General features: G+C 69.5%; 59 protein-coding genes (1 of these 59 cut by a window edge). 26 read left to right on the forward strand and 33 right to left on the reverse strand.

Features of this window, described 5'->3' with window-relative positions; genetic code table 11:
- From IEY84_RS23875 to IEY84_RS23895, 5 genes are all read right to left on the reverse strand, one after another.
- Window positions 1-744: hypothetical protein (locus tag IEY84_RS23875; RefSeq protein ID WP_229788955.1), on the reverse strand; the 744-nt coding region annotated here is incomplete at its 3' end.
- Window positions 745-759: 15 nt separating this feature from the next.
- Window positions 760-1098 (reverse strand): DivIVA domain-containing protein, encoded by a 339-nt coding sequence (locus IEY84_RS23880; RefSeq protein WP_183547006.1) that lies wholly within the window; start codon window positions 1096-1098, stop codon window positions 760-762.
- 3 nt (window positions 1099-1101) lie between these two features.
- Window positions 1102-1821 carry an LOG family protein gene (locus IEY84_RS23885; RefSeq protein WP_183547008.1) on the reverse strand — a complete coding sequence of 240 codons (720 nt, stop codon included), beginning with the start codon at window positions 1819-1821 and terminating at the stop codon, window positions 1102-1104.
- Complete coding sequence (dapE, locus tag IEY84_RS23890; protein WP_183547010.1) at window positions 1818-2885, reverse strand: succinyl-diaminopimelate desuccinylase; 1068 nt, start codon at window positions 2883-2885, stop codon at window positions 1818-1820. Before dapE ends, IEY84_RS23885 begins: the two co-directional genes overlap by 4 nt.
- Window positions 2886-2893: 8 nt before the next feature.
- Window positions 2894-3676, reverse strand: a complete 783-nt coding sequence (locus IEY84_RS23895) for a TetR/AcrR family transcriptional regulator (protein WP_183547012.1) — start codon at window positions 3674-3676, stop codon at window positions 2894-2896.
- A gap of 99 nt (window positions 3677-3775) precedes the next feature.
- Between IEY84_RS23895 and IEY84_RS23900 the strand changes: the two genes are divergently transcribed.
- The 4 genes from IEY84_RS23900 to IEY84_RS23915 all read left to right on the forward strand — a co-directional run bounded on the left by IEY84_RS23900 (window position 3776) and on the right by IEY84_RS23915 (window position 6573).
- Window positions 3776-4231: a nitroreductase family deazaflavin-dependent oxidoreductase gene (locus IEY84_RS23900; RefSeq protein ID WP_183547020.1), complete on the forward strand. Its 456-nt coding sequence runs from the start codon at window positions 3776-3778 to the stop codon at window positions 4229-4231.
- Window positions 4228-5190 (forward strand): ATP-binding cassette domain-containing protein, encoded by a 963-nt coding sequence (locus IEY84_RS23905; protein WP_183547022.1) that lies wholly within the window; start codon window positions 4228-4230, stop codon window positions 5188-5190. Before IEY84_RS23900 ends, IEY84_RS23905 begins: the two co-directional genes overlap by 4 nt.
- A complete protein-coding gene (locus IEY84_RS23910; RefSeq protein WP_183547024.1) occupies window positions 5187-5975 on the forward strand; it encodes an ABC transporter permease in 789 nt (262 codons plus the stop codon). The genes IEY84_RS23905 and IEY84_RS23910 overlap by 4 nt, the downstream gene beginning before the upstream one ends.
- 124 nt (window positions 5976-6099) lie before the next feature.
- Window positions 6100-6573, forward strand: coding sequence for a DUF6069 family protein (locus IEY84_RS23915; RefSeq protein ID WP_183547026.1), 474 nt, complete (start codon window positions 6100-6102; stop codon window positions 6571-6573).
- Here IEY84_RS23915 and IEY84_RS23920 read toward each other — a convergent pair.
- On the reverse strand, window positions 6530-7249 hold the full coding sequence (locus IEY84_RS23920) for a class I SAM-dependent methyltransferase (protein ID WP_183547028.1): 720 nt from the start codon (window positions 7247-7249) through the stop codon (window positions 6530-6532). The genes IEY84_RS23915 and IEY84_RS23920 overlap by 44 nt on opposite strands.
- Before the next feature lie 80 nt (window positions 7250-7329).
- Between IEY84_RS23920 and IEY84_RS23925 the strand changes: the two genes are divergently transcribed.
- Complete coding sequence (locus tag IEY84_RS23925) at window positions 7330-7836, forward strand: hypothetical protein (RefSeq protein WP_183547030.1); 507 nt, start codon at window positions 7330-7332, stop codon at window positions 7834-7836.
- Window positions 7837-7909: 73 nt separating this feature from the next.
- On the opposite strand, the gene ileS is transcribed toward IEY84_RS23925, so the two are convergent.
- From ileS to IEY84_RS23940, 3 genes are all read right to left on the reverse strand, one after another.
- Window positions 7910-11155 (reverse strand): isoleucine--tRNA ligase, encoded by a 3246-nt coding sequence (ileS, locus tag IEY84_RS23930; protein WP_183547032.1) that lies wholly within the window; start codon window positions 11153-11155, stop codon window positions 7910-7912.
- 233 nt (window positions 11156-11388) lie between these two features.
- Window positions 11389-11850, reverse strand: a complete 462-nt coding sequence (locus tag IEY84_RS23935; RefSeq protein ID WP_183547034.1) for a GNAT family N-acetyltransferase — start codon at window positions 11848-11850, stop codon at window positions 11389-11391.
- A gap of 87 nt (window positions 11851-11937) precedes the next feature.
- Window positions 11938-12417 carry a GNAT family N-acetyltransferase gene (locus IEY84_RS23940; protein ID WP_183547036.1) on the reverse strand — a complete coding sequence of 160 codons (480 nt, stop codon included), beginning with the start codon at window positions 12415-12417 and terminating at the stop codon, window positions 11938-11940.
- Between the two features lie 88 nt (window positions 12418-12505).
- Here IEY84_RS23940 and IEY84_RS23945 point away from each other — a divergent pair, with 88 nt between their 5' ends.
- The 4 genes from IEY84_RS23945 to IEY84_RS23960 all read left to right on the forward strand — a co-directional run bounded on the left by IEY84_RS23945 (window position 12506) and on the right by IEY84_RS23960 (window position 16321).
- The gene (locus IEY84_RS23945) at window positions 12506-13276 is read left to right on the forward strand and encodes an enoyl-CoA hydratase/isomerase family protein (protein WP_183547038.1); all 771 of its coding nucleotides are present in this window, start codon (window positions 12506-12508) and stop codon (window positions 13274-13276) included.
- 72 nt (window positions 13277-13348) lie between these two features.
- Window positions 13349-13861 carry a DinB family protein gene (locus tag IEY84_RS23950; protein WP_183547040.1) on the forward strand — a complete coding sequence of 171 codons (513 nt, stop codon included), beginning with the start codon at window positions 13349-13351 and terminating at the stop codon, window positions 13859-13861.
- An 88-nt stretch (window positions 13862-13949) separates the two neighbouring features.
- Window positions 13950-16127, forward strand: coding sequence for a carbon starvation CstA family protein (locus IEY84_RS23955; protein ID WP_183547043.1), 2178 nt, complete (start codon window positions 13950-13952; stop codon window positions 16125-16127).
- Window positions 16124-16321 carry a YbdD/YjiX family protein gene (locus IEY84_RS23960; protein WP_221208945.1) on the forward strand — a complete coding sequence of 66 codons (198 nt, stop codon included), beginning with the start codon at window positions 16124-16126 and terminating at the stop codon, window positions 16319-16321. Before IEY84_RS23955 ends, IEY84_RS23960 begins: the two co-directional genes overlap by 4 nt.
- A 15-nt stretch (window positions 16322-16336) precedes the next feature.
- Here IEY84_RS23960 and IEY84_RS23965 read toward each other — a convergent pair whose 3' ends face one another.
- Window positions 16337-16627 (reverse strand): hypothetical protein, encoded by a 291-nt coding sequence (locus tag IEY84_RS23965; RefSeq protein WP_183547047.1) that lies wholly within the window; start codon window positions 16625-16627, stop codon window positions 16337-16339.
- A gap of 70 nt (window positions 16628-16697) precedes the next feature.
- Here IEY84_RS23965 and dapD point away from each other — a divergent pair, with 70 nt between their 5' ends.
- Genes dapD through IEY84_RS23980 form a run of 3 tightly spaced genes read left to right on the forward strand, consistent with a single transcriptional unit; the run spans window position 16698 to window position 19565 of the window.
- Window positions 16698-17642, forward strand: a complete 945-nt coding sequence (gene dapD / locus IEY84_RS23970) for a 2,3,4,5-tetrahydropyridine-2,6-dicarboxylate N-succinyltransferase (protein WP_183547049.1) — start codon at window positions 16698-16700, stop codon at window positions 17640-17642.
- A 27-nt stretch (window positions 17643-17669) separates the two neighbouring features.
- Window positions 17670-18518, forward strand: coding sequence for a hypothetical protein (locus tag IEY84_RS23975; protein ID WP_183547050.1), 849 nt, complete (start codon window positions 17670-17672; stop codon window positions 18516-18518).
- A 27-nt stretch (window positions 18519-18545) separates the two neighbouring features.
- Window positions 18546-19565 (forward strand): VldE C-terminal domain-containing protein, encoded by a 1020-nt coding sequence (locus IEY84_RS23980; RefSeq protein WP_229788957.1) that lies wholly within the window; start codon window positions 18546-18548, stop codon window positions 19563-19565.
- A gap of 101 nt (window positions 19566-19666) precedes the next feature.
- Here IEY84_RS23980 and dapC read toward each other — a convergent pair whose 3' ends face one another.
- Both dapC and fdxA read right to left on the reverse strand, forming a co-directional pair.
- Window positions 19667-20785 (reverse strand): succinyldiaminopimelate transaminase, encoded by a 1119-nt coding sequence (gene dapC, locus IEY84_RS23985; protein WP_275944482.1) that lies wholly within the window; start codon window positions 20783-20785, stop codon window positions 19667-19669.
- Complete coding sequence (fdxA, locus tag IEY84_RS23990) at window positions 20785-21108, reverse strand: ferredoxin (protein WP_008358813.1); 324 nt, start codon at window positions 21106-21108, stop codon at window positions 20785-20787. Before fdxA ends, dapC begins: the two co-directional genes overlap by 1 nt.
- 79 nt (window positions 21109-21187) lie before the next feature.
- Between fdxA and IEY84_RS23995 the strand changes: the two genes are divergently transcribed.
- The 5 genes from IEY84_RS23995 (at window position 21188) to IEY84_RS24010 (ending at window position 23352) form a co-directional block, all read left to right on the forward strand.
- The gene (locus IEY84_RS23995) at window positions 21188-22075 is read left to right on the forward strand and encodes a GNAT family N-acetyltransferase (protein ID WP_183547053.1); all 888 of its coding nucleotides are present in this window, start codon (window positions 21188-21190) and stop codon (window positions 22073-22075) included.
- 89 nt (window positions 22076-22164) lie between these two features.
- Window positions 22165-22293, forward strand: coding sequence for a hypothetical protein (locus IEY84_RS26965; protein ID WP_260173747.1), 129 nt, complete (start codon window positions 22165-22167; stop codon window positions 22291-22293).
- A 32-nt stretch (window positions 22294-22325) separates the two neighbouring features.
- Window positions 22326-22670: an exonuclease/endonuclease/phosphatase family protein gene (locus IEY84_RS24000; protein ID WP_221208946.1), complete on the forward strand. Its 345-nt coding sequence runs from the start codon at window positions 22326-22328 to the stop codon at window positions 22668-22670.
- A gap of 42 nt (window positions 22671-22712) precedes the next feature.
- A complete protein-coding gene (locus tag IEY84_RS24005) occupies window positions 22713-22964 on the forward strand; it encodes a type II toxin-antitoxin system Phd/YefM family antitoxin (protein ID WP_183547055.1) in 252 nt (83 codons plus the stop codon).
- A complete protein-coding gene (locus IEY84_RS24010; protein WP_183547057.1) occupies window positions 22951-23352 on the forward strand; it encodes a type II toxin-antitoxin system VapC family toxin in 402 nt (133 codons plus the stop codon). Before IEY84_RS24005 ends, IEY84_RS24010 begins: the two co-directional genes overlap by 14 nt.
- 110 nt (window positions 23353-23462) lie before the next feature.
- Here the strand turns inward: IEY84_RS24010 and IEY84_RS24015 are convergent, their stop codons facing one another.
- On the reverse strand, window positions 23463-24302 hold the full coding sequence (locus tag IEY84_RS24015; protein ID WP_183547059.1) for an esterase/lipase family protein: 840 nt from the start codon (window positions 24300-24302) through the stop codon (window positions 23463-23465).
- Window positions 24303-24546: 244 nt separating this feature from the next.
- Here IEY84_RS24015 and aspS point away from each other — a divergent pair, with 244 nt between their 5' ends.
- The gene (aspS, locus tag IEY84_RS24020) at window positions 24547-25848 is read left to right on the forward strand and encodes an aspartate--tRNA(Asn) ligase (RefSeq protein WP_183547062.1); all 1302 of its coding nucleotides are present in this window, start codon (window positions 24547-24549) and stop codon (window positions 25846-25848) included.
- 115 nt (window positions 25849-25963) lie between these two features.
- Here the strand turns inward: aspS and IEY84_RS24025 are convergent, their stop codons facing one another.
- The 4 genes from IEY84_RS24025 to IEY84_RS24040 form a co-directional block, all read right to left on the reverse strand.
- Complete coding sequence (locus IEY84_RS24025; protein WP_183547064.1) at window positions 25964-28450, reverse strand: VanW family protein; 2487 nt, start codon at window positions 28448-28450, stop codon at window positions 25964-25966.
- Between the two features lie 62 nt (window positions 28451-28512).
- Complete coding sequence (locus tag IEY84_RS24030; protein ID WP_183547066.1) at window positions 28513-28869, reverse strand: hypothetical protein; 357 nt, start codon at window positions 28867-28869, stop codon at window positions 28513-28515.
- Window positions 28866-29777 carry an N-acetyl-1-D-myo-inositol-2-amino-2-deoxy-alpha-D-glucopyranoside deacetylase gene (mshB, locus tag IEY84_RS24035; protein ID WP_183547068.1) on the reverse strand — a complete coding sequence of 304 codons (912 nt, stop codon included), beginning with the start codon at window positions 29775-29777 and terminating at the stop codon, window positions 28866-28868. The genes IEY84_RS24030 and mshB overlap by 4 nt, the downstream gene beginning before the upstream one ends.
- Window positions 29778-29815: 38 nt before the next feature.
- Window positions 29816-30532: a (deoxy)nucleoside triphosphate pyrophosphohydrolase gene (locus IEY84_RS24040; RefSeq protein ID WP_183547070.1), complete on the reverse strand. Its 717-nt coding sequence runs from the start codon at window positions 30530-30532 to the stop codon at window positions 29816-29818.
- Between the two features lie 112 nt (window positions 30533-30644).
- Between IEY84_RS24040 and IEY84_RS24045 the strand changes: the two genes are divergently transcribed.
- The gene (locus IEY84_RS24045) at window positions 30645-32252 is read left to right on the forward strand and encodes a M15 family metallopeptidase (protein ID WP_183547072.1); all 1608 of its coding nucleotides are present in this window, start codon (window positions 30645-30647) and stop codon (window positions 32250-32252) included.
- An 18-nt stretch (window positions 32253-32270) separates the two neighbouring features.
- Here IEY84_RS24045 and IEY84_RS24050 read toward each other — a convergent pair whose 3' ends face one another.
- Entirely contained in the window at window positions 32271-33098 is an 828-nt protein-coding gene (locus IEY84_RS24050; RefSeq protein WP_183547074.1) for a thioesterase family protein, read from the reverse strand.
- A 93-nt stretch (window positions 33099-33191) separates the two neighbouring features.
- On the opposite strand from IEY84_RS24050, the gene IEY84_RS24055 reads away from it, so the two are divergent.
- Window positions 33192-34721 (forward strand): AtzH-like domain-containing protein, encoded by a 1530-nt coding sequence (locus IEY84_RS24055; protein WP_183547076.1) that lies wholly within the window; start codon window positions 33192-33194, stop codon window positions 34719-34721.
- A 20-nt stretch (window positions 34722-34741) separates the two neighbouring features.
- Here IEY84_RS24055 and IEY84_RS26850 read toward each other — a convergent pair whose 3' ends face one another.
- From IEY84_RS26850 to IEY84_RS24070, 4 genes are read right to left on the reverse strand one after another with little or no spacing between them, the layout of a single operon-like run.
- Window positions 34742-34936: a hypothetical protein gene (locus tag IEY84_RS26850; RefSeq protein ID WP_221208947.1), complete on the reverse strand. Its 195-nt coding sequence runs from the start codon at window positions 34934-34936 to the stop codon at window positions 34742-34744.
- Entirely contained in the window at window positions 34921-35361 is a 441-nt protein-coding gene (locus IEY84_RS26855) for an ABC transporter substrate-binding protein (RefSeq protein WP_221208996.1), read from the reverse strand. Before IEY84_RS26855 ends, IEY84_RS26850 begins: the two co-directional genes overlap by 16 nt.
- Complete coding sequence (locus tag IEY84_RS24065; protein WP_183547078.1) at window positions 35358-36074, reverse strand: NUDIX hydrolase; 717 nt, start codon at window positions 36072-36074, stop codon at window positions 35358-35360. The genes IEY84_RS26855 and IEY84_RS24065 overlap by 4 nt, the downstream gene beginning before the upstream one ends.
- 10 nt (window positions 36075-36084) lie before the next feature.
- A complete protein-coding gene (locus tag IEY84_RS24070) occupies window positions 36085-36654 on the reverse strand; it encodes a TetR/AcrR family transcriptional regulator (protein ID WP_229788959.1) in 570 nt (189 codons plus the stop codon).
- A gap of 85 nt (window positions 36655-36739) precedes the next feature.
- Between IEY84_RS24070 and IEY84_RS24075 the strand changes: the two genes are divergently transcribed.
- A complete protein-coding gene (locus IEY84_RS24075; protein WP_183547082.1) occupies window positions 36740-37063 on the forward strand; it encodes a DMT family transporter in 324 nt (107 codons plus the stop codon).
- A 29-nt stretch (window positions 37064-37092) separates the two neighbouring features.
- On the opposite strand, the gene IEY84_RS24080 is transcribed toward IEY84_RS24075, so the two are convergent.
- Window positions 37093-38754 (reverse strand): FAD-binding dehydrogenase, encoded by a 1662-nt coding sequence (locus IEY84_RS24080; RefSeq protein WP_183547084.1) that lies wholly within the window; start codon window positions 38752-38754, stop codon window positions 37093-37095.
- A 137-nt stretch (window positions 38755-38891) separates the two neighbouring features.
- Between IEY84_RS24080 and IEY84_RS24085 the strand changes: the two genes are divergently transcribed.
- Window positions 38892-39806, forward strand: a complete 915-nt coding sequence (locus IEY84_RS24085) for a hypothetical protein (protein WP_183547086.1) — start codon at window positions 38892-38894, stop codon at window positions 39804-39806.
- Window positions 39807-39819: 13 nt separating this feature from the next.
- On the opposite strand, the gene IEY84_RS24090 is transcribed toward IEY84_RS24085, so the two are convergent.
- From IEY84_RS24090 to IEY84_RS24110, 5 genes are all read right to left on the reverse strand, one after another.
- A complete protein-coding gene (locus IEY84_RS24090) occupies window positions 39820-40116 on the reverse strand; it encodes a GNAT family N-acetyltransferase (RefSeq protein ID WP_229788960.1) in 297 nt (98 codons plus the stop codon).
- A 456-nt stretch (window positions 40117-40572) separates the two neighbouring features.
- The gene (locus IEY84_RS24095) at window positions 40573-41835 is read right to left on the reverse strand and encodes an HNH endonuclease signature motif containing protein (RefSeq protein WP_183551402.1); all 1263 of its coding nucleotides are present in this window, start codon (window positions 41833-41835) and stop codon (window positions 40573-40575) included.
- Window positions 41836-42325: 490 nt separating this feature from the next.
- Entirely contained in the window at window positions 42326-42721 is a 396-nt protein-coding gene (locus IEY84_RS24100; protein WP_183551399.1) for a VOC family protein, read from the reverse strand.
- A gap of 6 nt (window positions 42722-42727) precedes the next feature.
- Entirely contained in the window at window positions 42728-43180 is a 453-nt protein-coding gene (locus tag IEY84_RS24105) for a methyltransferase family protein (RefSeq protein WP_183551396.1), read from the reverse strand.
- A 69-nt stretch (window positions 43181-43249) separates the two neighbouring features.
- On the reverse strand, window positions 43250-43828 hold the full coding sequence (locus tag IEY84_RS24110) for a TetR/AcrR family transcriptional regulator (protein WP_183551393.1): 579 nt from the start codon (window positions 43826-43828) through the stop codon (window positions 43250-43252).
- Between the two features lie 137 nt (window positions 43829-43965).
- Here IEY84_RS24110 and IEY84_RS24115 point away from each other — a divergent pair, with 137 nt between their 5' ends.
- On the forward strand, window positions 43966-46446 hold the full coding sequence (locus tag IEY84_RS24115; RefSeq protein ID WP_183551390.1) for an MMPL family transporter: 2481 nt from the start codon (window positions 43966-43968) through the stop codon (window positions 46444-46446).
- An 86-nt stretch (window positions 46447-46532) separates the two neighbouring features.
- Window positions 46533-48350, forward strand: coding sequence for a DNA helicase RecQ (recQ, locus tag IEY84_RS24120; RefSeq protein ID WP_229788962.1), 1818 nt, complete (start codon window positions 46533-46535; stop codon window positions 48348-48350).
- A 76-nt stretch (window positions 48351-48426) separates the two neighbouring features.
- Here recQ and IEY84_RS24125 read toward each other — a convergent pair whose 3' ends face one another.
- Window positions 48427-48621: a helix-hairpin-helix domain-containing protein gene (locus IEY84_RS24125; protein WP_183551384.1), complete on the reverse strand. Its 195-nt coding sequence runs from the start codon at window positions 48619-48621 to the stop codon at window positions 48427-48429.
- 53 nt (window positions 48622-48674) lie between these two features.
- Here IEY84_RS24125 and IEY84_RS24130 point away from each other — a divergent pair, with 53 nt between their 5' ends.
- Window positions 48675-49151 (forward strand): DinB family protein, encoded by a 477-nt coding sequence (locus tag IEY84_RS24130; protein WP_183551381.1) that lies wholly within the window; start codon window positions 48675-48677, stop codon window positions 49149-49151.
- On the opposite strand, the gene IEY84_RS24135 is transcribed toward IEY84_RS24130, so the two are convergent.
- The 4 genes from IEY84_RS24135 to IEY84_RS24150 are packed head-to-tail and all read right to left on the reverse strand — an operon-like array spanning window position 49148 to window position 54981.
- On the reverse strand, window positions 49148-50470 hold the full coding sequence (locus IEY84_RS24135) for an NAD(P)/FAD-dependent oxidoreductase (RefSeq protein WP_221209258.1): 1323 nt from the start codon (window positions 50468-50470) through the stop codon (window positions 49148-49150). The two genes, IEY84_RS24130 and IEY84_RS24135, sit on opposite strands and share 4 nt — an antisense overlap.
- A 10-nt stretch (window positions 50471-50480) precedes the next feature.
- On the reverse strand, window positions 50481-51599 hold the full coding sequence (locus tag IEY84_RS24140; protein WP_183551378.1) for an FAD-binding oxidoreductase: 1119 nt from the start codon (window positions 51597-51599) through the stop codon (window positions 50481-50483).
- Window positions 51600-51603: 4 nt separating this feature from the next.
- A complete protein-coding gene (locus IEY84_RS24145) occupies window positions 51604-52875 on the reverse strand; it encodes an aromatic ring-hydroxylating oxygenase subunit alpha (protein ID WP_183551375.1) in 1272 nt (423 codons plus the stop codon).
- Between the two features lie 36 nt (window positions 52876-52911).
- Complete coding sequence (locus tag IEY84_RS24150; RefSeq protein ID WP_229788964.1) at window positions 52912-54981, reverse strand: NADH:flavin oxidoreductase; 2070 nt, start codon at window positions 54979-54981, stop codon at window positions 52912-52914.
- 85 nt (window positions 54982-55066) lie between these two features.
- Between IEY84_RS24150 and IEY84_RS24155 the strand changes: the two genes are divergently transcribed.
- A protein-coding gene (locus IEY84_RS24155) for a LysR family transcriptional regulator (RefSeq protein WP_183551372.1) crosses the window boundary here: on the forward strand, window positions 55067-55258 show its 5' end (the start). 729 nt of this gene lie beyond the right edge of the window; 192 of the gene's 921 nt are visible here — the first part of the coding sequence; its start codon is at window positions 55067-55069; its stop codon lies beyond the right edge, outside the window.

Here is a 55258-nt window from a genome sequence, read left to right on the forward strand (position 1 = left end):
CCCGGCCATCCGGCGACCGCTCTGCCCGTCCCGAGCCGGTCCGGCAGCGGGGGCCGGAGCGGGGGCCGGCGCAGGCGCGGGAGCAGGCGCGGAGCCGCGCTCCACCGGCGCCATCACGGCGGTCTCGTCGACGCTGGGAGCCGCCGCTCGCCGGGGCTCCGGCCGACGTTCGGCCGGGCGTCCAGGATGATCGGCAGGCTGAGCGACCGGTCGAGGGACAGACTGCGATACCGGCTGCGACACCGGTTGCTGGACCGGCTGCGGCACCGGCTGCTGGATCGGCCGGCGCGGGTCGGCGTACCCCGCCCGTTCGTCGACCTCGGCATAGACGTCATAGCCGGCCTCGTCGTAGCCGGGCTCGTCGTAGCCGTATGCGCCTTCGGCGGCGTACTCCTCGTCGTAGCCGTCGTCGTAGGCGTCGTCATACGCATAGTCGTCGTGGCCGACGTCCCCGGCGCGCTGCTCCTTGAGCCGCCCGACGAGCAGGTAGAGACCCGCGATAGCGGCCAGCCAGATCCCGAAGAGTCCGATGACCCCCGGGATGTCGCCGCCCAGGAAGAAGGACGGCGGTGAGACGAGGAAGAGCGTCCAGACCAGCAGGCCGGCGATGCCGGCGTACAGGTGGATCTTCTGCGGCAGCCTCGCCCGCTGCGGCTGCAGGAGGTGTGGCTTGAGATAGGTGAGCGCGACGATCACCGCGACCAGGGCGGTGACGGCGTAGACGAGTACGGCAGCGAAGCTCACGGCAGCGATTCTGTCCTAGACGTCGGTCGAGCCCGAATCGGGCTCGGGCGTGTGTGTGGTGAGTCCCCCGACTCCGACCCCGGCAGCGGCATCCCCGCCCGCGGTCGACTCGCGCCATTCTGCCTCCTCGGCAAGGCGCGCGATCAGAGCATCCACCTCGGCCATCCGGTAGCCCCGCAGGCCCACCGAGAAACGTACGCGGCGCAGGTCTGCCGCCTCGAGGACCCGGTCGCGGGGTACCAGGACGTCGGGCTGGTCGCCGTACTCCTCCCCCATCGGCGCGCCTGCGCCGGCGGCTACGAGGGCGACTCCTCCCAGAGCCAGCACGATCAGTGCCGCGAAGATCCAGCCCATCCTTCAGTCACGCGCCTTCAGCATCAGCTCGACCGCCTCGTCCACGTCGTCGGTGAGGGTGATCATGTCCAGGTCGCTCTGCTTGATCCGACCGTCGGCCAACATCGTCTTGCGCATCCAGTCCAGGAGCCCCTCCCAGTGCTCGACGCCCATCAGGACGATCGGGAACTGGGTGATCTTCTTGGTCTGGGAGAGCGTCATCGCCTCGAAGAGCTCGTCCATGGTGCCGAGGCCGCCGGGCATGACGACGTAGCCCTGGGAGTACTTGACGAACATCATCTTCCGGACGAAGAAGTAGCGGAAGTTGAGACCGAAGCCGACGTAGTCGTTGAGCCTGGCCTCGAAGGGCAGCTCGATGCCGAGGCCGATCGACTCGCCACCGGCTTCGAGGGCGCCCTTGTTGGCCGCTTCCATCGTCCCGGGGCCGCCGCCGGTGATCACCGCGAAGCCGGCTTCGGCCAGGCCGCGGCCGACGGCCTCGGCCTGGGCGTAGGTCGGGTGGTCCTTCGGCGTGCGTGCCGACCCGAAGACGCTGATCGCCTGGCCGATCTCGGAGAGGTCGTTGAACCCCTCGACGAACTCGGCCTGGATCTTCATGACCCGCCACGGATCGGTGTGGACCCAGTCGCCGTGGCCGGAGCTGTCGAGCAGTCGCTGGTCGGTGGTGCTGCCGGCGGGGCGTCCCTTGGTGGGGCGGGGGCCGGAGCCGCTACGTCGGGTCATGCGGTCAACCAATCACGAAGGGCCTGCTCGCAGGTGATGATCTCGGAGATGTTCACATGCTCGTCGGCCTTGTGGGCGTACATCGGGTCACCTGGACCATAGTTGACCGCTGGTATGCCGAGAACGGTGAACCGCGCCACATCGGTCCAGCCGAACTTGGGTCCGACCTCGCCGCCGACGGCGTCGATGAAGGCCTTGGCAGCGGGTCGGTCCAGTCCTGGCAGCGCGCCGGGCGCGGAGTCGGTCAGGGTGACGTCGTAGCCCTCGAAGAAATCGGTCACGAACGCCAGCGCCTCCGCTTCGCTCCGGTCCGGGGCGAAGCGGTAGTTGACCGTCACCACGCACTCGTCGGGGATCACGTTGCCGGCAACTCCCCCGGAGACGAAGACCGCGTTGAGACCCTCGTGATACTCGAGCCCGTCGATGATCGGCTTGCGCGGGTCGTACGCCTCCAGACGGCGCAGCAGCTCACCGGTCTTGTGGATCGCGTTGACGCCGCGCCAGGAGCGGGCGCTGTGGGACCGCTCGCCGGTGATGCGCACCTCGACCCGCAGCGTGCCCTGGCAGCCGGCCTCGACGCCGGCGTTGGAGGGCTCCATCAGGATCGCGAAGTCGCCGGCGAGGAGGTCGGGCTCGCTGGCGGCCAGCTTGCCGAGGCCGTTGTGGACGGCCTCGATCTCCTCGGCGTCGTAGAAGACGTACGTCACGTCGCGGTTGGGCGTCGCCAAGGTGGCGGCGAGCTTGAGGATGACCGCGTCTCCCGACTTCATGTCACAGGCGCCGAGGCCGTGCAGGATGCCGGTGGCCTCGTCCAGGCGGCTCGGGAAGTTGCCGTTGACAGGCACCGTGTCGAGGTGTCCCGCGATGACCACCCGCTCCGGTAGCCCGAGGTCGGTGCGGGCCACGATCGAGTTGCCGCGCCGCTCGACGACGAGGTGGTCGTAGACGCTCAGCGCCTGCTCCACGGCATCGGCCAGCTCCAGCTCGTTGAGGCTCACCGAGTCGATGTCCATCAGCTGCCGGGTCAAGGTCACTACGTCGGTGGTCAGGTCGAGCGTCGCCATGGGCCTAGTCAATCAGGAGCCCGTTCGGTGACGTGCGCGAGGACACCGTCGATGATCCGGGCGAGTCCGTAGTCGAGCTCGCGGCCCGGGTCGGTGGCGGCCTGGTAGGTCTCCCCCGCGGCGGTCCCGACCCGGTTGGCCAGCGGATAGTGGCTGCCGGCCATGACCTCGCTCAACGTGTCGTAGTTGGCGGCCCACCACTCAGCCTCCGTCATCCCGGTGACCTTCTCGGCACGCCGCTTCAGCAGCTCGCTGCGAGCGATGTTGCCGGCGAAGCCCATCAGCACCGCGACCGTCTGGTCCATCTCCAGGTCGGAGAGCCCGAGGCCGTCGACGGCCTGCAGCTGCCACTCGTAGCGGTCGCTCATGTTCGGCCCCAGCCAGGGGCGTACGTCCTGCACCTCGAGCAGCCACGGGTGGGCCCGGAGCTCGTCGTGCTGGAGCCTGGCGACCAGCTCGAGGCGCTCGCGCGGATCCTCGGGCAGCTCCGGCAGCACGGTGCGGCCGACCACCTGGTCGGCCATGAGCACCAGCAGCGCATCCCGGTTCGGTACGTAGGAGTAGAGCGTCATCGCGCCCAGACCGAACCGCTGGGCGATCGCGCGCATCGTCACCGCTGCCAGGCCCTCGGCGTCGGCGAGGTCGATCGCAGCGTCGACGATCTCGTCGACACTCACCTTCTGCTTCGGGCCGCGCTTGGTCTTCGGCTCCTCGGACGACCCGGTCCGATGGCGCCACAGCAGGCGCAGGGACGGGTCCGACTGATCTGGCTGCTCCGGCACGACGGTCATCGTAACCTCCTTCAGAAAAATTTCGTACACCGTACGGAACAAATGCTACAGTCACTCCGTTGACATCTTCGTACGACGTACGAAATTGAAGGAGCGTGTATGCAGAACGACTCGAAGCCGGTCCCGCCGCGATGGCTCAAGCCGATGAACAAGGTCTTCATGACCCTGTCGAAGACCGGGATCGCGATGTTGGAGCTGCCGGTGCTGACCGTGCCGGGCCGCAAGAGCGGCAAGCCCCGCAGCACGCCGCTCTCGGTGCTGGAGCTCGACGGGCAGCGCTATCTGCTCGAGGGTTTCCCGGGAGCCGACTGGGCCCGGAACATCCGTGCCGCCGCCGGCCGAGCCACGCTCCGGGTCGGCCGGAAGACAGAGGAGGTGCACCTCGTGGAGGTCGAGCAGGAGGAGGCGCTGACCGTGCTCCGGGCATGGCCGGAACGGATGACCGACGGAGCGAAGATCATGCTCGACGCCGGGGTCGTCACCGCGGTGACGCCGGAGGCGTTCGAGGCTGTCGTCGGTCGCTGCGGCGTGTTCCGGATCGAGGTGGCCCGATGACCACGGCTCCCCTCTCCGCGCGGGGCGTGCGCAAGCGCTACCGCGACACCCAGGCGCTCGACGGCCTCGACCTGGAGGTCGCCGCCGGCACCGTGCACGCCCTGCTCGGGCCCAACGGCGCCGGCAAGTCGACCGCGGTGAACGTCTTCGCGACGCTCACCCGGCCCGATGCCGGCGAGGTGCGCGTCGGCGGTCACGACGTCGTACGCCACCCCGCCCGGGTCCGCTCCACGATCGGGCTGGTCGGACAGAGCGCCGCCGTCGACGAGGCCCTCCACGGCCGGGAGAACCTGGTCATGTTCGGCCGTCTCCACGGCCTGTCGAAGGCCGATGCCGTACGCCGCTCCGCAGAGCTCCTCGACGCCTTCGGTCTCGTCGAGGCCGGCGACCGGAAGGTCTCGGGCTACTCGGGCGGGATGCGGCGCCGCCTCGACATCGCGGCCGGCCTGGTCGTCCGCCCGCGGATCCTCTTCCTCGACGAGCCCACCACCGGGCTGGACCCGCGCGCTCGCCACGAGGTCTGGGAGATGGTGCGGAAGGTGGTCGCCGACGGGACGACGGTGCTGCTGACCACGCAGTACCTGGACGAGGCCGACCAGCTCGCCGACCTGGTCACCGTGCTCGGCGAGGGCAAGGTGATCGCCGAGGGCACGCCATCCGCGCTGAAGAGCGATCTCGGCGGAGACCGGGTGATCATCACCGCAGCCGAGCCGGACGACCTCGACAAGATGGCCGGTGCGCTCGGCGCCACGGCGACCGTCGACCTCGACCGGCTCGAGGTCACCGTCGAGGCGGGGGCGTCCGGCGGCGGTGCCGCGGTCGTCGAGGTCGTTCGCACCCTCGACTCCGCCGGCATCACCGTCGACGACGTGCTGCTGCGCCGACCGACCCTGGACGAGGTCTTCCTCCACCTGACCGCCCCCGACCCCGAGCACCAGCCCGAAGGAGCCGCCCGATGACCGCCCTTTCCTCGACCCTGCGCCAGACCTGGGTCATCACGCTCCGCGACCTCAAGCACTGGCAGCGCGAGCCGTGGGGACCGGTGTTCGGCATCCTGTTCTCGATCATGATGCTGCTGATCTTCGGCTACCTGTTCGGCGGCGCCATCGAGATGCCGGGCGGCGGGACGTACCTGCCCTATCTCCTGCCCGGGGTGCTCGCGCTGACCATGATGTTCGGGGTCGACGGCATCATGGCCGTGGTCACCGAGGACACCAAACGGGGAGTCACCAACCGGTTCCGGTCGCTGCCGATGAGCAGTGTCGCGGTGCCGTTGGGCCGGGCGGTCGCCGACCTCGGCAACTCGGCGGTCCAGCTCGGGGTCCTGATGATCGGCGGGCTGCTGATCGGCTGGCGGATCGAGGGCACGTTCCTGGAGGCGGCAGCTGCGGTCGGGCTCCTGCTCTGGTTGCGGCTGGCGATGCTGTGGCTGGGCATCTTCCTGGGCCTGGCCCTGCGGATGGAAGGTGCGCTGATGATGGTGCAGGTGCTGGTGTGGCCGCTGGGGTTCTGCTCGAGCCTGTTCGTCTCGCCCGAGACGATGCCCGGCTGGCTCGGCACCTTGGCCGCCTGGAACCCGGTCTCGGCGACCGCGACCGCCGCTCGCGACCTCTTCGGCAACCCGACCGGGATCACCTCCGGAGTCCTCGCCGACCACGCGATGCTGCTCGCGCTGGCCTGGCCCGCGGTCCTGCTGGCGATCTTCGTCCCGCTGTCCATGCGCGCCTTCCGGCGCCGCGGCTGAAATATTTCCAAGGTTTTTCGAGAGGACTGTCGGATCGGCGTCGGACCGTTCGTGGAGTAGGTGAGAAGCGGCCTTACGGACCGCGACAGACCACCACGAGAACCATGAGACGAGAGGCACCATCATGAGCACCAGCACCTACACCCAGGCCACGACGACCGCCACCACCCGCCAGTTCGCCGCACGGATGCCGGTCTGGCTCGTCAGCACCGCCGCCGTCCTCGTCGGCGCCCTGGTCACCGGGGTCTTCGAGTTCGCCGCCCGCGCCGTCGGGGTGCCGTTCAACGTCGCCCTCCCGGGCACCGGCGTCGCGCCTGCCGCGGTCCCCGAGACCGGGCTCGCCTGGGCCGTCGCCGAGCTCGGCCTGATCGGCATCATCATCGCCGTCTGCCTCGCCCGCTTCGCCAAGCGTCCGAGCTCGACCTGGAAGCGCACCGCCTGGACCCTGACCGCGCTCTCCTGCGTACCGAGCCTGATCGCCGTCACCGACTCCTACGCCACCAACATCATGCTGGTGGTCTCCCACCTGGTCGCGGCCGTGGTGATCGTCCCGATCATCGCCGCTCGGCTGCCTGAGACGAACCCGCGCCGGGGCTGAGCTGGTTCCGGCGAGCGACGATCAGCTCGCCGACCCCAGGCATCGGGGTAGTAGCCACCACGAAACCCACCTCCGTCAGGTCCCTCAACAGGGCCGGACGGGGGTGGGTTCGGTAATACATCACGAACTTCGGCCGCCACACTGCGTTGCGCACCCGCATCGCCAGGTCGAACCCGGTGAGCATCCAGTACGCCGGATGGGTCGGCCGCGGCCCCTGACCAGCAGGCAGCGCGAAGGTCCCACCCGGCCTCAGCGCCCGGTGGATGCCGGCGAAGAGCGCGAGCCGCTCCCCCGGCAAGAAGTGCCCCAGCGCCCCGAAGCTCACCACCAGGTCGTACGCAGCCTCGAACGGCAGCGCGCGAGCATCGGCTCGCACCAGGTCGGCCTCCGGGTGCGCCTCCCTGGCCTGCTCGAGCATCCCCATGCTGAAGTCGACCCCTGTCGGCCGCTCTGCGGTCGTCTCCGCGAGCACTTCGAGCCCTGCCCCGGTGCCCGTGCACACATCCAGCCCGCGCTCGAACGGCCCGTACTCCCGCAGCGCGGTGATCGTCGCAGCGAGCAACCAATCCGGTGTCCGGAACGACGTCGCGTCGAACTTCGGCGCCAGCAGGTCGTAGCCATGCTCCACCGACGACAGCGCCTGAACCACCAGCTCCCGCAGACGAGGACCCTCCATACCCAGACGGTAGCGCCGACGGGCGACCCGAGCTCGAAAACACATGCGAAGGCCTCAGCGGATGCCCGACACTTGGCGACATGACCCCCACCCAGCGAGTCATCACGTTCGGCTCCTACTGGATCCTCGGCCTCGTCGCGTTCGCGCTTCTCCTCGCTCCGTACGACCTCACCTGGGCACCCCACACCGACATCCCCGTCGACGTCTTCGCGGGCCGCCCTGACTTCGCAGGCGGACGACTGCCCGTAGCGGCGCTCTACACGGTGGTCCCGTTCATGATCTCCGTCATCGGCGGCGCACTCACCGGCACAGCGTTAGCCCGTCTCACCGGCGCCGCACCAACGTTGAGCCGCCACCTCGTCGCGCAGGTCGCCGGCCTCTGCCTCTCGATCCTCGTCGGGTCGGCGACGCTGATGATGAGCACACTGAGCTTCGCGGCGGTCCCGACGCCCACCTCGCTGACGGATGCGACGTACGCCGTCCTCGTCTGGACCGGCTATGTCTTCATCGGCTTCGCGATCGCCAGGGCGGTTCCCGTCACAGAACCGGCTCCGCTCCGGCGTTCCGTCCAGCCTCGGCGGCCATGACCCGAGCGAGAACGGCCGCGACACGCCGACCCCTCGGCGTGTCGCGGCCATTTTCCAACCGCCTTGTGGCCGCCTACTCGGCCTTCGCTACCGACACGACAGCCTTCTCGCCATCGCCCAGGTCGACCGGCTTGCCCTCGAGCGACTCCACGACGTCGTACGTCGTCGCGAGGGTCTCCCGCGAGATCAGCTCGGCATGGGTGGTGGCAGCGTTGCTCACGGCCTCCGAGCCGGTGATCTGCAGCTCGATGCGGTCCTCGACGTTGAGGCCGGCCTCCTTGCGGGCGTTCTGGACAGCACGGACGAGGTCGCGGGCGAGGCCCTCGGCGGCCAGGTCGGGGGTGACGACCGTGTCGAGGACGATGAAACCTCCAGGCAACATCGAGACGGCGATGTCGTCGGTGGCGGCGCCGGCGACGGTCTCCAGGGTGTATTCGCCCTCGACCAGCTCGAGCCCACCGGCGGTGACCACACCGGCCTCGGACACCGACCAGTCGCCGGACTTGGAGCCCTTGATCGCCTTCTGGACATCCTTGCCCAGCCGCGGACCAGCGGCGCGGGCATTGACGGCGAGCTTCTGCTCGATGCCGTAGGTGCCGGCCTCCTCCGAGTCGGCGGTGAGCAGCCGGACGGACTTGACGTTGACCTCGTCGGCGACGATCTCCTCGAAGCCGGCGATGTCGGCACCGACCACGGTCAGGCCACCGAGTGGGAGGCGGTTGCGGAGCTTGCGTGCCTTGCGCAGGGCGGACGTCGAGGAGCAGACCGCGCGGACCGCGTCCATCCGGGCGACCAGGTCGTCGTCAGCAGGAAGAGACTCGACGACCGGGTAGTCGGCCAGGTGCACCGAGCGGCCACCGGTCAGGCCGCGCCAGATCTCCTCCGTGGTCAGCGGCAGCAGCGGCGCCATCAGGCGGGTCACCGTCTCGAGCACCGTGTAGAGGGTGTCGAAGGCGGCCTTGTCCTCGTTCCAGAACCGCTCGCGGCTCCGCCGGATGTACCAGTTCGTGAGCACGTCGATGAAGCGCTGGGTGGCCTCGCACGCCTCGGCGACGTAGTAGTCGTCCATCGCGGAGGTCATCTCGGCGACGTAGTCGCGCAGCTTGGCCAGGACGTAGCGGTCCAGCGGGTCCTCGGACGCCGTCGAGCCGGTGGTCTCCAGGTCGGCCGCGTTGGCGTAGAGCTGGAAGAAGTACCAGCTGTTCCACAGCGGGATCATCACCTGGCGTACGGAGTCCCGGATGCCCTGCTCGGTGACGACCAGGTTGCCGCCGCGCAGGATCGGCGAGGACATCAGGAACCAGCGCATCGCGTCGGCGCCGTCGCGGTCGAAGACCTCGTTGACGTCGGGGTAGTTGCGCAGCGACTTGGACATCTTCTGACCGTCGGAGCCCAGCACGATGCCGTGGCTGATGCAGCTCGAGAACGCCGGGCGGTCGAAGAGCGCGGTCGCCAGGATGTGCAGGGTGTAGAACCAGCCGCGGGTCTGGCCGATGTACTCCACGATGAAGTCGCCCGGGAAGTGGTGCTGGAACCACTCCTCGTTCTCGAACGGGACATGGTTCTGGGCGAACGACATCGAGCCGGAGTCGAACCAGACGTCGAGGACGTCGGAGACCCGGCGCATCATCGACTTGCCGGTCGGGTCGTCCGGGTTGGGACGGACCAGGTCGTCGACGTACGGACGGTGCAGGTCGGGGTTGCCCTCGGCGTCCTTCGGCAGGGTGCCGAAGTCGCGCTCCAGCTCGGCGAACGAGCCGTAGACGTCCAGGCGCGGGTAGGCCGGGTCGTCGGACTTCCACACCGGCACCGGCGAGCCCCAGAAGCGGTTGCGGGTGATCGACCAGTCGCGGGCGTTCTCCAGCCACTTGCCGAACTGGCCGTCCTGGATGTGCTCCGGCACCCAGCGGATCTGCTGGTTGAGCTCGAGCATCCGGTCCTTGATCTTGGTGACCTCGACGAACCAGCTGCTCACACCCTTGTAGATCAGCGGCTGACGGCAGCGCCAGCAGTGCGGGTAGGAGTGGTTGTAGGACTCGCGGCGCAGCAGGATCGTGCCCGCGGTCACCGACCCCCCGGCCTCGCCGCGGGTGACCGCCTTGAGGTGGTCGATGATCTGCAGGTTGGCGTCGAAGACCTGGACGCCGGCGTAGTCGACCACCGGCGCGGTGAAGCGACCGTCCTTGCCGACCGGCATGACCGCCTCGATGTTCTCGCGGTCGGTCACCTCCTTGTCGACCTCACCGAACGCACCGGCGGTGTGGACGACGCCGGTGCCGTCCGTGGTGGTGACGGCGTCGTCGGCAGCGACGATCCGGAAGGCGTTCTGGTGACCGGCGTAGTAGGAGAACGGCGGCTGGTAGGTGCGGCCGAGCAGCTCGGCTCCCTTGTAGCGGCCCAGGACCGTCGCCTCGTCCGCCTCCGGGAAGAGCTCCTTCTGGTACGCCGCGAGGCGAGCCTCCGCGAGGACGTACTTGGCCGTCTTGTCGGTGCCCGGGACCGGGCCCTCGACCACGACGTAGTCGATGTCGGAGCCGACCATGACGGCGAGGTTGGACGGCAGGGTCCACGGCGTGGTGGTCCAGATCAGGATGTGGGCGCCGTCGAGGACCTCGTCCTCACCGGTGGTGTCGAGCGCGTAGCCCACGGTGACTGCCGGGTCCTGGCGGTCCTTGTAGACGTCGTCGTCCATCCGGAGCTCGTGGTTGGACAGCGGGGTCTCGTCCTGCCAGCAGTAGGGCAGGACGCGGAAGCCCTCGTAGACCAGACCCTTGTCGTAGAGCGTCTTGAACGCCCAGATCACCGACTCCATGTAGTCGGGGTTGAGCGTCTTGTAGTCGTTGTCGAAGTCCACCCAGCGCGCCTGGCGGGTGACGTACTCGCGCCACTCGCCGGTGTACTTCAGCACCGAGGCACGGCTGGCCGCGTTGAACTTGTCGATGCCCATCTCGGCGATCTCGTCGGTCGTCTTCAGACCGAGCTGGCGCATCGCCTCGAGCTCGGCGGGCAGGCCGTGGGTGTCCCACCCGAAGCGCCGCTCGACGCGCTTGCCGCGCATCGTCTGGTAGCGCGGGACGATGTCCTTCACGTAGCCGGTCAGCAGGTGACCGTAGTGCGGCAGGCCGTTGGCGAACGGCGGGCCGTCGTAGAAGACGAACTCGTTCTCACCGTTCTTGCCGGGGTCACGGTTGTCGATGCTCGCCTGGAAGGTCCCGTCCTTCTTCCAGTAGTCGAGAATCTGCGTCTCGATCTCCGGGAAGCGTGGGCTGGCCGGGACGTTGCCCGCGTTGTGGGCTGAGGTGACCTTCGGGTAGGCCATCGGCGGCATCTCCTGCTGGGTGGTGTGTGGACTTCGTCTTCCACAGGGACGATCTCTACGACCGCGGTACCACCCTGCTTGTCCTGCCGGACCACTTCGTTACGGCTGTGACGGGCCACTCCCGCCGGGTTCTACTTGCCCGAAGGCTTTCTTCCCGGGGCTCGCCGCTGATGACGGCTCGAACGCCTGTAAGGAAGAGAGTACGCCGCCCAGCGCCCGCCGCGCGAACCCGATTACACCGCGCGCCACATCCGCACGTGCGGACCGATCTCGGCGTCGTCCCAGGGCTCACCGATCTCCGCGAACCCGGCTCGCCGGTAGAACGCCGCGGCCGGCGTACGCGCGTTGCACCAGACCAGTCCGCCACCCGCGGCCGCGGCATGGTCGAGCGCCGCCTTCAGCACCTCGGCTCCGACACCCTGGCCGCGCCAGCCGTCCTCCGTCGCCATCCCCCGGATCCGCCACCCCTTGCCGGGATGTTCGGGCAGGTCGGGGCAGGGTTCGGGGAAGAGACCGACGCACCCGACGATGTTCCCACCGGCATCCGTCGCGGCGTACGTCGCAACCTCAGGGTCGTCGTCGCCGGCGATCCTCGCCGCCTCCGGCGGCCCACCGTTGCGTAACACCTTCGCCCGCAAGGAGTAGGTGTCCTCGACCGGCACTCGACCGACAGTGAATCGTTCGTCCGGGATCACGCACGAACCTTATCCGCGCCCGCTATGACAGAGGGTCCGACCTAGTGAATCTGTTCACTAGGTCGGACCCTCTGTCATAGCGAGGGATCAGGCGGGAGGCAGGGTTGAGATCTCCCGCCACATGCGCACGTTCTGGCCGAACTCGGGATCCACCCAGGGATCACCCACCTGGTCGAACCCCGCACGGGCGAAGAGGCGAGACCCTGCCGGCGTCGCGTTGCACCACACCAGCCCAGGACCACGGTCGGCGGCATGGCCAATGGCCTCGCTCAGAACAGCGGCACCGACGCCTCGGCCCCGCCACTCAGGTGCCGTCGCAACCCTCCGGACGCGCCATCCCTGGCCGCGGTGATCGAGCAGGTCAGGACATGGTTCTGGGAACAGTCCCGCACACCCGATCACGACCCCGTCGACGTCCCGAGCCGCGAACGTCACCACGTCGGGATGATCCTCACCAGCCACCTTCGCCACCTCGGGAAGCCCACTCCCATGGAGCACCGCCGCGCGCAGCGGATAGGTGTCAGAGGCTGCGGTCCGGGCGACGGTGAACGCGGTCGGTGATGCCATGGAGCGACGATAGCGGCGCCACGCAGCGGCACAGGAGAAATCCGCCTGCAAGCCTGAAGGCCCCCTCGGCACCTGGCAGGATGCGCGCATGAGCCTGATTCGCTATGAGTACGCCGGCGGTTGCGCACGGATCACGATGACCAACCCGGACCGGGGCAACGTGTTCAAGCCCGAGGCGGGCAAGGAGATGGTGGCGGCGATCCTGCGGGCCAAGGCGGACTCGGCGCGGGTGATCGTGCTGGCCGCGGAGGGGAAGTACTTCTCCGTCGGCGGTGACCTGGCCGGGTTTGCGGCCGCCGACGATCTCGGGCCATTCATCCTCGAGCTCGCCGAGGGTGCCAACCGGATCATCACCGAGCTCGTCCGCTGTGACGCGATCGTGGTCAGCGCGGTCCAGGGGACGGCCGCGGGTGTCGGGTTCCCGCTGGCCGCGGCCGCCGACATCGTCGTCGCCGCCGACAAGGCGAAGTTCAGCCTCGCCTACGCCAAGGTCGGGCTCTCCGTCGACGGCGGCGGGTCTCTCCTCGTGCACACCTTGGGTCTGCATCGGGTGCTCCGGTTGACCCTGCTGGGCGACATGCTCTCCGCGACCGAGGCGCTCGAGGCCGGGCTGGTCGCCCGCGTCGTACCGGCCGACGAGCTCGACGCGACGGTGGACGAGGTGGTCACGACCCTGCTGTCCGGCTCCCCCGAGGCGCTGGCCCGCACCAAGCACCTGATCCGCGACGTCGCGGAGCCCAACCCCGAGTCGGCGCTGCGGCGCGAGGCGGAGTCGATCTCCGCGCTCGGCGGCTCGGCCTCCGGACGCGAGGGCATCAACGCGTTCCTGGAGAAGCGGCCGCCCAGCTTCACCGGCTGAAGTTCACCGGGTGAGGGCATCGGCGCCTGAAATAATTTGGCGCAGGGACTCTCGTTCCACGAGGGTGAGCCCATGAGCAGCGATCAGGACCAGCGGGCCGTCGGCGAGCTGGCGAACTACCGCGACTACCTGGGCCACTACCGGCTCACGCTCGAGCGCAAGTGCGAGGACCTCGGCCCGGAGGAGCTGGCCAAGCAGAGCGTGCCGCCGAGCGACCTGAGTCTGATCGGGCTGATCCGGCACATGGCGCGGGTCGAGCAGAGCTGGTTCCAGCGGGTGCTGAAGGAGAACCTCGACCTGCCGCGGCTCGACGCCGACGACCCCACCGGCGGGTTCCACAAGGTCGAGCCGACGCAGGCGTCGGCCGACGAGGCGTTCGCGAGCTGGCGTGAGCAGGTCGCGGCGGCCGACGAGTGGCTCGACTCGATCGACGACTCGGTGCTGGGCGAGACCCGGGACGTCGGCCGCGGCGATGCGCCGAGCAGCATCCGCGACATCCTGGTCCACATGATCGAGGAGTACGCCCGCCACGCAGGTCACGCCGACCTTCTGCGGGAGTGCATCGACGGGCGTACTGGGGAGTAGACCACCGGCCTGCACAGCGGTGACTTCCTGAGACTAGGCTGAGACGGCTGTCACAACGACCGCCACCGTGCTGAATCAGAGGGAGACCATGTCGACGTCGACCGCCAACCCCACCAGCTCGGGCCCACGATCCGGGCCCAACCTGAAGTCAATCGTCATCTGGACCGCCGTCGCTGTCGTCGGCGCCGTCTGCTGGGCCATGCTCGCCCTGTCCCGAGGCGAGGATGTCTCGGCGCTGTGGATCCTGTTCGCCGCACTGGCGTCGTACGCGATCGCCTACCGGTTCTACTCGAAGTTCATCGCCGACAAGGTGCTGAAGGTCGACGACACCCGGGCCACCCCGGCCGAGCGGCTGGAGAACGGACAGGACTTCGACGTCACCGACCGGCGAGTGCTCTTCGGGCACCACTTCGCCGCGATCGCCGGCGCCGGCCCGCTGGTCGGCCCGGTGCTGGCCGCACAGATGGGTTACCTGCCGGGCACGATCTGGATCATCGTCGGCGTCATCTTCGCCGGTGCCGTGCAGGACATGGTCGTGATGTTCTTCTCGATGCGCCGTGACGGCAAGAGCCTCGGTCAGATGGTGCGTGAGGAGATCGGCACCGTTGCTGGCGTGGCCGCGCTGATCGCCGTCTTCGCGATCATGATCATCATCCTGGCGGTGCTCGCGCTGGTCGTCGTCAATGCACTCGCGGAGTCGCCGTGGGGTGTCTTCTCGATCGGCCTCACCATCCCGATCGCGCTCTTCATGGGTTTCTACCTGCGCTACCTGCGCCCCGGCCGCGTCAGCGAGGTGACCGTCATCGGCGTCGCGCTGCTGCTGCTGGCCATCATCGGTGGTGGGTACGTCGAGGAGATGGGCCTGGCCGACGCGCTCACCCTCTCCCACGAGACGCTGGTGATCTGCCTGGTCGTCTACGGCTTCGTCGCCTCGATCCTCCCGGTGTGGATGCTGCTCACCCCGCGTGACTACCTCTCCACCTTCATGAAGGTGGGCGTCATCGTGCTGCTCGCCGTGGGCCTGGTCCTCGCGGCCCCGGCGCTGCAGAACGAGGCCGTCACCGACTTCGCCACCAACGGCGAGGGTCCGGTCTTCGCCGGCAAGCTGTTCCCGTTCGTCTTCATCACCATCGCCTGCGGCGCCCTCTCCGGATTCCACGCCCTCATCGCGTCCGGCACCACGCCGAAGATGGTCGCCAAGGAGTCGCAGGTCCGCATGATCGGCTACGGCGGCATGCTGATGGAGTCGTTCGTCGCGATCTCCGCCCTCATCGCCGCCTCCGTGATCGACCAGGGCATCTACTTCTCGATGAACGCCTCCCTGGGCGCCACCGGCGGCACCCCGGAGACCGCCGCCGCCTTCGTCAACGGGCTCGGCTTCTCGATCACCCCGGCCGACCTCGAGGCAGCCGCGGCCAGTGTGGAGGAGTCGATCATCTCCCGCACCGGTGGTGCTCCGACCCTGGCGTTCGGGATGTCGCTGATCTTCACCGAGGCGTTCGGTGGCGGCCTGGCCGCGTTCTGGTACCACTTCGCGATCATGTTCGAGGCGCTCTTCATCCTGACCGCCGTCGACGCCGGCACCCGCGTGGGCCGGTTCATGCTCCAGGACACGATCGGCAACGTCTGGAAGCGCTACGCCGACACCTCCTGGCGACCGGCTGCCTGGTCGGCCTCCGCGCTGGTCGTACTCGCCTGGGGCTACATGCTCTGGATCGGCGTCGGAGACCCGCTCGGCGGTATCAACCAGCTCTTCCCGCTCTTCGGCATCGCCAACCAGCTGCTCGCCGCGATCGCCCTGACCCTGGCCACGACGCTGCTGATCAAGCACGGCAAGCTCAAGTGGGCGTGGGTGCCGGGCATCCCACTGGTCTGGGATCTCATCGTCACGATGACCGCGTCGTGGCAGAAGGTGTTCAGCGACAACCCCGCGATCGGCTACTTCGCCCAGGCCTCTGCCGCGCGCGAGGCCCGCGACGCCGGTGAGCTCTACGGGGTCGCGAAGACCCCTGCGGACGTCGACCAGATCATCTACAACTCGACCCAGAGCGGCATCCTGCAGGCAGCGTTCGCGCTGCTGGTGATCGTGATCGTCGCCGGTGCCGCAGTAACCGTGGTCAAGGCGATCCGCGCCGGCGGGCTGCCGACCACCGAGGTCCCGAAGGTCGAGTCGAAGATCGTCGCGCCCTCGGACTTCTTCGCCACCAAGGAGGAGAAGGAAGCCGTACGCGAGTGGGAGGCCTCCCAGAAGACGCCGGTCTCATGAGTCTGCTCACCGAGCGTGTCTCCGACCGCTTCTCCGGCGCCTGGCGGCTGCTCCGCCAGGCGACCGGGGAGGCGAAGTGGGACGAATACGTCGCCCGGTGCGAGCGCGACGGCGTCGAGCCGATGAGCCGGCGCGCGTTCGAACGTCACCGGGCCGACGAGAAGGAGCACAACCCGCAGGCGCGCTGCTGCTAGCGGGGCTTCGACGGGCTAGCGGGGGTTGTCGTCGGCGAAGGCGGCGTCGAGCCAGGCGTACACCTGCGAGTCACCTCGGGTGACGAGCAGGACCACCTGCTTCTCGGCGTCGCTGACCGGCTTGCCGTTGATCCAGCTGCGGACGATGTCGGCGGCGGCGCGGCGTACGACCTCGACGCCCTTGGCCATCGCCCACTCCGGCGCCGGGTGACCCTTGCTGGTCGCCACGCCGGGGATGTCCAGGGTCCAGGTGCCGTCCTCGGCCTGGAGGAGCTGGGGTACGGGTGGCGCGCTCTTCTTGCTCACCTTCGCATCGTGCCATGCCGCGCCCTTGCCGATAAGGGGACACTCAGGCTCGGCCACTAGACTGCGCCGCGTGACGAATGCAGCTTGGGCCTTCGGCCTCGTGACGTACGCCGCCGACACCGGATCCGACAAGGGCAGTGTCCTGGATGTCTGGTTCCCCGCGCCGCAGCTGGGCGAGAAGCCCGCCGACGCGACCGCGCCGGCCGAGCTGACCGCGCTCGAGGGCACCGACGAGGTTCGTCAGGTCACCAAGAAGGTCGCGCTCGTCGAGGTCAAGGACCTGGAGTCCGCCCCCGAGTCGACCGAGGACGTCTGGCTGCGCCTCCACCTGCTCTCCCACCGTCTGGTCAAGCCCCACGGACAGAACCTCGACGGCATCTTCGGCCTGCTCACCAACGTGGTGTGGACCAGCGCCGGCCCGTGCGCCGTCGAGGGCTTCGAGCTCACCCGCGCCCGGCTACGCGCCGCGGGCCAGCACGTGACCGTCTACGGCGTGGACAAGTTCCCGCGGATGGTCGACTACGTCGTCCCGAGCGGCATCCGGATCGGCGACGCCGACCGTGTCCGCCTGGGCGCACACCTCGCCGAGGGCACCACCGTGATGCACGAGGGCTTCGTCAACTTCAACGCCGGCACCCTCGGCGCCTCGATGGTCGAGGGCCGGATCTCCGGTGGGGTCGTCGTCGGCGACGGCTCCGACGTCGGTGGCGGCGCCTCGATCATGGGCACCCTCTCCGGTGGCGGCAAGGCCGTCATCTCGGTCGGCCAGCGCTGCCTGCTCGGCGCCAACTCCGGCCTCGGCATCTCGCTGGGCGACGACGCCGTGGTCGAGGCCGGGTGCTACGTGACGTACGGCACCAAGGTCACGCTCCCCGACGGCACCGTCAAGAAGGCCGGCGAGCTCTCCGGCGCCTCCAACATCCTCTTCCGCCGCAACTCGGTCAGCGGCGCCATCGAGGCAGTTCCGTGGAAGGGCGACGGCATCGAGCTCAACGCCGCCCTCCACGCCAACTGATCCCGCCCCCAAGAGCAGAGTGCTCCGTTGAAGAAGCTCGTCACCGCGCTGGTCGTGCTCGGCGTGATCGCCGGCGGCATCTACTGGGTCGTCCAGGCCGCGACGGACAAGCTGGACTCGATCCTGCCCGACCTGCAGCACTGCACGGCCGTCGCGGGCGAGTACGAGGCGCGCTTCGACCCCGAGCAGATGGGCAACGCGGCCGTGATCACCGCGCTCGGGCTCAAGCGCGGCCTGCCCGCACGGGCGGCCACGATCGCGATCGCGACCGCGATCCAGGAGTCGAAGCTCTACAACATCAGCCACGGCGACCGGGACTCGCTCGGCCTCTTCCAGCAGCGTCCGTCGATGGGTTGGGGCACCGAGGAGCAGGTCCAGGACCCGATCTACGCCACCAACAAGTTCTATGACGCCCTGGTGAAGATCGAGGGCTACGAGGACATGGTCGTCACCGAGGCGGCGCAGGAGGTGCAGCGCTCGGCGTTCCCCGAGGCGTACGCAGACCACGAGGGTGAGGGCCGCGCGATCGCCTCCGCGATCAGTGGCTACTCCCCCGCCGCGCTGACCTGCCGGATCGACGAGCCCGAGGCCGGCTCCGGCAAGCCCCAGGCCACCAAGGCCGAGATCAACCAGCTGCTCGGCGGCATGGTCGGCCGGGCTCGGGTGGAGGGCTCGACCGTGGTGATCCCGGTCGAGGCCGGCAAGTCCGGCGAGCGCGGCGGCTGGACGGTCGCCCACTACGCACTGGCCCGGGCGAGCGAGTTTGGCGCCACCTCGATCGCCTACGACGGCCGCACCTGGTCGGCCGGCAAGGACGAGGGATGGACCAAGACCCCCGAGGCCAGCGGCGATCGCATCGTCATCACCCTGGCCTGACTTGCTCCGTACGTGAAGATTGGTGACGTGAGCGCAACCGGGGGTCCGCCGACCAGTCCGCCCCCGGGCGCGCCGCCCCCACCCGGGCGGCCTTCGACCCCGCGGTTGCCGGAGCCGGCGCGCGAGGCGATGCGCAAGTCTGCCCGCGAAGCCAGGAAGCAGCTCCGGCCGGTGCGCAAGCACCTCATCGTCCTCGGCGTCGTGATCGCCATCGCGCTGGTCTTCGCGGGCCTGCGGGTCCTGGGAGTCGGGATCAGCGGCCTCCCCGTCTTCTCCCGGGAGAGCTGCACCGTCACCGCCGAGGGCGAGACCTACGACCTCTCCACCGAGCAGGCCGAGCATGCCTCGGCGATCGCCGCCGAAGCCGTACGCCGCGGGCTGCCCGCCCGCGCAGCGTCGGTCGTGCTGGCGGTCGAGCTCGCCGACCACGACCTCGACCGGCCGGCCGCGGAGGCCTCCGCCCTCTACGACCGGCTCTCCGGTGTCGCCGACTACCGCCAGCAGTCGGTGCCCGGGGTGGCCCAGCAGATCAGCGACGGCTCCCGCGACTCCTACCGCGACGCCGAGCAGGAGGCACGGGCCCTCGCCTCCGCTCTCACCGGCAACACTCCCGAGGCGTTCTCCTGCGTCGTCAAGGTCAGCGCCGAGGCGGCCCCGGACGAGCTCAGCGGAGCCGGGCTCACCTCGCGCGCAGAGGCCTTGCGCGAGGACGTACGCGGGGCCTTCGGTGGCCTGCCCGAAGGCGGTTTCCAGCCCGGCGGCGTCTCCACCGGGCACATGGTCGGCTCGGCCCACTACGAGGGCCGCGCGGTCGACTACTTCTTCCGTCCCGTCAACGCCGCCAACAACATCAAAGGCTGGGCGCTGGCTCAATATCTCGTCGCCAACGCCGATCGCCTCGACGTCGAGACCGTCATCTACGACGACCGCATCTGGACCAAGCGCCGCTCCGCCGCCGGCTGGCGCGACTACGACCTCCCGCCCCGCGAGGGCGACATGTCCATCCTCGAGCACCGCGACCACGTCCACGTCGACGTCGCCGACTGACCCTGCCGAGGCGTCACTCCGGTCGGCCGAGTTGGCAATCCAGTGCCCACTCGGCCGACGTACGCGACGTCTCGGCCGACGTGAGTGACGCCTCGGCGGGTCTACTCGGACAGACGGGAGACCGCGGCGTCGATGCGCTCGTCGGTGGCGGTGAAGGCGATGCGTACGTGGGAGCTGCCGGCGCGGCCGTAGAACGCGCCGGGGGCGGCGAGGATGCCGCGCTCGGCGAGCCAGTCGACGGTCGCCCAGCAGTCCTCGTCACGAGTCGCCCAGAGGTAGAGGGAGGCCTCGGAGTGGTCGATGCGGAAGCCGGCCGACTCCAGCGCCGCCTTGAGCTTGGCGCGCCGGGCGGCGTAGCGGGCGTGCTGATCCTTGGCGTGCTGGTCGTCGGCGAGCGCCGTCACCATGGCGGCCTGCTGCGGGCCGGGCATCATCAGGCCGAGGTTCTTGCGGACCGCGAGGAGCTCGCCGAGGACCGAGGCGTCACCGGCGACGAAGGCCTCGCGGTAGCCCGCGAGATTGGAGCGCTTCGAGAGCGAGTGGACGGCAAGAAGACCGTCGAACGAACCACCGCACACGTCCGGGTGCAGCACCGAGATCGGCTCAGCCTCCCAGGCGCACTCGATGTAGCACTCGTCGGAGATCAGCAGCGTGCCACGCTCGCGCGCCCACTCCACCGTCTTGCGCAGGTGCTCGACCGGGAGCACCCGGCCGCTCGGGTTCGAGGGCGAGTTGATCCACAATATCTTCGGCGCCTTCGGGCCCAGCGCCACCAGGGAGTCGGTCGCGACGGTGTCGGCGCCGACGAGAGCCGCGGAGACCTCGTACGTCGGGTAGGCGAGCTCCGGGTAGGCGACCAGGTCGCCCTGGCCGACGCCGAGGTGGAGCGGCAGCGAGCCGATCAGCTCCTTGGAGCCGATCACGGGGAGCACGTTCTCGAGCCCCAGTCCCGAGACGCCGTGGTTGCGCGCGAGCCAGTCGATGGCGGCCTGACGCACCGCGGCAGTGCCGATCGTCGTCGGGTAGCCCGGTGAGTCGGCAGCCTCGGCGAGGGCCTTCTGGATCACCGCGGGCGTCGGGTCGACCGGCGTGCCGATCGAGAGGTCGACCAGCCCACCGGCGTGCCCCGACGCCTTCTCCTTGAAGGGAGCGAGCTTGTCCCAGGGGAAGTCAGGCAGCCGCTGCGAGACCGGGATCGAGGCCGACATCGAGACGGGCATCAGTCCTGGTTCTGCGGAGGCAGCGCGGCGACGAACGGGTGGTCCTTGTCGATCTCACCCATGCGAGCGGCACCACCGGGCGAACCGAGGTCGTCGAAGAACTTGACGTTGGCGTCGTAGTACTCCTTCCACTCCTCCGGGGTGTCGTCCTCGTAGAAGATCGCCTCGGGCGGGCAGACGGGCTCGCAAGCGCCACAGTCGACGCACTCGTCGGGGTGGATGTAGAGCATCCGCTTGCCTTCGTAGATGCAGTCCACCGGACATTCGTCGACGCAAGCCTTGTCCTTCACGTCAACACAGGGCTGGGCGATGACGTACGTCATTCGGGGCTCCTCCAAGCGGGGTATCACGAAAGTCAGAGGGGCGCGACTGGCCCTTCGAGAGACAGCCTAGTATCCCCACGTGCCTGCTCATCTCCTGGGACCACATGTCGTCGGCAAGCGGATCGTCATCCGCCGCCTCGTCCCCGGTGAGTCCGGGCCCACCGGCGGCCCTGCCTTCACCGACATCCTCGGAGTCTGTACGTCCTGGGCCGACGGCATCGCGGTCATCGAGCGCGAGTCCGGGGAGCGGGTGAGCGTGCCCGTCGCCGAGATCGTCTCCGGGAAACCGGTGCCGCCGCGGCCGAACGTACGTCTCCGGATCGGCGTACGCGAGGCCGAGCTGCTCAGCGCCGCGATCTTCCCGGGCACCACCTCGGAACCGTTGGGCGAGTGGGTGCTCTTCGACCACGAGGTCTCGATCCGCCGGCGACCCAACTCCGCGTTGGCGGTCGGGGACCCCGGGGTCGGGCTGGGCGAGGCGCTCGACCGGGTCGAGAGCTACTACCGCAGCCGCCACAAGCACCCCCGGGTGAAGGTCGAGGTCGGGTCCGCGGTCGAGGATGTCGTGGTCGAGCGCGGCTGGACGGAGGACGTGACGGTCGAGTTCCAGCTCGCCGGGCTCGCCGCCACCCGGCGCCTCCTGCCGCCGCCGGTCGAGGACGCCCGCGTCGAGGTGCAGGCGAACGACGCGCAGGTGCTCATCACCCTCGGCGACACCGCGCGGATCATGGGCACGATGAAGGACGACTGGCTGGCCATCCACGACCTCGAGGTCGCCGAGCCGCACCGCCGCCAGGGCGTCGCGACCAAAGCCCTCGCCACCCTGCTGGAGTGGGGCGCCGAGCGCGGCGCCCGCGCCGCCTGGCTGCACGTGGAGACCACCAACGACGCCGGCCTCGCGCTCTACGCGGGCCTCGGCTTCACCGAGCACCACCGCTGCCGCTACTACTCCGCGCCCACTCCGTAGCGGAACCGTCCGGGCCCCGCTCATCCGGAGTTCCGCGAGTGCTCATCTGCACCTGGTGAGGTGGAGCTAACCCCACCTAAGGAGCATCGATGGGCATCACCAGGCGAGGCATCATCACATCCGCGGGCGCACTCGGCGCGGCCGCTGCGGTCGGTACGACGCTGGGCGGCGCGCTGCCCGCGGCAGCGGCGTACGAGAAGGCTCGGGCGACCCCCTGACCGGCAAGGCCAAGGGCCCCGATCTGCACGTGATGAGCTTCAACATCCGCTACGACCGCGAAGGCACGCAGCCCGGCCAGCCGGACTACTGGCCCGAGCGCAAGCCCCTGGTCACCGCGTTCGTCGAGCTCGAGAAGCCGACGATCCTGGGCGTCCAGAAGGCCGAGTTCGGGCAGCTCGGCGCCATCGAGGCGGGTCTCGGGCCGAAGTACCGGATGCTCGGGTTCGGGCGTGACGGCACCCGGATCGACTGGATCCTGACCACTCCCGGGATCACCGTCAAGGAGGCCGCGATCAACACCTGGACCAAGGATGGCCGCTGGCCCAGCGACCACACCCCCGTCCAGGCCCTCGTGCGCCTACCTAGTGGGTCATGACCATGGGTTGACCAACCCGGTTGACCAACCTACCGTGGGCGCATGGACGCAGCGCATGTCGTGAAGGTGCAGGAGGCGAAGACGCACCTGTCGAGTCTGCTGGCCGAGGTCGAGGCCGGCGGCCAGGTCGTCATCGCCCGGGGCGACCGTGCCATCGCGCGCCTGGTGCCGATCGAACGGCCGACGAAGCGGATTCTCGGCGGGCTACGCGTGAGCGTCCCCGATGAGTTCTTCGACCCGCTTCCTGACGACGAGATCGCCGCCTGGGAGGGCTCGCTCGATGAAGACCTTTGAGCGGGTCCTCCTCGACACCCATGCCTACATCTGGCTGGTGAGCGAGCCCGACCGGTTCAGCACCACTGCCTACGAGACAGTCGTCGACATCGACACCGAGGTGTTCGTCTCGGCGGCGAGCCTGTGGGAGATCTCGACCAAGACTCGACTCGGCAAGCTCCCCGGCGGTGGCACCTTGGTCGCCACCTTCGAGGACCGCACCCGTCTTCATGTCCTGGAGCGGCTTCCGATCGACTTCACCCACTCCCGCCTCGCCGGAGAGCTCGACTGGGACCACCGCGACCCGTTCGACCGCATGCTCGCGGCCCAGAGCATGCTCGAGAACCTGCCTCTGGTGACCAAGGACAGCAGGCTCCAGGCGTACGACTCCATCCACACCATCTGGTAGCCACTCGCCGAAGCGTCGAATATTGACGTCGAGAAGTCAGTTTCTGACGCCGAGAGGTCAGGATCAGGTACGCAACTGACCTCTCGGCCTCAAGAACTGACCTCTCGGGATCAGCAGGTCTTCAGGCCCTGAGAGGCGGGGCCTTCGCGGGTCAGTGCGTCGAGGGTGAGCTTGATGGCGGTCGCGCTCATCGGGATGAGCAGGTGCTCGGAGAGGTCGAGGGCGCAGGCGTCCTGGATGCGTACGTTGGTGGTGTTCAGGCCTTCGGCGAGGAACCCTGAGGTGGACGGCACGACCACCTCGTCGGTGGCGGTGATGATCTGTGTGTAGGAGACGTCGCCCGGAGTCTCGTCGCCCGCGTTCAGCTCGGCGAGGAACTGCGAGCCGGCGGCCTGCTGGGCGCAGGAGACGCAGAGGCCGGTGGACTCGGTGGCTGTGGCGGTGCTCCCGTCCATCATGATCGAGGTGCCGTGGTTGGACGGGGCGAGGCCGACGAGGTCCTCGACAAGACCGGCGCCGCCGAGGTTCTTGATGTAGTAGCGCGGCATCATCCCGCCCTGGGAGTGGCCCACGAGCGAGACCTTCTCCGCATCGGTGACCTCGCGTACGCGCTCGATGAACTCACCGAGGTGAGCAGCCGAGTCCCGGATGTCGCCGGTCGCGCGGTTGCCGTAGTCGAGGGAGTAGACGCAGAACCCGGCCCGCTTCATGGCCAGGGAGATCGGGTCCAGCAGCGAGCGACGGTCACCGAAGGTGCCATGCACCAGGATCACCGGCGTCGGCCGCTGGGCCGACGGCACGCATGCCCAGTCGTTGGCACCGAGCGGGTCACCGTAGGGCGATCCCGGCAGCGGGATCGCGGTCCGGCTAGTCCCCGCGGCAGCGGAGGCGGAGACCGGGACGAGAGCGAGTGCGACAGCAGCGAGAAGGCTCAGCAGGAACGGGCGCATGACAATGTCAACGAACTCGTGTGACTCACGTCACGCACGAAAACTCGTTCGCATGCGACGCGAGACGACATCTACGATCGTCAGTGGCACCGCCGAGGAGTGACGACCCTCAGCCACAGCGGCAAGGTGGTGTCCGCGCGTACGGCGGATCGACGAGAGGCTGATGAGACATCAGCAAAGGTGTGGTGGCACCGCGACCTAGCCCCCGCCCACACCTCCAGGGCCTCGCCACCTGGAGGACAAGATGAAACCGACAGACCGTACGCTCGCCGGCCACCTTCCCGCTGTCGCACCGGGCGACACCGTCCGACTCTGCGGACACGTGCACCGTCGCCGTGAGCTCGCCACCGTCACCTTCCTCGTCGTTCGTGACCGCACCGGCCTGGCACAGGTGGTGATCAAGGCGGCTGACGGTCAGGAGGCGCCTCCCGAGGAGACTCCGGTCGAGGTGGTCGGGATCGCGACCGCCAACCCCCAGGCACCGGGAGGGGTCGAGGTCACCTCGCCGGTGGTCACCGCGCTCTCCGACCCAGCCCTCACCCCGCCGGTCGAGCTGTGGCGACCAGAGCTCGCGGCCGGGTTGCCGACGCTGCTCGACCACGCCCCGGTGACCTGGCGCCATCCGCGGGTCCGGGCTCGTGGAGAGATCGCCGCCGCATCTCTGCGCGGGTTCCGGGCGACGCTCGACTCCGTGGGGTTCACCGAGGTCCACTCCCCCAAGATCGTGGAGTCGGCGACCGAGTCCGGGGCGAACGTCTTCGCGATCGACTACTTCGGGCGTCCCGCCTACCTCGCCCAGTCGCCGCAGTTCTACAAGCAGCAGCTGGTCGGCGTCTTCGAGCGGGTCTACGAGGTCGGACCGGTCTTCCGGGCCGAGCCGCACGACACGGTGCGTCACCTCGCCGAATACGTGAGCCTCGACGTCGAGCTCGGTTTCATCCGCGACCACCGCGACGTGCTCGGCCTGCTCCGCGACGTCCTCGCCGGAATGCGGGCCGGGATCGCGACGTACGCCGCGGACGCGGTCTCGCGGCTCCAGCTCGAGCTGCCCGTGGTGCCCCCGGAGATCCCGGTCATCCACTTCGCCGAGGCACTCGAGCTGGTCGGCGCTCCGGCGGACGAGCCCGACCTCGCGCCCGAGCACGAGCGCGCGCTCGGAGCATGGGCGCGGGAGACGTACGCCTCGGACTTCCTCGCGGTCGAGGGCTACCCGATGCGGAAGCGGCCGTTCTACACCCATCCCTGGTCTCGACAGGCTCGACCACCAGGGGAGGGGAGCAACAGCTTCGACCTGCTCTTCCGGGGACTCGAGCTGGTCACCGGCGGGCAGCGCCTGCACCGGCTCCCCGACTACGAGGAGGCGATCCGGGCGCGCGGCGAGGAGCCCGCTGCGTACGCCTCGTATCTGCAGGCCTTCGCCCACGGGATGCCGCCGCACGGCGGCTTCGCGCTGGGGTTGGAGCGCTGGGTCGCTCGGCTCGTCGAGGCCGCCAACATCCGCGAGGTCACCCTGTTCCCGAGGGACCTCCACCGCCTCACGCCGTAGCGTCGGTCGAGCCGCGAGCGCTAGCGAGCCCTGTCGAGACCAACACAGTCAGCGACGGTGTTGGTCTCGACACGCCTCCGCCTAGCGGCTCCGGCGGCTCGACCAGCGGGGACCGTCAGTTGGGGTCGGCGGGGGGCGGCGGGTTCTTGGACTCGTCGGTGCACTCGACCTCGTCCTGCGGGATGTAGGTGGTCTTGAAGGTCTCGGTGTCGACCTTCGCCCCCGAGCTGGCGTTGTAGAAGTCGCGCCAGACGTTGATCGAGAAGCCCTGGGCGCCGACGGTGTTCTCGCAGTTGCCGTCGGTGATCTTCTGCTTGCCCGGCGGCTTGAAGTCGTAGCGCTCGCCGGTGCGGGTCTTGATGTCCCAGATCTTCGTGGACCACATCTCGACGGTCACCGAGCCCTGGCTGCTGCCGCCGGCGGGGTTGATCCAGGAGTGGATGAGCACACCGTACTTGGTGTTGTTCTTGAACTTCAGGTCCAGCGAGGGCCAGGCGACGGTCGCCTCGCGGCCGATCGGATAGCGGCTGATGTAGAGCGAGTGCGCCTTGTGCTCGACGTCCTGGAGGCCGGCGAAGAACATCGCGTTGAAGGTGGTCGTCGCCATCTGCGAGACACCGCCGCCGTAGTCCTCGCGGAAGATCCCGTTCTGGATCATCCAGCCCTTGGTGAAGCCGTTGGCTGCCGTACGCTCCCCGACGATGCCGTTGAGGGAGAAGGTGTCCCCCGGCGCGAGCACGGTGCCGTTGACCAGCTCAGCCGCGCGGCCGATGTTGACGTTGCGGTATTCGGCGTAGGGGAAGTTGGTGGTGAAGGAGGAGACCTTCTCCTTGATCCCCCAGGCCTTGGCCTCCTCGGTGGTGACCTTCGGCTTGGCGACCTTCGACTTCACCTCGACGGTCCGCTCGCCCTGCGGCGCGGTGACGACGTCGAGGAAGACAGCCTCCAGGTCCTTCTGGTTGAAGGTGACGCCCGGCTTGGCAGGAACGACCTTCGGGGAGCCGTTGACCAGCTCGACGGTCGCATCGACCGGCTTCGCGGCGTCGTCCGCGAGAGCCTTCTTCAGCACCTTCTTCAGCTTGGAGGACGCGACCGATGCCTGCAGCTCGCCGTCCTTCGGGTCGAAGCGGATCGCGTCGCCGAACTCCTTCGGGGACAGCTGCACCGGAGTCTTCTCGAACTTCAGCGTGATGGGGCCGGAGACCGCCGGGGTCGCGATCTTCTCGACCGCCTCCTCGACGTCGGTCTCGTCGACATCCGGGGTCAGCTCCGCGAGGGGGACATCAGCCTTGCGGTCGCCCTCGACGAGCAGCTGACCGGCGAGCGCGCCCTGGAGCGCCTCGTTGCTGACCCCCTCGCCGGCGACCGGCTGGGTGGTCTTGATCTTTCCCCGCTTGATGACGACGTCGCCGTCCTTGAAGGGAGTCCCGGCGCGCTTGTTGACCTTGGCCGCGACCTTGGCGATCAGGTTGTCATCGGCCTTGATGACCGGCTCGATCTCGCCGCCGCCGGTGAAGTGCTTCCACAGCTTGACCGGGTTCCAGCTGCGCGCGGCATCGGCCTTCGCGACCGTCGCCTTGGCATCGAAGCTGAGGCCGGCGTCGGCCGGGTTGACCTCGGTCGTGCTGTCACCGGCGGCCACGTGGATCGGCTGGCTGTGGGCCGGCGCGAACTTCTGGTCCAGGACCGGCGTCGCCTCGGACGTCGTCATCCCGCCGATGTCCACGCCGGCCACCGTGGTGCCGTCCGGGATCTTGTCCCCGGCGACCGCGTACGCTGCGGCCCAGCCAGCGAAGGCCAGGATGGCGACGCCGCCGGCGACCGCGACGGCGACCTTGGCGCCGGTGCCGAGGGGCTTGCCCTCGGCCGCGACCGGCTGCGCGTAGTCGGGCTGTGCATAGTCCGGCTCGGGATAGCCAGACTGCGGGTGGCCAGGCTGTGAGTAGCCGGGCTGTGAGTAGCCGGGCTGTGAGTAGCCGGGCTGTGAGTAGCCGGGCTGGGCGGAGCCGGGCTGCTCATAGGGGTCGTAGGCGGGGTGGCCCCCGGAGTCATGGGCGGAGTCGTGCGCCGAGTCGGGCATGGGATCGTGCACGACGAACGGCCCGACGCCGATGACGGTCGCCTCGAGCGGCTCGTCGAAGTCGGGGTTCTCGTCGACCGGACTCTGGAACGCCATCTCGGTGTCCGCGTCGTCACCCAGGTCGGGCGCAGCGTCGACGGCCTCCGGCTCAGGGGCGAACTCGCGGCTCTTGGAGACGAACAGGTAGTTGTCTTCCTCCGGCAGCTCCGCACGCTTCGGCAGCCCCGAGCGCAGCATCGTGCTGCGCAGCAGGGTCTCGTCGGCGGGATCCTCGTCGGAGTCATGACCGGAATCGGCCTCGGCAGAGACGAGCCGGGTCGCGCCGTCGGGCGCGTCCTCAGGCTCGATGGAGACTGGCTTGGCGCCAGTGGACTCGGCAACTCGAGCGTCGATCTCGATCTGCGGGATCATGATCGTCTCGACGGCAGCATCGTCCGCGCCAGCTTGGCTGGCGTTGGACCCGGCCGCGTCAGTTTGCTTCGCGGGCTCGGGGGCCTTGGAGGCCTCGCGCTCAGTGGACATGCGGGAGAGCCTAGGACCTATACCCCCCTAGGCCGAAGCCGTAGCCCATCTTGGGACCTTCGTCACTTGCCGGGGTCGGCGCGACCAGCCCGCGATGTGGCCCTCGACACGGTCGCCGCCGACACCACGATCATCAGCACCGCCCAGAAGATCATCAGGTATCCAGCGAGGTCGCCCGCGACGGCGTAGCCGCCCGCCGGCCTCGGGGTCGCGGCCAGCGCGACCACGATCCCCCAGGCCGCCGCGTACGCCACCCGCGATACTCCACGAGGAAGGGCGAGCAGCATCGCCGAGGACGCAGCGACAGCGAGCAGCAGGCCCCACCACCACGGGTGGATAGCGACCGCCGCGACCCCGACGAGGAGGCCGAGCAGCAGACCGGCCGCACCACGGGCCAGGCCCCCGACGAGCAGCCTCACAACCCGGCGAAGAGATCGGTCAGGCCGGTGCCCTCGGTGTGCCCTTTGGCGATCCGGAAGTGCTCGTGGGACCACGCGGTCGTGCCGAGGCTGTTGGTCATCGCGAACATGCCCTGCTCCATGTCCATCTGCGTGGGGTAGGCCCGCATCGCGGCGACCTTCTGGTCGCCGTAGGTGGTGCCGTCGATCGCGGCGGCGATGTCGCCGTCGGGCGTGGCCATCGGGATCGGGCCCTCGGGGTCCATCCCGCCGAGCGCCTCCTCGTCGCCGGCCGCCCGGGCTGCCCGCAGCCCTTCGCGGATCCAGCTCTCCGCGATCGCGGTCCAGAAGATCCGATCGATCTCGTGGGCTTCGCCGAGTTCCTTCTTGTAGGTCGGCACGGCGGCGAGATGGGCGGCGTACGTCGCGACCCGGTGCGCCTGGATGTGGTCGGGGTGGCCGTAGTTGCCGAACTCGTCGTAGGTGACCAGCACCTGCGGGCGCACCTCACGGATGATCGTGACGAGGTGGTCGGCGGCCTCGGTGAGGTCGGCGTACCAGAAGGCGTTCTCGCGGGCGTCGGGGTCGGGCAGCGCGTGGGTGCGGTCCTCGCTCCAGGTCATCCCGGAGTCGCGGTAGTTGCCGAACCCGCCCAGCCAGCGGTGGTCGACCTCGCTGCCGTCGGGCGCCTTCAGCGCCGCCATCGCGCCCTCGATCTCGCCACGGCGGTGCTCGCCCAGGCCGTCTTCCTGGTCGGCGGCGAGGTGGGCCAGCTCGGGCACCAGGATCTCGCCCATCTCCCCTGCTGTGCAGGTCACCAGGGTGACGCGGGCGCCCTCGGCGAGATATTTCGCCATCGTCGCCCCCGTCGCGATCGTCTCGTCGTCGGGGTGGGCATGCACGAGCAGGAGGCTCTTCTGAGAAGTCACGAGCTCGATCCTAGGTCGGGGCAGAGATTCCGCGAGTCCTACTCGGGGGATCTCTTTATCCGCTTGGGTTCGCCAGGGAGGTCGACTGGCTCAGGGGCGATCGAGTCGTCGGGCTCGTCCTCGGGGATGTCCAGCCAGCCGTCGTACTCGTCGACCAGCAGCTCCAGGACCAGCTCGGGAGCGTCGGTCTCCACCGACCAGGGGTGGTCCTCGTCGTCGTCCTCGCCCTGGTAGCGCTCCCGGGCGACCCGGGCCGTCCAGCCCTCGCGCTCCAACGTCGCCGCGGCCGTGCGGGCGTCGTCCTCGTCGAAGAAGATGCCGCGCAGGGTGGCCCCTTCGGGCTGGCCGAGCACGTGGCGGAGCGCGTCGAGGAAGGGACGGTCGGGCTCGAGCCAGTCGACCGAGTCGAGATCCTCGGCCGCGAGCCAGAGGACCTGGTCGTGCTCACGCGGTCTCGGCTCGCCGGCCACGACCCGGGCGGTCGCCGCGACGAGCCGCGCGCCGGTGGCCGAGCCGGTCGAGGCCCCGATGACCGACTCGCTCTGCATCCAGTCGAGCACCTCGATCAGGCAGCCGAGCTCCTCGCCGATCTCCCGGACGAGGGCCTCCTCGGGCGTCTCGCCCTCCTCGACCTTGCCGCCGGGAAGCTCCCAGCGTCCAGCGGCCTCAGGCGGGAAGGTACGCCTCGCGGCCAGCACCTGCTTGCCGTCGGCGCTCAGGATCGCCGCGGCTACTACGGTCTTGGGGCTGTTCACATGTGAGATTGTTCCCTAGACACCCGGAAAGCATGGTCTCTTGGGTACGCTCCAACGCCGTGCCCCACCGTCTTCTGCCCATCGCCTGCCCGCTCCCGTCCGGGGGCCGATCGTGAGCGATCAGCAGTGGCCGCCGCGGCGTCCGGGCGAGCAGCGTCCGCCCTACCGTGGTCAGCAGCCCTATCCGGGCTCGCGGGAGCCATATCCCGGCCAGCCGGGCCAGCCGCACCCCGGGCAGCAGCGGCCTCATCCGGGACATCACCAGCCCCGCCCGGGTGAGCGGCGCTACCCGGTTCAGCAGCCCTACCCGGCGGAGCAGCAGGCCTACGGGCAGCGGCCTCACCCCGAACAGCACTACCCCGAACAGCACTATCCGGACCGGCCCTACCCGAACCAGGCCTACCCAGACCAGCCCTACCCAGACCAGCCCTACCCGAACCAGGCCTACCCGGACCAGCCCTACCCGGACCAGGCCTACCCAGGCCAGCAGCCCCCGGCGCGCCCGAATGGGTACGGCCCTCGCCCGTTCGGCCCCGAGCCTCCGAAGAAGCGGCGCTGGCCGAAGATCCTCGTCGGCCTGCTGCTGCTCGCCGTGGTGGGCGTCGGCGGCTACGGGGCGTACGACTTCTACGAGCAGACGCAGAAGTGGGAGCAGACCACGACCGACGACGTGGAGGGCGTGGGCAGCGACCTGTCGGTGGCCGTCGCGTCGTTGCGCAGCGTCGGCTGGGAGGTCACCGCCGCGGACATCGGGACCTGGCTCGAACAGCCGGGTGCCTACGGCGACGGCCTGAGGATGCGTACGCTGCGGGCCGATCCCGCCAACAACAGCTTCACTGTCGCGGGCTACCGGACCTGGCAGGACACCTATGCCAAGCGCGACCACACCACGGTCGTGTGCGCGAACATCACCCTCGCGGCGGGGACCAAGATGCCGCTGAGCGAGGCCATCACGGCCTGCCCGGACGACGTCCCGAAGACGGCGCCGGACACCCCTTCGAACACCGGCGAGGCCACCGAGGCGCAGGCGGGCGGGGTCACCGGCCACCTCGCCGAGCTGGCCGTGAAGGCCTCCGAGCAGCGGGCTGCCGGCGCGTCCGCAGGCAAGCTCATCGAGGTCGCCGCCCCGACGAAGCCGGTGGGCGACGTACGCGCCGAATCGACCGGGCTCGTGTGCGCACCGGGCACGAAGGACCTGGGTGAGGGCGAGGGCTACGACGCGGGCAAGCTGATCCCGGTGCGGCTCTGCGCGGTGGAGGGGCTGCCCAACACCGGCACGGAGAGCACCAAGGGCGACCCCTACTACATCGACGGCTCCGAGGGCCTGACCGTCGTCAACGCGCGGATCTCCGGGGCCGCCGCAGCCCTGGTCGAGAAAGCCGAGAAGCAGGGCGTGGATCTGGTCGCGGGCAGCTCGTTCCGGACGATGAAGAAGCAGAAGGCGCTGTGCCGGGAGGATGCCACCGGAGGCTGTCCGACCGGCGACTACACGCTGACCGCCCAGCCCGGCCACTCCTCCCACCAGCTCGGCATCGCGATCGACTTCGAGGAGCCCAGCGCGACCGGGGGCAAGACCTGCGCAACGCGGGCCTCGGAGCCGACCAGCGAGGTGTGGAGCTTCCTCAACAAGACGGCGCTGGCCTTCGGACTGAAGCAGTACTCCGTCGAGGCCTGGCACTGGGACGCGTACGGCGGAAAGGACCGCTGCGCGCCGATGTGACCGCCCCGCTCCGACCCGTCAGGCTCGCGGCAGGCGGGCCAGCTGCCGCGCCTGCGCGACCAGCGTGCCGGTGGAGTCCCAGACCTCGCAGTCCTCCTCGAACATGCCGCCCGAGAGGTTGCGCGAGTAGTGGGTGACCTTGAGCCAGCCGGGCGCCGGCTTGTGGCGGATGTGGCAGGTGAGCTCGAGCGTCGGGGCCCAGCCCGGGAGCTCGAGACCGAAGGTCACCGGCGGGAGCGCGTCGAGCACCTGCAGCAGCGAGAGCGGGTCGGGCTCGCGGTCGTGGTGCCGGAACCAGCCGGTGAAGACGGCCTCGCCGGTCGGCGCGGCGCCGCCCCAGACGAACTGCTCCTTCGGCACGCAGAGCTCGTAGCGGTCCAGCATCGGCACGAACTCCTTCACCGACTCCGGCGCGGTGGTCGAGGACACGCACTCCTCGAGCGGCGGCAGCTCCGGCTCGGTCACGGTGACCCGCTCGAAGCCGCTGCTCTTGGCGTGGAGACCGTCGAGGTCCGCGTACGTCGCCGTGGTGGTGATCCGCAGCTCCTCGCCCTGCCAGAGCTCGGCGGTCGCGATGGCCAACGAACCCTTGTCGCGCTTGGTCTCGATGCGGACCTCCGCAGGCCCTGGCGTGCTCGCACCGGCATAGAACGCACTCAGCACGATCGGGTCCGGATGGCGCGGCAGGTGGGCCCGCAGCGCGTTGCCGATGATCGCGAGCAGATAGCCACCGTTGACGCCACCGCCGACCACCCAGCCGGGGGCGAGGTCGGCTGCGTACGTGTCGGGCCCGGTCCTGCGGATCTCGATGTCGCGGTCGAACTCAGCCTGCTCCCTATTACTCATGAGTAATAATCTAGATCGAGGCCTGAAACGATCGACGACGGGGCCCGCGGTGTCGCTGGGCGCTCGCTGGCTCGACAGGGCAGACTTCGCCCCATGACCCCTCGACAAGCTCGCGACGGCGCCCAGCTCAAGCCGGTCCCCCACGGGCTGCTGCAGGCCTTCCGGGCGTACGAGAGCGCGCTGATGTCCGATGACGTCGCCGCCCTGGACGCGCTCTTCGCCGACTCCCCGACCACGCTCCGAGGCGATGCGGCCGGGTTGATCGTCGGACACGACCAGATCTCAACCTTCCGGGCAGCCCGCGGTGGCGCGCCGAAGCGACGGATCGTGCAGACCCATGTGCAGGTGATCGACGAGGACCACGCGCTGATCGTGGCCGTCACGGAGCTCGATCGGGGCGGGCGCGGGTTGCAGACGCAGCTGTGGGCGCGGGACCCGGTGCGGATCGAATACGCCGGCTGGCAGGTCACCGCGGCTCACGTCTCGACGCCCGAGCCGGCCTTCGACACCCGGATCTGGCGCGTCGTCGGCGACCCGCTGGTCTCCTCGCACACCGCCGACGGCGCGCTCTCGGGCGAGACCGTGGCAGTCAAGGACCTCTACGCGGTCGCCGGCTTCGCCGTAGGCGCCGGAAGCCCGGCCTGGCTCGAGCAGGCTCCGCCGGCGCCGTCGCACGCCGCCGCGGTCGCGTCGTTGCTGGACGCCGGGGCCCCGATCCGCGGGATCGCTCGCACCGAGGAGTTCGCCTACTCGCTCTCGGGGCTCAACGCCCACTACGGGGCGCCGCCGAACCCGAAGGCGCCGGGCCGCATCCCCGGTGGCTCCTCGTCCGGATCGGCGACCGCGGTCGCGCTCGGTCAGGCCTCGATCGGGCTCGGGACCGACACCGGCGGCTCGATCCGCGTTCCGGCCGCCTACCAGGGCCTCTACGGCATCCGTACGACCCATGGGGCTGTCTCGCGCGAGGGGCTGCACCCGCTCGCCAAGGCCTTCGACACCGTCGGGTGGATGACGCGTTCGGCGTTCCTGCTGCAGGCGGTGGGCGACGTGCTGCTGCCGGAGTCGCCGGGCGCGGACGTGGGCGAGATCCACGTGGTGCCGGCGCTGCTCGATCTCGCCTCCGACGACGTCGCCACCACCGTTCGCGAGGCCCTGCCCGACGCCACGTCGCTGGCCTGGGCGCCGGCCCGGCTGGACGAGTGGCGCCACGCCTTCGTCGTCGGGCAGGCCTACCAGGCCTGGCGGGCCCACGGAGCCTGGCTCGAGACCCGGCTGGACACCCTCGGCGAGGCGGTGCGCGGGCGGTTCGAGATGGCTCGGTCGGTGACCCGGGAGCAGGCCGCGGAAGCGCGGGCCGTGCTCTCGCAGGCCCGATCGGAGATCCTCGACGTCGTCGGCGACCGGGTGCTCGCCTTCCCGAGCGCCTCCACGGTGGCGCCGACCGCCGCCGAGGCAGCCGGGGTCCGCGACGACACCCTGCGGCTCACCTGCATCGCGGGGATCGCCGGCCTTCCTGCCGTCTCGATCCCGGTCCGCACCCCGACCGGTCTCCCCGCCGGTCTCTGTCTGATCGCCGCCCCGGGTCGCGACCGCGACCTCCTCGCCCTCGCTGCCGACCGCTGACCCCTGGCCGCCTGGCCCCGCTACTGCTGGTACGCCTTCAGCTCGGGGTTCTGCTCGTAGATCGCCTCGATGATCGAGGTGTCGAACAGATCCTCGGCCGCAACCTTCCAGCCGGCGGCGGCGAGCGAGTCGACGGTCTGCTGCTGGAGATCCTCGGAGATGGTGAACAGCCCGTTCTTCTCGGTCTCCGGCGTCGAGATCAGCTTCTGCGACACCCGGTCCATCCCTTGACCTCGGCCGTCAACAGCGCTTCGAGAAGGTCGCGGTTCTCGGCGAGGTACTGGTCGGTGACGGTGTAGGTCTCGGCGACGTACGGCACGCCGTTGTCAGCGAAGGGCAGGTCAGTGATCTCGTGGCCGGCGAGGTCGAGGGCGATCGACTGGTTGGTCAGATCGGCCATGAAGCCGTCCACCTGGCCCGCCGTCAGCGGCGTCGGGTCGAGCTCGACCGGGACAACCGTGATGTTGTCCTTCTCCTCCTCGAGCCCGTTGGCGGTGAGCAGCGCCCGGAAGAGGGCGAGGTCGGACTCCTGGACGCCGATCTTCTTCCCCGCGAGCTCGGCCGGCGATCCGATGTTGCCGCCGTCTCGGAGGGAGAGGATGGTGAGCGGGTTCTTCTGGTTCGGGTGCTGGCCGGTCAGGTCGTACGACGCAACAACGGCGGGTGCAGATGCTCCGCGGAGCCCCGCCGGAAGAGCTGAGCCGGGCGGCCCCCGTCGCGCGTCGTCGTGGTGCCCGTGGGCTCGAGGAAGGCCTCGGTCTTGGTGACCTTGCGATGGAAGTTGCGGGGGTCGAGACGCTCGCCCCAGACGATCTCGTAGACCCGGCGCAGCTCGGCAACCGTGAACTCCGCCGCGCAGAAGGCCGCGCCCAGGGGCGAGTACTCGAGCTTGGAGCGGGCGCGCTCGACGCCGTCGCGGAGGATCGCGGCATGGTCGAAGGCCAGACCGTCGCTGGCCAGACCGTCACTGGCCAGACCGTCGTCGGCCAGCAGAGAGTCGACCGGGCACCACTGTGCATCCGTCGCATCCGACCCGGCTGCAGGCACCGGAAGGTCCGGCGCCAGCGCGAGGTAGGCGACCGTCACGACCCGCGCCCTCGGATCCCGCCCTGGGGCGCCGTACGTCGCGAGCTGCTCGACGTGCACGCTCCCCGGCCGCATGCCGGTCGCCTCGGCGAGCTCGCGCGCCGCCGCCTCCTCGAGACCCTCGTCCTCGAGGACGAAGCCTCCCGGAAGCGCCCAGGCGCCTCGACAGGGCTCGGTGCCGCGGCGTACGACCAGGGCACTGAGGGCCTCGTCACGGACGGTGAGCACGACGAGGTCGACACTGACCGCGAACTTGGGGCACTCCACGTGGCAGACCTTAGATGATCGAGTGGATTCGATCCTCGGCGATCGCCCCCGCGGCGGCGGCGAGATCGGCCACACCGGCGGCGACCTCGTCCGGTCGATCGACGGCCAGGTCCAGATGGAAGCCGAACAACGACGAGTCGACGAGGGTGGCGATCCGGCCCGCGCGCTCGGGCGGCGCTCCGCAGGCGGTGATGTAGCCCCGCAGCGCGGCGTACCACAGCTCGTTGGTCTCCCGGACGACCGAGCGGTAGGGCTCCATCCCGATCAGTCCGGTGGCGGCTGCCTGCAGGTAGATCTGCAGGCAGCTGTGCAACGGCTCCGCGCGGTAGGCCCGCCACAGTGCCTCCACCCCGCCGCGTACGTCCTCGGCCGGCGCCAACGCCCCGATGGCGGCCACGGAGAGCTCGTTGGTGCGCGCCACCACCGCGGCGACCAGCTCGTCGCGGCCGCCGAAGTGGTAGATCAGCATCCGGTCGCTGGTGCCGATCGCGGCCGCAAGCGGACGCAGGGTCAGTCCGATCAGCCCGTGCTCGAGCACGTGCTCGACGACCTGCTCGAGGAGTTCCTCCTTGCGATCCATGGAAAGCATTATGCCGATCATGTAGCGACTGCTACATTTCTCAGTGATGTAGCGGTCGCTACACGCGCCTGAGGAGGACCCCGAGATGTACGCCGCCACACTGCTCGTCGTCGCGATCGCGATCGAGGTCGCCAGCACCGCGCTGCTCCCCCGCACCGAGGGCTTCCGCAACCCCGCGTGGACGGTTGGCGTCGTGGCGGGCTACGCCAGCTCGATCTGGCTGTTGTCGATCGTGGTCGAGCGGATGCCGGTCTCGGTGGCGTACGCCATCTGGTCCGGTCTCGGCACGGCGCTGGTCGCCGCCATCGGGGTGATGTTCCTCGGCGAGCACCTCACCGCCGCCAAGGCCGGCTTCCTGGCGATGATCGTCGTCGGCGTGGTCGGGCTGAACCTCTCCGGCGCCCACTGAGCTGTCCGGCGCCCACTGAGCTGATCGGGTCAGATCGCTGCGGCCGCAGCCCTGCCCGCCGTACGTCCCGAGAACAGGCAGCCGCCGAGGAACGTCCCCTCGAGCGCGTTGTAGCCCATCATCCCGCCGCCGCCGAAGCCGGCGACCTCACCGGCCGCGTAGAGCCCGGGCAGCGGCGTGCCGGCCGAGGTCAGGCAGCGGCCGGACAGGTCGGTCTCGAGCCCGCCGAGGGACTTGCGGGACAGGATGTGCAGCTTGACCGCGATCAGCGGGCCGGCCTCGGCGTCGAGGATCCGGTGGGGCTTGGCGGTGCGCTGCAGCTTGTCGCCGCGGTAGTGGCGGGCGGCGTACAGCGCGGTGACCTGGGCGTCCTTGGTGAAGTTGTTGGCGATCTCGCGGTCGCGGGTCTCGATGATCCGGCGCAGCTCGCTCTCGTCGATCTGCGGGCCGGTCGGGTCCTTCTCGGCGAGGCCGTTCATGCCGTGGACCAGCGCGGTGAGGTTCTCGGCGACCACGAAGTCCTCGCCGTGCTCCATGAAGCTCTTCACCGGGCCGGGCCCCTTGCGTGCCCGCTCGGCGAGCAACTTGATGTCCTTGCCGGTCAGGTCCGGATTCTGCTCCGAGCCGGAGAGCGCGAACTCCTTCTTGATGATCTTCTCGGTCAGCACGAACCAGGAGTAGTCATAACCGGTCTGGCGCAGGTGCTTGAGGGTGCCGAGCGTGTCGAAGCCGGGGAAGAACGGGGCAGGCAGGCGCTTGCCGGTCGCGTCGAGCCACAGCGAAGACGGGCCGGGAAGAATCCGGATGCCGTGGTTGGCCCAGATCGAGTCCCAGTTGCGGATGCCCTCGACGTAGTGCCACATCCGGTCGTCGTTGATGATCCTGGCGCCGGTCGCACCGGTGATGGCGAGCATCCGGCCGTCCACGTGCGCCGGGACGCCGGAGACCATCGACTTCGGCGGGGTGCCGAGACGGGCCGGCCAGTGCTTGCGGACAATGTCGTGGTCACCGCCGATGCCGCCGGAGGTGACGATCACGGCCTGGCCGCTGAGCTCGAAGTCCTCGACCTCGGTACGCGAGGAGGCCTGCCCGCGCTCGATCCCGCTGGCCTCGAGCACCTTGCCGCGTACGCCGACGACCGTCCCGTCCTCGACCACGAGATGGTCGACGCGGTGCCGGAAGGCGAAGGTGATGCGGCCGGTGTCGGCGTGGGCGCGCACCCGCCGCTCGAACGGCTCGACCACGCCCGGCCCGGTCCCCCAGGTGATGTGGAAGCGCGGCACCGAGTTGCCGTGGCCGTCGGCGCGGCCGTCACCACGCTCGGCCCAACCGACGACCGGGAAGATCCGGTGGCCCATCTGGCGCAGCCAGGACCGCTTCTCGCCCGCCGCGAAGTCGAGGTACGCCTCGGCCCAGCGCCGCGGCCACAGGTCCTCGTCACGGTCGAACTGGGCGGATCCCATCCAGTCCTGGAGCGCCAGCTCGGGTGAGTCCTTGATGCCCATCCGGCGCTGCTCGGGGCTGTCGACGAGGAAGAGCCCGCCGAGGCTCCAGAAGGCCTGACCGCCCAGCGACTGCTCCGGCTCCTGGTCGACCAGGAGAACGCTCTTTCCGGCGTCCGCGACCTCGGCCGCTGCTGCCAGGCCGGCGAGGCCGGCTCCCACCACGATCACGTCGGCGCGCTTGGTCATGTCGGCAGATCCTGCCACCTTTGATACCGGCGGGTACATGAAACCTGTCGCCCGACCGTTCCGCCTGATGGACAGTTGTCGGACTCGCACCCCGAACCCGCGGTCGAACGGTGTCCGAGCGGATAGATTTTTTGCTCGTGATCGACCCCAGGATGATGGCCAAGAGGCAGCAGAAGTGGGTCCAACGCGGCATCGACCGCACCGAGACCTGGCTGGGCCGTAGCGGCAGCAGCCTCGGTCCGCTGATCCCGCACATCGCCACCGCTCAGGTGCTCATCGGGGACGAGGATCACGGCTGGATCCCGCAGGGGCTGGCGTACTCTCCCGAGTCCGAGCTCCTCCTCCAGGGCTACTACGGCGACAAGCTCGGCTCCGCGCTCGCGCTGATCGACAAGCCGTCGGGCGAGCTCATCAGCGCGGTCTACCTGGGTGGCCCGAAGGGCAGTGTGAGCGGGCCGGTCAACGCCGGCGGCGTCGCGGTCATCGGTGACGAGGTCTTCGTGTGCCGTGAGGGCAACCCGCCCCGCCTCTATCGCTACTCGCTGACCCAGATCATCCACGCCGAACCGCTCTCGACCGTCTTCACCGTCTCCCCGCTGATCGCGGTCGCCGCCGGCTCCTACCTCGCGGCGACGAAGGATCTGCTCTACGTCGGGTCGCACGCCAACAACCGTCTCTACAAGTACATCCGCAAGGACGACACCTGGCAGATCAAGACCCCGATCGGCGTACGCACCCCGGTCGGCACGCAGGGCGTCGTGGTCCGAGAGGAGGAGTACGTCTTCAGCGTCTCCCGCGGCCCCACGAAACGCAGTCAGCTGATCGTGCAGGACCGGGTCACGATCCGTCCCCGCGCCGTGCAGTGGCTTCCCAACCTGGCCGAAGGAATCGCCGAGGTCGGCGATGAGTTCTTCGTGACCTACCAGTCCGGCGCCAGGCCGTACTCGCGCGGCACCTCCACCAAAGGCCAGGCCTGGCCCTCCGCCCACATGACCCGCACTCCCCTGGCAAAGCTGGGCCTGGAGCCCCGCAAGGTGGCCGACTCCCCCTGATCGAACCTCCCGATCAGGCCGGCCAGTCGGTGATGTCGGCGAACTCCTCGCCGTGCCGCTTCAGCCACCCCGCGACGTACGGGCAATGCGGGATGATCCGTTTCCCCTTCGCCTTCACGTCGGCCAGCGCGAACGCCACCAGCTTCGAGGCCAGACCCTGCCCGTTGTACGCCTCCTGGACCTCGGTGTGCACGAAGTCGACATGCTCGTCGTCGGGCAGCCGGTAAGCCGCCAGGCCTGCAACGGTCTCGCCGTCGCGGATCTCGTAGCGGTGCCTGGCGGGGTTGTCTACGTACTCGATCTCGCTCACGCCCCTATTCTCACTCAGTCGAGGAGGCGCGGGGGGGTGTCGCGGGGTTGGTCTTCTTCGTTTGTTGGGGCCGCCGACCCTTTGTGGATGGTGTTCACGCCGAGTCCCGGCGTCAAGGACGGCCTTCGGCCGCCGGCTTCGCCGGCCGCTTCGCGGTCCTTGACTCCGTGATCCGTCGAGAATATTTGGCTGGTTATCGGGTCGGCGGCGGGGTATGGCGCGGATTCCTTGGGTTGGGTACGGGCCTGGGACCTGTGGCTGGAGAGTCCTGCTGGGCGGGGGGCGTTCGGGGGGGTACTGCACAAGACGATGACACCTTGTGAATCGTTCACAAGGAGGCGCGCTTCCCCAGTGCCGGAGAGGTCGCTTGGTCGTTGACTATGACAGAGGGTCCGACCTTGTGAAAGTTTCACAAGGTCGGGAAGGCCAGGCAGGCCCACGAGAGTCAGGGCGCGGTCAGACGCGGCGGGTGAACCGGATCCGTCCATCCGGTAGCCGCTCATAGGTGTAGTCGGGGTCGTGGATCCGGCGATGGTCGCTGGGACACAACAGGACCATGTTGGCCAGATTCGTGAGTCCGCCTTCGGACCAGGGTTTCAGATGATGCGCTTCGGTCCAGGCTGCTGGTGCGTCGCAGTCTTCGGCCTGACAACACTTGTCGCGTAGTCGTAGTGCTCGGTGTTGGACCGGATGGGCCAGGCGGGCGCTGCGGCCGAAGTCGAGGATCTCCGAATCGCTGCCGAGCACGACGGGGATGAGGTCGGCGTTGCAGGCCATCCGACGGGCCTCGGCGGCGGTGATCTGGTCCCCGTCGAACCCCAACGCGGCGGTACCGAGGTCGTTACGGAGATCCTCCACGCTCAGCGTGACGAACACGGTCGTGGCGTGGCCACCATGGCGGGGAAGCTGGTCGACGTCGTAGGTCTCGATCACTCGGGCGAACGCCTGCCCCAGGAGCCGGTCATAGGGGGTCTTGCGGCCACGGTTCTCCGCAGACAGCTTCCGGGGCTGGGCCAACGAGTCCAGCATCGTGCGGAGCCTCATCGCGACAGCGTTCGAGACCCGGGCGTGGATCTCCACGGTCCCGTCCCCGTTGGCACGAGAGGTGAAGAAGGTGCGGCGTTGGGCGCGTTCTTCCTCGCGCTGGAGTGCTTTGGCTTCGGCGGCCTCGAAGCGTTCGGGGTCGACCTCGAACAGGATCCGTTTCCCGACGTTCTTGAGGTCCTCGGCGGTCATCTGGGTGGCGTTGTCGACCAGCAGCTTCTCCGCCAGAACCAGGTTCTCGCGACTGGCAGCCGGGTCGGCCTCGATCGCCTCGAGGGCCTTGACGATCACCCTCGCCTTGTCCTGAGAGATGACACCCTCGGCGAGGCCGGCAGCTACGAGCTCGTATCTGCTCACCGCGGCAGCGAGTTTCACCTCGGAGCGTCCGATCTTCTTGTCGACCAGTAGTTCGGTCAGCATCCACCCCGAGGCGTCTTTGGAGCCGGTCTCCTCGGCGATGTCGCCGGACACAGCGAGGATCCGGAGCTTCAACGCGGCTTGCTTGGCCTGGATGATCTCCAGGCGCTTGAGCCGGTCTTTCTTCTCGTCGGTGCGCCAATAGGCAGGGTCCCTAGTGAGAAGGTTGTCGAGAGACGACTCGAGGGCAGCGAGCTCTGCATCGATCGGGTCCTCAGGGTTGATACCCCAGTGGTTGATCTCTGGTTCGAGACTCATCGCCGCCCCTCCTCTCTGAGTGTGTTCAGAGGCGTGTTGTGATGGGTCTGATTCTACTCGTTCAGCTATCTCAAGACTACCTATTTGTGCAGGTCAAATGCTCTTTTCGCGGTCAGCGAACGGCCTCAAACCTGTGGATGGTAAGTGGCCCGAAGGGCCACCCTCCCAACCCACGACAGCACCCGCCCGAAGCAAGATTCCGCTGCGCCACACCCGGGCCGCCGCCCCGATAGCCAGCCAAATAGTTTCTCGGCGGGCACCGGAGTCAAGGACCGCGAAAGCGGCCGGCGTAGCCGGCGGCCGCAGGCCGTCCTTGACTCCGGGGTTCGCCGAGAAGACCCTCGAAGTCGGGTCGGCGGCCCAGGCCAGCCTTCGGGTGGGACGTTCCGGCAGGGAGCCGTGTTGGTCTCGACACGCCTCCGCCTAGCGGCTCCGGCGGCTCGACCAACGGGGGCAGCGGCTCCAGCGGCTCGACCAGCGGGGCATGGTCTCACCCCACGAGGATGCAGAAGATGTGCCCAGCAGGATCCGCATAAGCCCGCAACGGCTCGTCAGGATCAGAAGACCGGTCATACCGAAGCGAAGCCCCCAGCCCGAGCACACGAGCATGCTCAGCATCCAGCTCCTCGACAGAACTTACAACCGTGTCGAGATGCATGTGCTTGACCGCCGCAGGCGCAGGCCAGCCGGACGGCGCCATCTCACAAGCGGAGACGCGGTTGAACGCCAGCGCGCGACGCCCGTCCGGCCAGGTCAGAACGAGCCAGTCGTCATCACCAGGCTCTTCGTCACCCGGCCGGTAGACGAGCCCGAGGAACTGGCGGTAGAACTCCGCGAGGCGGCGTACGTCGGTCGCGTCGAGAACGGTGTGAAGCAGCTCAGCCACTCGGCCTCACCCCCGAGGCGGACCGAGCCAGCGGGGCGTGCTGCCGCGGTAGTCGTCGTAGGTCCGGCCGAAGCTCCACGACAGCGCGTGCTCCTCCGCGGGGATCTGGATGCGGTCCATGACGGCGACGAAGGCGGCGACCGGGACCAGCGGGAGCCAGCCGCCACGCAGCAGCGCGTGAGCCGTCAGGACGCCGGCCATGCTGACGTACATCGGGTTGCGGGTGTAGCGGAACGGGCCGTCGGTGACGACCGCGGTCGCGCGCTCGGGCTCCAGCGGGTTGACGGTGGTGTGTTTATGACTGAACGCACGCACCGCGCTGGCCGCCACGTAGACCGAGCCGGCCGCGAGGGCGCCGGCGGCGACCGCCCGCACCGGAGTCGGCCGGCCGTGCGGAGCGAGCAGATGCTGGGCGGCCAGGCCCACGGCGACGTAGACGGGCGGCGGCACCTTCGGCATGCGTTCCACCGTAGCCCGGACGAGGCGTCCGCACGCCCTCTTTCTTGGGTAGTTCCTGGCGGAGAGCTCCTAGTGGAGCAGGGCTCGGACCAGGCGTTCGGCGGCTTCCGGAGCGGGCTCGCTGCGCTCGAGGGAGTGGAGCACGAAGCCGCCGACGAGGGCACGCACGAACTCGATGACCGGCAGATCCGCCGGCAGCTGGCCTGCCGCGACCGCGGCCTCGATACGAGCCGAGACGGTGGCGGTGATGCCGAGCGCGTCGTTGAGGCGGATGCCGATGTCGGTGCTCTCGCAAGCAGCGGCGACGAGCGAGCGGACGAGGCCGTCGTTGCCGGGCTGGGCGACGAGGTCGAGCAGATCCTGCATCCACGCGATCAGGTCGGCACGGATGTCCCCGGTGTCGGGTACGACCGGCCGGTCGGGCAACAGCAGATCCTCGATCAGCGCGTCGGCCACGACCGCGCTCTTCGAGGACCACCAGCGGTAGATCGTCTGCTTGGAGACACCTGCCTCGGCGGCGATGCCCTCGATGGTGAGGTGGTCGTAGCCCTGGGTCGCGAAGAGCCGCCCGGTGGCTTCGAGGACCGCGAGACGCGCCTCTTCGCTGCGTACGGCACCTCGACGGCGCACTCCTGCTGACGCTGGCATGAACGGCATCCTAAGAGCCCGCACCACCTCCTGGCGATGGCTCGGGTGTGACTCATCACTCGCTCAGCGATCCTTGTCCAGCGGCGCACAGGTGATTAACTGGACGCACCGTTGCGTATTATCGGAGGGATGCCGCCATGGCGGAGCTGTTGTATCGACTGGGCAAGACGGCCGCGCGGCGCGCCTGGCTTGTGATCCTCGCCTGGGTGCTGGCTCTGTCCGGCGCCGCCGGCGCGTACGTCGCCTGGTCCGGTGAGCTCACGACCACCTTCGACATCCCAGGCCTGCCCTCGTCCGAGGTCGTCGAGGAGCTCCAGGAGGGGCTGCCCGACCTGGCCGGCGGCTCCGGCACCATCGCCTTCCAGACCGAGGACGGCACCCCGCTCAGTGCCGCCCAGAAGCAGGAGATCCAGGCGCTCATCACCAGCGCCGAGGACCTCCCCGACGTCGCCGCGGTCACCGACCCGTTCCAGACGGAGGCCCAGCGCGAGGCGCAGGCCGAGAAAGTCACCGAGGGCCAGGCCAGGCTCGAGGCCGGCCGGACCCAGCTCGACAGCGCCCAGGCCAAGCTCGACAAGGCACAGGCCGACCTCGACAAGGCCCGCGCCCGGCTCGAGACCGCCGGGATGCCGACCACCCAGGTCGATGCCCAGCAGGCCGCCCTCGACAAGCAGCAGTCGAAGCTCGACGACAGCGCCGCCGACCTCGAGGTCAAGAGCGCCGAGGCCGAGAACGGTGCCGAGCTGCTCGAGCTCTCCGAGGACATCCGGATGGTCTCCGCGGACGGGTCAGCCGCCCTCGTCAACGTCGCCTACTCGGTGGGCCGTCTCGACATGTCCGAGGAGACCAAGAAGGCAACGGTCGACCACTTCACCGACACCCCGATCGACGGAGTCGAGGTCGGCGTCTCCGCCGACATCTCTCAGGAGGTGCCCAACCCGATGGGTCCGGGCGAGATCGTCGGTGTCGGCGTCGCCGCGATCGTCCTCCTGGTCATGCTCGGCACCATCATCGGCGCCGGCGTCCCGCTGGTCACCGCGCTGACCGGCGTCGGCATCGGCGCGCTCGGAGCGCTCTCCCTCTCCGGTGTCGTGCAGATGGCCTCGATGACCCCGATCCTCGGCCTGATGCTCGGCCTCGCCGTCGGCATCGACTACTCGCTCTTCATCCTCAACCGGCACCGCAAGCAGCTGCTCCACGGCTCCGACGTGAAGGAGTCGATCGCGCTCGCCAACGGCACCGCCGGCACCGCGGTCGTCTTCGCCGGCTCCACCGTGATCGTCGCGCTGGTCGCGCTCAACATGACCGGGATCCCGTTCCTCGGCCTGATGGGCTCGGTCGGCGCGGCCTGCGTCGCGATCGCCGTCCTGGTCGCGATCACCCTGACCCCGGCCATCCTCAGCCTCGCCGGCGGCCGCATCGTCTCCAAGCGCGCCCGCAAGAAGGTCTCCAAGCAGGACGCTGCCGAGGCCCACGCGAAGCCGATGCCCACCTGGCGTGCGCTGGTCACCGTCGTCGCCTCGGTGGTCGCCCTGCTCGCCCTCGCGGTCCCGGCGCTCGACATGCGCCTGGGCCTGCCCGACGGCGGCTCTGAGCCGGAGGGCTCCCTGGCCAGGACCGCCTACACGATCACCGAGGACAGCTTCGGCGCCGGCGCCAACGGCCCGCTGCTGGTCGCCGCCGAGCTGCCCGACGGCCTCAACGAGCCCGGCATCCAGCGGGCCCAGCTGACGGTCGCCAAGGCGCTGGCAGACCTCGACGACGTACGCGCCGTGGCTCCGGCCGCGGTCTCCGAGGACGGTCGCACGGCGGCCTTCCAGGTCGTCCCCGAAGAAGGTCCCAACAGCGTCTCGACCAACGAGCTGGTCAACTCGATCCGGGACATGCCGGCGGTCAACGGCGACATCACCCTCGGCGTCGCCGGTGCCACCGCGGTCGCGATCGACGTGTCCCAGGGACTCAACGACGTACTCCTCCCCTACCTCGGCGTCGTCGTCGGACTCTCTCTGTTGATCCTGATCCTCGTCTTCCGCTCGATCCTGGTCCCGCTCATCGCGACCGGTGGCTTCGTGCTCTCGCTGCTGGCGACGTACGGCGTGGTGGTCGCGGTCTTCCAGAAGGGCATCGGCGCGGAGTGGATCGGCCTGGACAGCACCGGCCCGATCCTGAGCTTCCTGCCGATCCTGCTGGTCGGGATCCTCTTCGGCCTGGCGATGGACTACCAGCTGTTCCTGGCCTCCGGCATGCGAGAGGCGTATGTCCATGGCGCCCCGGCTCGCCTGGCCGTCGCTCAGGGCTTCCGGGCCGGCCGCTCGGTCGTGATCGCGGCCGGCCTGATCATGGTCTCCGTCTTCGGCGGGTTCATCTTCGCCGAGTCGGTGATGATCCGCTCGATGGGCTTCGGGCTCGCGCTCGGGGTGCTGCTGGATGCGTTCATCGTCCGCATGCTGCTGATGCCGGCGCTGATGCACCTGCTCGGCAACTCCGCGTGGTGGCTGCCGAAGTGGCTCGACCGCATCCTGCCGAACGTGGACGTCGAGGGCGCCGGGCTCGAGCGCGCCCACGGAGCCGCTGCCGTCAACGAGGCCACCGTCAAGCGCGAGACGGTCGGCGTCTGAGGAGGTTGTGAAGCCGAGAGTGACCTATGGGCCACTCTCGACTTCACAACTCGGGACCGTCGGTGGCGGCCGGTAAGGTCGCTCGCGTGACTGCGCTGACCCCCGAACTGGATACGCTGCGCCGCGTCTTCGGCTACGACGAGTTCCGCGGCGACCAAGCCGAGATCATCGGGCACGTGGCCACCGGCGGGGACGCCCTCGTCCTGATGCCGACCGGCGGCGGTAAATCGCTCTGCTACCAGATCCCGTCCCTGGTGAGGGCCGGGACCGGGGTGGTCATCTCCCCGCTGATCGCGCTGATGCAGGACCAGGTCGACGCGCTCTCCGCGCTCGGCGTGCGCGCCGGGTTCCTCAACTCCACCCAGATGCCTCACGAGCGGCAGCAGGTGGAGAAGGCGCTGCTCGCCGGTGAGCTCGACATGCTCTATCTGGCCCCGGAGCGGCTGCGGGTGCCTGAGACCGGCCGGCTGCTCGACCAGGCCAAGATCTCGCTGTTCGCGATCGACGAGGCCCACTGTGTCTCCCAGTGGGGTCACGACTTCCGGCCCGACTACCTGCAGCTCTCCCACCTGCACGAGCGCTGGCCGGAGGTGCCGCGGATCGCGCTGACCGCGACCGCCACTGGAGAGACCCGCCGTGAGATCGCCCAGCGGCTCAACCTCGAGGACGCCCGCCACTTCGTGGCCTCTTTCGACCGGCCCAACATCCAATACCGGATCGCCCCGAAGGACAAGCCGGCCAAGCAGCTCCTCGACCTGATCCGGACCGAGCACCCAGGCGAGGCCGGGATCGTCTACTGCCTCTCCCGCAACTCGGTCGAGCGCACCGCCGCGACCCTGGTCGGCGCCGGCATCCCTGCGCTCCCCTATCACGCGGGGCTCGACGCCCGGACTCGCGCGCAGAACCAGTCCCGCTTCCTGCGCGAGGACGGCATCGTCATGGTCGCCACCATCGCGTTCGGGATGGGGATCGACAAGCCGGACGTACGCTTCGTGGCCCACCTCGACCTGCCCAAGTCGGTCGAGGGCTACTACCAGGAGACCGGCCGGGCCGGGCGTGACGGGCAGCCGTCGACCGCGTGGCTGGCCTACGGCCTGGCCGATGTCGTCCAGCAGCGGCAGATGATCGAGACCTCCGAGGGCGACCGGGCCCACAAGCACCGCCTGGGCCAGAACCTCAACGCGATGCTGGCGCTGTGCGAGACCGTCGACTGCCGGCGCGTGCAGCTGCTCCGCTACTTCGGCCAGTCCGCGGAGCCGTGCGGCAACTGCGACACCTGCCTGACGCCGCCGGAGTCCTGGGACGGCACCGTCCCGGCCCAGAAGGTCCTCTCCACCGTCATCCGGCTCGACCGCGAGCGCAACGGCCAGCGGTTCGGGGCCGGCCAGATCGTCGACATCCTGCGGGGCAAGGAGACCGAGAAGGTCCGCCAGTTCCGCCACGACGAGCTCTCGGTCTTCGGCATCGGCACCGACATCGCCGAGAGCGACTGGCACTCGGTCATCCGGCAGCTGCTTGCTCGGGAGATGCTCGCGGTCGACACCCGCTACGGGGTCTTCTCGGTGGCCGAGGCCGCCGGTCCGGTGCTTCGCTCGGAGCAGCAGCTGATGCTCCGCAAGGAGCCGCCGCGGCAGGCCCGCCGCAGCGGTTCCGGCGAGCGGAAGCCCAAGGTGGCCGCCGCCGACCTCTCCCCGGAGGCCGCCGAGGTCTTCGAGCGTCTGCGCGCGTGGCGCGGCGAGGTCGCCAAGGAGCAGGGCGTGCCGGCGTACGTCGTCTTCCACGACGCCACCCTCCGCGAGATCGCCACCCGGCTTCCGGCCAGTCGCGACGAGCTCGGCACGATCAGCGGGATCGGCGAGGCGAAGCTGGAGAAGTACGCCGACGGGGTGCTCGCGGCTCTCTAGTGGTGTGTCCTGGAAGTTCCTGGATGCTTGGCGTCGTCAGGGTGCGTGCATCGCAAGGCCGGCGCCGAGGCTTACCTCAGGGAGCGCTGCTGAGCGCCTCGCGCAGCAGACGCACGGCCTTGGGCCCGACACCGTGGAGGGGCAACAGCGAGTCCAGGTCCTCCGGCAAGTCTGACAGCGTGCGGTAGCCCGCAGCGAGCAGCGCCCCGGTCGCGGGCCGTCCGATCTTCACGCCGTCGAAGACCGGCCCGGCGTCCTTCGTCGTCGACATGACTGACAGGCTACGCCGACCTGTCAGGCAAAGGGTCCGGCTAGCCTTCGGGCATGACGATCGGACAGGCGGGCGAGCGCGACCTTCTCGAGGAGATGGTCGACATCCAGCGGGACCAGATCAGCGGCATCCTCGAGGGTCTCGACGACGACGAGGCGCGGCGCAAGCTGGTCCCGTCGCTGACCACTCCGATGGGCCTGGTGAAGCACGCGACCTTCGTGGAGAAGGTGTGGTTCCACTCCCGGGTCGCGAACGTGTCACGCAAGGAGCTCGGCCTTCCCGACACGGTCGACGAGAGCTTTGTGCTCGACGCCGAAGACACCGTCGAGTCCGTCCGGGCGGCGCATCTCGACGCCTGCACGCGCTCTCGGGAGATCGCTGCTGCCCATGAGCTGGACGAGGAGTACCCCTGGCACGGGAAGTCGGTGACGCTGCGGTTCGTCTACGTGCACATGATCCAGGAGCTGGCCCGCCACGCCGGGCACGGCGACATCCTCGTCGAGCAGATCCAGGCGGCCCGAACGGCCTAGCCGAGCACCGTCCGCGTGGTGGACTCGTTGACCGGTCGCTTGCGAGAGAAAGCGCCGAGATCGATCTTCAGGCCGGTGTGCTCGCCGGTGTAGACCACCGGGTCGGCGTCGTGGTCGTGGCCCTCCTCGACGGCCGAGACGATGGCGGCGAGGAAACGGCCGGCGATCGGGGCGTTCTTGAACTGGTTGCCGCTGGTGCCCATCGCGACGTAGAAGCCGTCGGCGTCGGTGCGGTCGTAGATCGGGGTCCAGTCGTCGGCCACGTCGTAGACGCCGACGACGCCAGCGGGTTGGTTCGGCACCCGGAGCTCGGGCAGGCGGCGGGCTGCGCGGGTGACCTGGGCGTCGTAGCGCTCCCGGGTGACGTGCGCGTTGACGTCGTCGGGCGAGTCCAGCCACTCGAACGGATCGCACTCGGGCTCGGTGCCGCCGACCACCCAGGCTCCGGCCGGACCGGGACGCATGTAGGTCCCGAGGTCGATGTCGAAGACGGCCGGCCCGGGCGCCTCGTCGGTGCCGTAGCCCGCGGGCTGGCTGACCTGGTGCACCTCCTGGCGCAGCGGCCGCACCCCGATGGCGAACTCCTCCCCCACCCCGGCGAGACGGTTGAACCCGCCCGACCACGGTCCGGCAGCATTGACGACGACCGGCGCCTCGGCGCGGCGGCCGTCGGCGAGGCCCAGCCTCCAGACGTCGCCGACCCGGTCGGCTGCGACCACCTCGGCGCGGTAGACCGTGCGCGCGCCCCGACGCCGAGCGGCCTCGACGAGATTGTCGGCGGCCAGACGCGGGTCGTCCACGTAGCCCGCGTCCGGTGTGTAGATCGCACCGAGCGAAGCCGTGGCGTCCGCCCAGAACGCGTCGTCCGTGATCGACTTGTTGGGCCAGTAGGCACCCACGTCGACATGGGGGAACCTCGCCGCGATCTCTTCCGGCCCGAGGCGGGTGAACGGAACCCCCACTGCGTCGAGCCGCTCCATGCTCGGCTCGACCGGCACGATGGGGACGTCCAGGTGCAGCCCACCGGTGCGATGGAACCGCGCCAGCGGCACCTCGGCCGGCTCGAGACCGAGATGCTCGGCCCACTGTTCCCACATGAACTTCGCCTCCCACGACGTCGCGATCGTGTCGTAGGTGGAGCAGAGGAAGCGGATCACCGCGCTGGATGCACTGGTCGAGCCGAATCCGGCGCCTGCGCCCTTGTCCAGGACGAGCACGTCGCGGCCACCGCGGACCAGCTCGTACGCGACAGCGGAGCCGATCACGCCAGAGCCGACGACGATGGCATCGGCACCGATCGTCTGAGCGCTTTCGGTCACGTACGTCTCCTCAGATGTCGATGACAAGGTCTCCAAGCGGCTTGGAACAGCATGGCAGGAACTTCCCGGCGGCCACCTCACGCGGGCGGATCCCGCCGGCGTGGTTCATGTCGACCTCACCGGAGACGAGGGTCGACTTGCAGGTGCCGCACATCCCCTGAGCACACGATGACGGCAGCCGCACCCCGGCCGCCTTCACCGCGTCCAGGACGGTCGCGTCGGGAGCGCACTCGAGGTCGCGGCCGCTGCGCTGCAGCCGGATCCGGTACGCAGCCCCGTCCGCCCGCTCCGCGGCCGGCGCACCGCCCGCAGGCGGGTCGGTGAGCACGAAGCTCTCCTCGTGCCACCGCCCGGGCTCGCCGCCCAGCGCCTCGAAAGCCGCCCGCGCGGCGCCCATGTAACCCGCCGGACCGCAGCAGAAGACCTCGCGTTGGCACAGGTCAGGCACCAGCTCGGCGAGCTGGGCAGGGCTCATCAGCCCGGCCGGCCCGTGCCAGGAGGCGTCCGGTTGGTCGACGACCCACGCGACGCGCACCCCTCCGTGAGCAGCTGCCAGCGCCTCGAGCTCGGCACGCTCGATGAGGTCGGCCGGCGTACGCGCGTGGTGGACGACCACGACGTCGGCGGGCTCCGCGAGGTCGGCCAGGGTCCGCAGCGTCGAGAGGGTCGGCGTGATGCCGCTGCCGCCGGAGAGCAGCAGGTAGGACGAGGACGGGTGCTCGCGCACCGAGAACCCACCCATCGGACCGCTCGCCCACAGCCGGTCACCGACCGCCAACCGGTCGTGGAGCCAGCCGGACATCGGCCCGTCGGGGACACCCTTGACCGTGATGGTGAGCAGGTGCGGCCGCGTCGGCGGCGAGGAGATCGTGTAGCACCGCTCGACCTGCTCGCCCTCGATCGAGGCCCGCAGCGTCAGATACTGGCCGGGCGCGAACGCGAACGCGCCACCCGAGACCGGCTCCAGGGTCACCTCGACCACGTCGTGGGTCACCCGTCGCACCCGACGGCACCGCAGCTCGCCCTCGAACGGCCTCTCCTCGGGCAGGATCCCGGCTCCCAGCGGGGACGGGACCGCGTAGAGCGCCGGCGGCAGCGGCGCCACCTCCACAGGCCATGGCTCGGTCATCTGGCTAGACCTCCGATCGGATCTGGGCGTCGTACCAGCGGACGAAGTAGTCCACGTGCCGTTCCGCCTCGTTGTAGGGGCCGGGGACGTAGGCGGGGTCGGCGACCCCGAGCTGGGTGTTTCGGACGAACGTGGCGTCCTGCTCGTTGGTCGCCCGCCACACCGCGGTCAGGGCCTCGACGTCGTAGTCGACGCCCTCCACCGCCTCCTCGTGGACGAGCCAGGTCGTGCGGACCAGGGTGCGGTCGGGCGAGAGCGGCGTGACCGAGAAGGTCACCACGTGATCGGCGAGCAGATGGATCCAGGCGTTGGGCTGGGTGTGGAAGGTGCACCGCCCGAGCTGCGGATCGGCGAGGTCACCCAGCAGGCGCCCGACCAACCGGGATCCGTCGATGCTGAAGGACTCGCCCACGCCGTCGAGCGGCTCCCGCTGGATCCGGAAGCCGAACGGCCGCTCGACGAGGTCCTCGACCAGCCGGTGCGGGATGCCGAGCTCGTCACAGCGGCGCATCAGGTCTGCTTCGGCGAAGAGGTAGCGGTCGTGGTCGGCCCGCAGCCGGTCGGGGACCTGGTCCTCGCTCAGGCCCCAGGTCGGGAAGAAGGTGCAGGTCAGCTCCGGGTGGCCACCCTCGCAGTGGTAGCACTCGCGGTTGTTCTCCAGCACCAGCTTCCAGTTGCCCTCCTCGACCAGATCGACCTGGGCGGCGACCTTGGCCCGGTCGAGCCGATGCGGGGTGAGGTAGTCACGGATCTGGTCGGCGGCCAGGTCCAGGTCCCCGTCCGGCGTTGCCGCCAGCGAGCAGTAGATCAGCCCGCCGACCTCGCGCAGCGCGACCGGGCGCAGACCGAGACAGGCCCTGTCGATGTCGGGCGAGAGCTGCGGCGCGTAGCGGAGCGAGCCGTCGGTGGCGTACGTCCAGCTGTGGTAGCCGCACACCAGGTTGCCCACGCTGCCGTTGCCCGGAGCGACCAGCCGGGAGCCGCGGTGGCGGCAGACGTTGTGGAAGGCACGGACCTGCTCGTCGTCGTCGCGGATCACCAGCACCGAGGAGCCGGCGACGTCGAAGGTGAGGTAGTCGCCCGGCTCGGGCACCTCGGCGACGGTGCCGACGAAGAGCCAGCGGCGCCGCCAGAGCAGGTCGATCTCGGTCTCGAAGACCTCGGGGTCGGTGTAGAGGGCTCCGGGCAGCGAGTGGCCGGGGGTCCTGTGGTCGAGGTGGTCCAGGATGTTCGTACGTCGGCCGGCGGCCGGATCGCCGACGAGCTGGTCTGTCATCTCATCGCTCCCATGGTTCTGCTCGGTCGTCAGGCGCTAGATGGTCAAGCACAGCCGCAGCGCGTCGTAGACCGCGGCATGGACGTTCCGGCTGGCGACGGCGTCGCCGACCCGGAACAGCTGATAGGTGCCCGCGGCGTTGCTGGCAACCGTCTGCGGCGTGCCGGACAGCAGCGCCGCCTGGTCGACCTCACCGAGGTTGACCGATCCGGGGACGAGGTCGAGGTAGAGCTCGTCGTTGGGGATGGTGCCGTGCTCCACCACGACATGGTCGACGTGCCTGTCGACCTCGGCGCCTTCGGCGTATTCGCTGGTCAGCGTTGCGATCAGCCGGTGATCGGAGCCCGCCGGCGCCCGGCGCACCGCGGCCAGTCGTCGGGCCACCGTGAGGGTGACGTCGTGCGCGGCGAAGACCCCCAGATAGGCCGGGCTGTTCATCGAGCCGACGGAGATGCCGACCGTACGCTCCGGGGTGACCAGCTCGACCTGAGCGCCCAGGGTCGCCAGGTGCTCGGCGGCATCGAGCGCCGGCTCGGCGCCGTTGTCGTCGTAGACGAGCACCGAACCGCCCGCTGCGCTCAGCGTCCCGTCCAGCACGTCCCAGGTGTCGTTGACCAGCTCGGCACCCACCGGGACGCACGAGCGGTCGGGGACGCCGCCCGTGGCGACGACCACGACGTCCGGGTCGAAGCCGCGGACGAGATCGGCGTCGGCATAGGTGCCGAACCGGAAGTCGACGTGGGCGTGCTTCGCCTCGGCGACGCGCCAGTCGACGATGCCGATCAGGTCACGGCGGCGGCTGGTCGAGGAGGCCAGCAGGACCTGACCACCTGGTCGGTCGGCGGCCTCCAGGACGGTGACGACATGGCCCCGCTCGCCCAGGACGCGAGCGGCCTCGAGCCCGGCCGGCCCGGCACCGACCACGACCGCCCGGCGCCGACGGGGCGCCGGAGGCGTGAGGTGAGGCAGCGACTGCTCCCGACCGGTGGCGGGGTTGTGGATGCACTTGGCATCCCCGGACTCGTAGATCGCGTCCAGGCAGTAGCTCGCGCCCACGCACGGCCGGATCCGGTCCTCCTCGCCGCGCGCGACCTTGGCGACCAGGTGCGGGTCGGCGAGCTGGGGACGGGTCATCCCGACCAGGTCGAGCAGCCCTTCGCGGACCGCATAACGGGCGGTGGCGACGTCGCTGATCCGGGCGGCGTGCATGACCGGGACGTCGACCCGGCGGCGTACCTCCCCGACGAAGTCGAGGAACGGCGCCGACGGCGTGCCCATCGAGGGGATCGCCGCGGCCAGGCGGGAGTCGGTGTCGATGCCGCCCTTGATGACGGAGAGGAAGTCCACGCCGCCGTGCTTGTCGCCGGCGACGTAGCGGCGCATCACCTGCTCGGTGTCGGCCAGCCCGAGCCCGGACGGCAGGTCCTCGTCCATCGCCATCCTGACGCCGACGACGAAGTCGGGGCCGACCGCCTCCCGGATCGCGGCGAGCACCCGCAGCGGAAAGGCCAGCCGCGCCTCCGGGTCTCCCCCGAACTCGTCGGAGCGGAGGTTCGTGGCCGGTGACACCCAGGCGTCGAAGAGGTGTCCGTAGGACTCGACCTCGATCCCGTCGAGGCCCGCCGCCTGACACCGCGCGGCGGCCTCGGCGTAGTGGCGGACGATGCGGTCCAGGTCCCACGCCTCGGCCACCTTCGGGAACGAGCGGTGCTGCGGCTCGCGCAGCCGGGACGGGTAGACCAGCGGCAGCCAGTCGCCGGTATAGCTGCTGGTACGCCGCCCCAGATGCGTGATCTGGCACATCACCGCGGCGCCGGCCTCGTGGACGTCGTCGGCGAGCCGCCGCAGCCAGGGCACGACCTCGTCGCGGTAGAGCAGCATGTTGCCGAAGGCCGGCGGGCTGTCCGGCGAGACCACCGCGGAGCCGCCGATCATGGTGAGCCCGACCCCGCCGCGCGCCTTCTCCAGGTGGTAGAGCCGGTAGCGGTCCTTGGGCATCCCGTCCTCGGTGTACGCCGGCTCGTGGGAGGTGCTCACCACACGGTTGCGCAGGGTGAGGCCGCGGAGCTGGTAGCTCGTCAGGAGGGGATCGGTGATGGGGGCCACAGGACCAGCGTGGCGCTCCGACACTGTTCACGAAAAGCGCACGTTTCTGTTCCTTACCGTGCGATCTGGTTGCACAATCAGAATCATGATCGACCCGCGGCTCCACGTGCTCCGAGTGGTCGCCGAGCGGGGCACCGTCTCGGCTGCGGCCGCCGACCTCGGCTACACCCCCTCGGCCATCTCCCACCAGCTCCGCACGCTCTCCCGCGACGTGGGCGCGACGCTGCTCGTGCCGGAAGGCCGCGGCGTACGTCTCACCGGGGCCGCGCTCACGCTG

This window comes from Nocardioides albus, assembly GCF_014648255.1.
Classification (GTDB): Bacteria; Actinomycetota; Actinomycetes; order Propionibacteriales; family Nocardioidaceae; genus Nocardioides; species Nocardioides albus.

Coding starts and splice junctions, on each gene's coding strand:
- IEY84_RS24125 (WP_183551384.1), bottom strand. CDS start 48,621: ATGTCGACGACGAAGGACGCCGGGCCGGTCTTCGACGGCGTGAAGATC.
- IEY84_RS24010 (WP_183547057.1), top strand. CDS start 22,951: ATGAAGACCTTTGAGCGGGTCCTCCTCGACACCCATGCCTACATCTGG.
- IEY84_RS23960 (WP_221208945.1), top strand. CDS start 16,124: ATGAGTCTGCTCACCGAGCGTGTCTCCGACCGCTTCTCCGGCGCCTGG.
- IEY84_RS24000 (WP_221208946.1), top strand. CDS start 22,326: ATGAGCTTCAACATCCGCTACGACCGCGAAGGCACGCAGCCCGGCCAG.
- IEY84_RS23955 (WP_183547043.1), top strand. CDS start 13,950: ATGTCGACGTCGACCGCCAACCCCACCAGCTCGGGCCCACGATCCGGG.
- fdxA (WP_008358813.1), bottom strand. CDS start 21,108: ATGACGTACGTCATCGCCCAGCCCTGTGTTGACGTGAAGGACAAGGCT.
- IEY84_RS24080 (WP_183547084.1), bottom strand. CDS start 38,754: ATGACCAAGCGCGCCGACGTGATCGTGGTGGGAGCCGGCCTCGCCGGC.
- IEY84_RS26965 (WP_260173747.1), top strand. CDS start 22,165: ATGGGCATCACCAGGCGAGGCATCATCACATCCGCGGGCGCACTCGGC.
- IEY84_RS24025 (WP_183547064.1), bottom strand. CDS start 28,450: ATGTCCACTGAGCGCGAGGCCTCCAAGGCCCCCGAGCCCGCGAAGCAA.
- aspS (WP_183547062.1), top strand. CDS start 24,547: ATGAAACCGACAGACCGTACGCTCGCCGGCCACCTTCCCGCTGTCGCA.
- IEY84_RS23925 (WP_183547030.1), top strand. CDS start 7,330: ATGACCCCCACCCAGCGAGTCATCACGTTCGGCTCCTACTGGATCCTC.
- IEY84_RS24130 (WP_183551381.1), top strand. CDS start 48,675: ATGACGATCGGACAGGCGGGCGAGCGCGACCTTCTCGAGGAGATGGTC.
- IEY84_RS23920 (WP_183547028.1), bottom strand. CDS start 7,249: ATGGAGGGTCCTCGTCTGCGGGAGCTGGTGGTTCAGGCGCTGTCGTCG.
- IEY84_RS24055 (WP_183547076.1), top strand. CDS start 33,192: ATGACCCCTCGACAAGCTCGCGACGGCGCCCAGCTCAAGCCGGTCCCC.
- IEY84_RS23915 (WP_183547026.1), top strand. CDS start 6,100: ATGAGCACCAGCACCTACACCCAGGCCACGACGACCGCCACCACCCGC.
- IEY84_RS23910 (WP_183547024.1), top strand. CDS start 5,187: ATGACCGCCCTTTCCTCGACCCTGCGCCAGACCTGGGTCATCACGCTC.
- IEY84_RS24005 (WP_183547055.1), top strand. CDS start 22,713: ATGGACGCAGCGCATGTCGTGAAGGTGCAGGAGGCGAAGACGCACCTG.
- IEY84_RS23945 (WP_183547038.1), top strand. CDS start 12,506: ATGAGCCTGATTCGCTATGAGTACGCCGGCGGTTGCGCACGGATCACG.
- IEY84_RS24140 (WP_183551378.1), bottom strand. CDS start 51,599: ATGACCGAGCCATGGCCTGTGGAGGTGGCGCCGCTGCCGCCGGCGCTC.
- IEY84_RS23950 (WP_183547040.1), top strand. CDS start 13,349: ATGAGCAGCGATCAGGACCAGCGGGCCGTCGGCGAGCTGGCGAACTAC.
- IEY84_RS23905 (WP_183547022.1), top strand. CDS start 4,228: ATGACCACGGCTCCCCTCTCCGCGCGGGGCGTGCGCAAGCGCTACCGC.
- IEY84_RS23900 (WP_183547020.1), top strand. CDS start 3,776: ATGCAGAACGACTCGAAGCCGGTCCCGCCGCGATGGCTCAAGCCGATG.
- IEY84_RS23895 (WP_183547012.1), bottom strand. CDS start 3,676: ATGACCGTCGTGCCGGAGCAGCCAGATCAGTCGGACCCGTCCCTGCGC.
- IEY84_RS24070 (WP_229788959.1), bottom strand. CDS start 36,654: ATGGATCGCAAGGAGGAACTCCTCGAGCAGGTCGTCGAGCACGTGCTC.
- IEY84_RS23885 (WP_183547008.1), bottom strand. CDS start 1,821: ATGACCCGACGTAGCGGCTCCGGCCCCCGCCCCACCAAGGGACGCCCC.
- IEY84_RS24115 (WP_183551390.1), top strand. CDS start 43,966: ATGGCGGAGCTGTTGTATCGACTGGGCAAGACGGCCGCGCGGCGCGCC.
- IEY84_RS24095 (WP_183551402.1), bottom strand. CDS start 41,835: ATGAGTCTCGAACCAGAGATCAACCACTGGGGTATCAACCCTGAGGAC.
- IEY84_RS24050 (WP_183547074.1), bottom strand. CDS start 33,098: ATGAGTAATAGGGAGCAGGCTGAGTTCGACCGCGACATCGAGATCCGC.
- IEY84_RS24105 (WP_183551396.1), bottom strand. CDS start 43,180: ATGCCGAAGGTGCCGCCGCCCGTCTACGTCGCCGTGGGCCTGGCCGCC.
- dapC (WP_275944482.1), bottom strand. CDS start 20,785: ATGCCCGTCTCGATGTCGGCCTCGATCCCGGTCTCGCAGCGGCTGCCT.
- IEY84_RS24075 (WP_183547082.1), top strand. CDS start 36,740: ATGTACGCCGCCACACTGCTCGTCGTCGCGATCGCGATCGAGGTCGCC.
- IEY84_RS24015 (WP_183547059.1), bottom strand. CDS start 24,302: ATGCGCCCGTTCCTGCTGAGCCTTCTCGCTGCTGTCGCACTCGCTCTC.
- IEY84_RS23880 (WP_183547006.1), bottom strand. CDS start 1,098: ATGGGCTGGATCTTCGCGGCACTGATCGTGCTGGCTCTGGGAGGAGTC.
- IEY84_RS23940 (WP_183547036.1), bottom strand. CDS start 12,417: ATGGCATCACCGACCGCGTTCACCGTCGCCCGGACCGCAGCCTCTGAC.
- IEY84_RS24110 (WP_183551393.1), bottom strand. CDS start 43,828: ATGCCAGCGTCAGCAGGAGTGCGCCGTCGAGGTGCCGTACGCAGCGAA.
- IEY84_RS24145 (WP_183551375.1), bottom strand. CDS start 52,875: ATGACAGACCAGCTCGTCGGCGATCCGGCCGCCGGCCGACGTACGAAC.
- dapE (WP_183547010.1), bottom strand. CDS start 2,885: ATGGCGACGCTCGACCTGACCACCGACGTAGTGACCTTGACCCGGCAG.
- ileS (WP_183547032.1), bottom strand. CDS start 11,155: ATGGCCTACCCGAAGGTCACCTCAGCCCACAACGCGGGCAACGTCCCG.